The organism is Lawsonibacter sp. JLR.KK007, assembly GCF_036941135.1.
Classification (GTDB): domain Bacteria; phylum Bacillota; class Clostridia; order Oscillospirales; family Oscillospiraceae; genus Lawsonibacter.
The window spans coordinates 1,642,749-1,700,419 of sequence record NZ_JAYWSY010000001.1 but is presented as its reverse complement, the minus strand read 5'-3'; the positions used below and the strand labels follow the sequence as shown (position 1 = coordinate 1,700,419).

At 59.7% G+C, this 57,671-nt stretch carries 44 protein-coding genes and 1 tRNA gene (2 of these 45 cut by a window edge); 28 read left to right on the top strand and 17 right to left on the bottom strand.

What is annotated here, in order from left to right; all coding sequences use genetic code 11:
• From VV088_RS09275 to VV088_RS09220, 12 genes are all read left to right on the top strand, one after another.
• Positions 1 to 194, top strand: partial view of an ABC transporter ATP-binding protein gene (locus VV088_RS09275; protein WP_334600410.1) — the 3' end only. Its footprint begins 571 nt before the window's first position; only the last 194 of its 765 coding nucleotides appear in the window; the start codon falls outside the window, past its left edge; it ends in the stop codon at positions 192 to 194.
• Positions 191 to 916, top strand: a complete 726-nt coding sequence (locus VV088_RS09270) for an ABC transporter permease (protein ID WP_334600409.1) — start codon at positions 191 to 193, stop codon at positions 914 to 916. Before VV088_RS09275 ends, VV088_RS09270 begins: the two co-directional genes overlap by 4 nt.
• 12 nt (positions 917 to 928) lie before the next feature.
• Complete coding sequence (locus VV088_RS09265) at positions 929 to 1,693, top strand: ABC transporter permease (RefSeq protein ID WP_334600408.1); 765 nt, start codon at positions 929 to 931, stop codon at positions 1,691 to 1,693.
• Positions 1,694 to 1,697: 4 nt separating this feature from the next.
• A complete protein-coding gene (locus tag VV088_RS09260) occupies positions 1,698 to 1,997 on the top strand; it encodes a hypothetical protein (protein WP_334600407.1) in 300 nt (99 codons plus the stop codon).
• A gap of 504 nt (positions 1,998 to 2,501) precedes the next feature.
• Complete coding sequence (locus tag VV088_RS09255) at positions 2,502 to 2,930, top strand: sigma-70 family RNA polymerase sigma factor (protein WP_334600406.1); 429 nt, start codon at positions 2,502 to 2,504, stop codon at positions 2,928 to 2,930.
• A 6-nt stretch (positions 2,931 to 2,936) separates the two neighbouring features.
• Positions 2,937 to 3,089: a helix-turn-helix domain-containing protein gene (locus tag VV088_RS09250; RefSeq protein WP_442913125.1), complete on the top strand. Its 153-nt coding sequence runs from the start codon at positions 2,937 to 2,939 to the stop codon at positions 3,087 to 3,089.
• 448 nt (positions 3,090 to 3,537) lie between these two features.
• Positions 3,538 to 3,792 carry a DUF6870 family protein gene (locus VV088_RS09245; RefSeq protein ID WP_160641469.1) on the top strand — a complete coding sequence of 85 codons (255 nt, stop codon included), beginning with the start codon at positions 3,538 to 3,540 and terminating at the stop codon, positions 3,790 to 3,792.
• Positions 3,793 to 3,890: 98 nt separating this feature from the next.
• The gene (locus VV088_RS09240; RefSeq protein ID WP_334600405.1) at positions 3,891 to 5,576 is read left to right on the top strand and encodes a recombinase family protein; all 1,686 of its coding nucleotides are present in this window, start codon (positions 3,891 to 3,893) and stop codon (positions 5,574 to 5,576) included.
• Between the two features lie 263 nt (positions 5,577 to 5,839).
• Positions 5,840 to 6,958 (top strand): tetratricopeptide repeat-containing glycosyltransferase, encoded by a 1,119-nt coding sequence (locus tag VV088_RS09235; RefSeq protein WP_334600404.1) that lies wholly within the window; start codon positions 5,840 to 5,842, stop codon positions 6,956 to 6,958.
• Between the two features lie 35 nt (positions 6,959 to 6,993).
• Positions 6,994 to 7,929, top strand: coding sequence for a carbohydrate kinase family protein (locus VV088_RS09230; RefSeq protein ID WP_334600403.1), 936 nt, complete (start codon positions 6,994 to 6,996; stop codon positions 7,927 to 7,929).
• 138 nt (positions 7,930 to 8,067) lie between these two features.
• Positions 8,068 to 13,077 carry a M60 family metallopeptidase gene (locus VV088_RS09225; protein WP_334600402.1) on the top strand — a complete coding sequence of 1,670 codons (5,010 nt, stop codon included), beginning with the start codon at positions 8,068 to 8,070 and terminating at the stop codon, positions 13,075 to 13,077.
• Positions 13,074 to 14,390 carry an S-layer homology domain-containing protein gene (locus tag VV088_RS09220; protein ID WP_334600401.1) on the top strand — a complete coding sequence of 439 codons (1,317 nt, stop codon included), beginning with the start codon at positions 13,074 to 13,076 and terminating at the stop codon, positions 14,388 to 14,390. Before VV088_RS09225 ends, VV088_RS09220 begins: the two co-directional genes overlap by 4 nt.
• Positions 14,391 to 14,721: 331 nt before the next feature.
• Here VV088_RS09220 and VV088_RS09215 read toward each other — a convergent pair whose 3' ends face one another.
• Together VV088_RS09215 and VV088_RS09210 are read right to left on the bottom strand one after the other, a co-directional pair.
• Positions 14,722 to 15,369, bottom strand: a complete 648-nt coding sequence (locus VV088_RS09215) for a LysE family transporter (protein ID WP_334600400.1) — start codon at positions 15,367 to 15,369, stop codon at positions 14,722 to 14,724.
• A gap of 248 nt (positions 15,370 to 15,617) precedes the next feature.
• Positions 15,618 to 16,808, bottom strand: coding sequence for a PucR family transcriptional regulator (locus VV088_RS09210; protein ID WP_334600399.1), 1,191 nt, complete (start codon positions 16,806 to 16,808; stop codon positions 15,618 to 15,620).
• A 324-nt stretch (positions 16,809 to 17,132) separates the two neighbouring features.
• Here VV088_RS09210 and VV088_RS09205 point away from each other — a divergent pair, with 324 nt between their 5' ends.
• The 6 genes from VV088_RS09205 (at position 17,133) to VV088_RS09180 (ending at position 24,351) form a co-directional block, all read left to right on the top strand.
• The gene (locus VV088_RS09205) at positions 17,133 to 17,408 is read left to right on the top strand and encodes an alanine:cation symporter family protein (RefSeq protein WP_334600480.1); all 276 of its coding nucleotides are present in this window, start codon (positions 17,133 to 17,135) and stop codon (positions 17,406 to 17,408) included.
• Between the two features lie 6 nt (positions 17,409 to 17,414).
• Positions 17,415 to 18,431: an ornithine cyclodeaminase family protein gene (locus VV088_RS09200; protein WP_334600398.1), complete on the top strand. Its 1,017-nt coding sequence runs from the start codon at positions 17,415 to 17,417 to the stop codon at positions 18,429 to 18,431.
• Positions 18,432 to 18,466: 35 nt separating this feature from the next.
• Complete coding sequence (locus VV088_RS09195) at positions 18,467 to 19,594, top strand: aminotransferase class I/II-fold pyridoxal phosphate-dependent enzyme (protein ID WP_334600397.1); 1,128 nt, start codon at positions 18,467 to 18,469, stop codon at positions 19,592 to 19,594.
• Between the two features lie 164 nt (positions 19,595 to 19,758).
• Entirely contained in the window at positions 19,759 to 21,603 is a 1,845-nt protein-coding gene (locus VV088_RS09190; RefSeq protein WP_334600396.1) for a M20/M25/M40 family metallo-hydrolase, read from the top strand.
• A 66-nt stretch (positions 21,604 to 21,669) separates the two neighbouring features.
• Positions 21,670 to 23,067: a YfcC family protein gene (locus VV088_RS09185; RefSeq protein ID WP_334600395.1), complete on the top strand. Its 1,398-nt coding sequence runs from the start codon at positions 21,670 to 21,672 to the stop codon at positions 23,065 to 23,067.
• A gap of 39 nt (positions 23,068 to 23,106) precedes the next feature.
• Positions 23,107 to 24,351, top strand: coding sequence for a M20 metallopeptidase family protein (locus tag VV088_RS09180; protein WP_334600394.1), 1,245 nt, complete (start codon positions 23,107 to 23,109; stop codon positions 24,349 to 24,351).
• A 489-nt stretch (positions 24,352 to 24,840) separates the two neighbouring features.
• Here the strand turns inward: VV088_RS09180 and VV088_RS09175 are convergent.
• Positions 24,841 to 24,916, bottom strand: a tRNA-Ala gene (locus tag VV088_RS09175).
• A 276-nt stretch (positions 24,917 to 25,192) separates the two neighbouring features.
• Here VV088_RS09175 and VV088_RS09170 point away from each other — a divergent pair.
• The 5 genes from VV088_RS09170 (at position 25,193) to VV088_RS09150 (ending at position 34,119) form a co-directional block, all read left to right on the top strand.
• Positions 25,193 to 26,515, top strand: coding sequence for a Na+/H+ antiporter NhaC family protein (locus tag VV088_RS09170; protein WP_334600393.1), 1,323 nt, complete (start codon positions 25,193 to 25,195; stop codon positions 26,513 to 26,515).
• A 175-nt stretch (positions 26,516 to 26,690) separates the two neighbouring features.
• Positions 26,691 to 27,695, top strand: a complete 1,005-nt coding sequence (locus VV088_RS09165; RefSeq protein WP_334600392.1) for a deoxyguanosinetriphosphate triphosphohydrolase — start codon at positions 26,691 to 26,693, stop codon at positions 27,693 to 27,695.
• A 46-nt stretch (positions 27,696 to 27,741) separates the two neighbouring features.
• Complete coding sequence (gene dnaG / locus VV088_RS09160; RefSeq protein ID WP_334600391.1) at positions 27,742 to 29,508, top strand: DNA primase; 1,767 nt, start codon at positions 27,742 to 27,744, stop codon at positions 29,506 to 29,508.
• Between the two features lie 98 nt (positions 29,509 to 29,606).
• Positions 29,607 to 30,818, top strand: a complete 1,212-nt coding sequence (rpoD, locus tag VV088_RS09155) for an RNA polymerase sigma factor RpoD (RefSeq protein ID WP_334600479.1) — start codon at positions 29,607 to 29,609, stop codon at positions 30,816 to 30,818.
• A gap of 58 nt (positions 30,819 to 30,876) precedes the next feature.
• Positions 30,877 to 34,119: an SEL1-like repeat protein gene (locus tag VV088_RS09150; protein WP_334600390.1), complete on the top strand. Its 3,243-nt coding sequence runs from the start codon at positions 30,877 to 30,879 to the stop codon at positions 34,117 to 34,119.
• Between the two features lie 44 nt (positions 34,120 to 34,163).
• On the opposite strand, the gene rnc is transcribed toward VV088_RS09150, so the two are convergent.
• The 7 genes from rnc to VV088_RS09115 form a co-directional block, all read right to left on the bottom strand.
• Positions 34,164 to 34,835 carry a ribonuclease III gene (gene rnc, locus VV088_RS09145; protein WP_334600389.1) on the bottom strand — a complete coding sequence of 224 codons (672 nt, stop codon included), beginning with the start codon at positions 34,833 to 34,835 and terminating at the stop codon, positions 34,164 to 34,166.
• A gap of 84 nt (positions 34,836 to 34,919) precedes the next feature.
• Positions 34,920 to 35,153, bottom strand: a complete 234-nt coding sequence (gene acpP, locus VV088_RS09140) for an acyl carrier protein (RefSeq protein ID WP_334600388.1) — start codon at positions 35,151 to 35,153, stop codon at positions 34,920 to 34,922.
• Between the two features lie 72 nt (positions 35,154 to 35,225).
• Positions 35,226 to 36,605 carry an alanine/glycine:cation symporter family protein gene (locus VV088_RS09135; RefSeq protein WP_334600387.1) on the bottom strand — a complete coding sequence of 460 codons (1,380 nt, stop codon included), beginning with the start codon at positions 36,603 to 36,605 and terminating at the stop codon, positions 35,226 to 35,228.
• Positions 36,606 to 36,655: 50 nt separating this feature from the next.
• Positions 36,656 to 37,810 (bottom strand): leucine-rich repeat domain-containing protein, encoded by a 1,155-nt coding sequence (locus tag VV088_RS09130; RefSeq protein WP_334600386.1) that lies wholly within the window; start codon positions 37,808 to 37,810, stop codon positions 36,656 to 36,658.
• Positions 37,811 to 37,922: 112 nt separating this feature from the next.
• Positions 37,923 to 38,645: an amino acid ABC transporter ATP-binding protein gene (locus VV088_RS09125; protein WP_334600385.1), complete on the bottom strand. Its 723-nt coding sequence runs from the start codon at positions 38,643 to 38,645 to the stop codon at positions 37,923 to 37,925.
• A complete protein-coding gene (locus VV088_RS09120; protein ID WP_334600384.1) occupies positions 38,632 to 39,405 on the bottom strand; it encodes an amino acid ABC transporter permease in 774 nt (257 codons plus the stop codon). The genes VV088_RS09125 and VV088_RS09120 overlap by 14 nt, the downstream gene beginning before the upstream one ends.
• 66 nt (positions 39,406 to 39,471) lie before the next feature.
• Positions 39,472 to 40,326, bottom strand: coding sequence for a transporter substrate-binding domain-containing protein (locus VV088_RS09115; protein WP_334600383.1), 855 nt, complete (start codon positions 40,324 to 40,326; stop codon positions 39,472 to 39,474).
• Positions 40,327 to 40,716: 390 nt separating this feature from the next.
• Between VV088_RS09115 and VV088_RS09110 the strand changes: the two genes are divergently transcribed.
• Positions 40,717 to 42,540 carry an LTA synthase family protein gene (locus tag VV088_RS09110; protein WP_334600382.1) on the top strand — a complete coding sequence of 608 codons (1,824 nt, stop codon included), beginning with the start codon at positions 40,717 to 40,719 and terminating at the stop codon, positions 42,538 to 42,540.
• 35 nt (positions 42,541 to 42,575) lie between these two features.
• Here the strand turns inward: VV088_RS09110 and VV088_RS09105 are convergent, their stop codons facing one another.
• The 7 genes from VV088_RS09105 to ylxM all read right to left on the bottom strand — a co-directional run bounded on the left by VV088_RS09105 (position 42,576) and on the right by ylxM (position 46,963).
• A complete protein-coding gene (locus tag VV088_RS09105) occupies positions 42,576 to 43,703 on the bottom strand; it encodes an AI-2E family transporter (protein WP_334600381.1) in 1,128 nt (375 codons plus the stop codon).
• Positions 43,704 to 44,198 (bottom strand): ribosome maturation factor RimM, encoded by a 495-nt coding sequence (gene rimM / locus VV088_RS09100; RefSeq protein ID WP_334600380.1) that lies wholly within the window; start codon positions 44,196 to 44,198, stop codon positions 43,704 to 43,706.
• Positions 44,195 to 44,614: a hypothetical protein gene (locus VV088_RS09095; protein ID WP_334600379.1), complete on the bottom strand. Its 420-nt coding sequence runs from the start codon at positions 44,612 to 44,614 to the stop codon at positions 44,195 to 44,197. Before VV088_RS09095 ends, rimM begins: the two co-directional genes overlap by 4 nt.
• 53 nt (positions 44,615 to 44,667) lie before the next feature.
• Complete coding sequence (locus tag VV088_RS09090; protein ID WP_334600378.1) at positions 44,668 to 44,898, bottom strand: KH domain-containing protein; 231 nt, start codon at positions 44,896 to 44,898, stop codon at positions 44,668 to 44,670.
• A gap of 16 nt (positions 44,899 to 44,914) precedes the next feature.
• A complete protein-coding gene (gene rpsP, locus VV088_RS09085; protein ID WP_251318413.1) occupies positions 44,915 to 45,154 on the bottom strand; it encodes a 30S ribosomal protein S16 in 240 nt (79 codons plus the stop codon).
• A 65-nt stretch (positions 45,155 to 45,219) separates the two neighbouring features.
• On the bottom strand, positions 45,220 to 46,593 hold the full coding sequence (ffh, locus tag VV088_RS09080) for a signal recognition particle protein (protein ID WP_334600377.1): 1,374 nt from the start codon (positions 46,591 to 46,593) through the stop codon (positions 45,220 to 45,222).
• Positions 46,594 to 46,597: 4 nt separating this feature from the next.
• Positions 46,598 to 46,963, bottom strand: coding sequence for a YlxM family DNA-binding protein (gene ylxM / locus VV088_RS09075; RefSeq protein WP_334600376.1), 366 nt, complete (start codon positions 46,961 to 46,963; stop codon positions 46,598 to 46,600).
• Between the two features lie 175 nt (positions 46,964 to 47,138).
• On the opposite strand from ylxM, the gene VV088_RS09070 reads away from it, so the two are divergent.
• From VV088_RS09070 to lgt, 4 genes are all read left to right on the top strand, one after another.
• Positions 47,139 to 54,296, top strand: a complete 7,158-nt coding sequence (locus VV088_RS09070) for a GH36-type glycosyl hydrolase domain-containing protein (RefSeq protein WP_334600375.1) — start codon at positions 47,139 to 47,141, stop codon at positions 54,294 to 54,296.
• Positions 54,297 to 54,461: 165 nt separating this feature from the next.
• Positions 54,462 to 55,745: an EF-P 5-aminopentanol modification-associated protein YfmF gene (yfmF, locus tag VV088_RS09065; protein ID WP_334600374.1), complete on the top strand. Its 1,284-nt coding sequence runs from the start codon at positions 54,462 to 54,464 to the stop codon at positions 55,743 to 55,745.
• A 3-nt stretch (positions 55,746 to 55,748) separates the two neighbouring features.
• Positions 55,749 to 57,029: an EF-P 5-aminopentanol modification-associated protein YfmH gene (yfmH, locus tag VV088_RS09060; RefSeq protein ID WP_334600373.1), complete on the top strand. Its 1,281-nt coding sequence runs from the start codon at positions 55,749 to 55,751 to the stop codon at positions 57,027 to 57,029.
• Positions 57,026 to 57,671 carry the 5' portion of a prolipoprotein diacylglyceryl transferase gene (gene lgt, locus VV088_RS09055; protein ID WP_334600372.1) on the top strand. It continues 305 nt past the right edge of the window, so only the first 646 of its 951 coding nucleotides appear in the window; it begins with the start codon at positions 57,026 to 57,028; the stop codon falls past the right edge of the window. The genes yfmH and lgt overlap by 4 nt, the downstream gene beginning before the upstream one ends.

The window sequence follows — 57,671 nt, the reverse complement described above, 5'->3', positions numbered from 1 at the left end:
TGCTGTCGGAAATTGAGCTGATAGCGGACGACATCGGCATCCTCAATCATGGACGGCTGCTGTTTGAGGGCAGCCTGGACGATCTGCGCCGCAGCGCAAGGCAGGCGGGAATGTCCGCTGACAATTTGGAAGATGTGTTCCTCTCCATCGTGGAGCAGGACAACGCCGCCAGAAAGCAGAGGGCAAAGCTATGAGGGCGCTTGTGATCGAACTGCGGAAAGAGAAGCGGACAGGGGTGATTCCGGTGCTGCTGGCTGTCGGTATTTTAGGCGCGGCCTATGCCTTTGTCAACTTCCTTGTCCGAAAAGATACGCTGCTCAATCTTCCGCTGGCCCCGATGGACGTACTGCTGACCCAGCTTTACGGCATGATTATGATACTGAACCTGTTTGGTATCGTTGTCGCCTCCTGCATGGTCTACAACATGGAGTTCAAGGGCAGCGCAATCAAGAAGATGTATATGCTCCCCATGAGCGTATCGGGGATGTATCTCTGCAAATTCCTGATCTTGACCGTCATGCTCTTTGTGGCGGTGGCTCTGGAAAATCTGGCGCTCATGAAAATCGGAATGAGCGATCTGCCCCAGGGGACATTTGAAATGGGAACGCTGCTCCGCTTTACGGCCTATTCGTTCATCACATCCATGCCGGTGCTGTCCTTTATGGTGCTGATCTCCTCCCGCTTTGAAAATATGTGGGTTCCCCTTGGTGTGGGAGTTGCCGGTTTTTTAAGCGGGATGGCCCTGGCATCGTCAGCCGCGGCGGTCTTGATGGTGCATCCGTTCCTTGTGATGTTCAAGCCTGCGGTGGCTATGAGCGCACAACCCGATATGCTGGTGGTGCTGTTTGCTCTGGTCGAAACGCTCCTTTTCCTTGGCATTGGGCTGTGGATGGCAAAAAATCTGCGCTATGAGTAAAGGAGGAGCCGCATGAACTTTTTGGATTTGCTCGGCATTGAGTTTATGAAAGTGAAACGCTCAAAGATCGTTCCGCTGATTTTTATTGCCCCGCTGCTGGTAGTGGCCTCCGGGGTGGCCGCATTAAGCCGGTATTTCACGCCGGAGTACACCAACGCATGGCCCGCTATGTTCATTCAAAGCGCCCTGGTCTACGCCTACTATCTGCTGCCGTTCAGCATGATCGTGGTATGCGTGATGATTGCGGGGCGGGAAACGCAGAACAATGGCATCCTGAAAATGCTGGCCCTGCCGGTGAGCGGTCAGGCCCTTTCCCTGGCAAAGTTTTGTGTCCTGATGTTCTATCTATTCATGGAAATGGTTGTCTTTCTGGCGGTGTTCGTAGTTGCCGGTATGCTGGCTACTTCAACAATGGGAATTACAGAAACATTGCCCGTTCTCTATCTTCTGAAATGGTGCGTGGGGCTGTTTCTGACGATGCTCCCATGTTTGGCGGCAATGTGGGCAATCACGGTGTTATTTGAAAAGCCTCTGCTTTCCGTGGGGCTAAACCTGCTGCTGGTTATCCCCGGTATTCTGGTCGCTAACACGCCGCTCTGGATTGCTTATCCCTACTGTTACAGCGGCTATCTGGTGTCCTGTTCTCTGCACGATTTTACGGCGGAAACCTCTGACGCCGCATTTGCATTGATGCCGTTTCTGCCCTGTGCAATCGCTGTATTCGCTGTTCTGCTTGCTCTGTCAATCACACAATTTGGAAAAAAGGAAATGAGGTAATCGTATGGAAGTCACAAAAAAACTTCAAAAGCTCAGTTTGGCGGCGCTGATTGTCAGTCTGCTGCCGCTGGCAACCCTTGTCCCGGTGTATCTGAAAATCACTCTGCCGGATGGAGTACGCATGGTTTGGGCGATCTGCAACATCGTCCTTGCGCTGGCGGGCCTCTTTCTCTCCGTGATCTGCGTAAAGAGCGAGGAAAGCCGGAGCGCCGTCAACATCATGTCCACAGTAATCAGCGTTGCGCTGGTGCTGATGATGCTGGGGATTGTTGCCCTTGCCCTGGTTCTCAACTTCTTGCAGTAATAACAGATCGGGAAACTGCCATATAGCAAATATTTGAAAAACTGCCGCACGACGGCAAAAGAAAAAAAGCCGTCGTGCAGCAGCCTATAATCACGCTCATTTGCGAACGACGGCTTACAAATCAAAGCCGCCGTTCTTTTATCCCCCAAAAAGAATGACGCGGTAACGCTGGAAAGTGCGGCGGCTGACAGGAGGCAGCCGCCATGAAGTACATACCTGTTCGACACGATTTGACAGCATTTGAACCGTCAAAAAAAGCCCGTTCCCCGCCTGGGAGAATTGCGGCTACGAGATTATACTATACGGTGCAGATAAAGCAAATTATACTGTGCAACTCGCCCGGTGGGTCTGTGACCTGCCGGGCGAGTTTTGTCGTGTCCTGACCGGCCCGAAAAAAATTTTTGCAAATCGGGCCATTTACCGCGCAGATCGGCCCAATCACTTCGCTCTGTTAGCGGAAAGGGAGAGAACCACCACCATCCCCCGACGAAAGGGGGTGAGAAGATGGGAACTATCCCCCGCTTTAGCAGACCGGGCCAGTTTGACTGCTATTGCAAGCTGGTACTGGAACATGAGGCCATTGACTATCTGCGGAAAATGGACAGCCTGCGCGACCGTCATATATCGTTGAGCATCCTGCCGCAGAAAGAAATGGACAAGCTCTCCACGGTAGACCGCTACCCCAGCGACAGCCATGTTTTTACGTCGCATGGATGTGACCTGCCGATTGAGAACGAGCTTGTGGCCGACGCCTTTGCCGCCCTGACGGAGCAGGAACAAAGTATTCTGATACTGCACTGTGTCCTGGGAATGTCGGACGGCAAGATCGGTGAGATCATGGAGCTGTCCCGCTATGCCGTCCAGCGGCGCAGACGGAAAGCGCTGGATGAACTGCGGAACAAATTGACGGTGTTGATGCCAAAGGGAGGTTGAGCGCGGATGATGAACCCCAGCTACAAGGGCCGGGCGCTTCTCCCCATGCCGGTGATCGAAGCCGCCCGCGCCGGGGACGTCGAAGCCGTGGAACAGGTCTTGCGGTACTACGAGGGCTACATAAACAAGCTCATCTATGCCATCGTCGCCGTAGACTGACGGCAACCGGCCCGGCAGGGCAGGCGGAACATCTTACCCTTTCCATGTTCCCCCGCCTCCGGCCCGGCGCTGCACCTTGACAAAGAAAGCCCGCAAGATAACGGCGGCGCAGCATAGGGCACATCGGGTACGTCCTTTTTACGCCGAGCCAGACAGCGGGTGCGCCATGACGCTTTTCCCCTACGGGGAAAAGTCAAGCGACCAACACCGCGCCGGAGAGCAAGTGTAGCGGCTTGCGGGCGACGACACGCATTGAGGGGAGACAAGCCTTTATAGCCATAGTCCGAGCGTTAGAAGCGTCGCAGGCATTGGGTAAAGCTGCCTTAACGGGCAGGGGTGAAATTCCCGCGAGGCTGTGCTGCCAGCCGCCCGATGAAAGCCTTTTTCTTCATAACGTACAAGCCGGAGCGCATATTTTATTGTATGCTGACCGGAAAGGGGAATGAAGATGATTAGCCAATTACAGCTTCGAGAAATGAGAAGCGTAGATATAACACAGGTTGACCGCAGCACTTTGGCAGATATTCGCAACATTCACATCGACCCTGCGATGCCAACCACAGAAAAGATGCAGAACTACCTTGAACAAATCGTAAATCCGTATTGTTTTCTTTGCGGCGATACGCCTGTCAAAATCCGCTTTGTATCTGAAAGCAAAACCTTAAAGCAATCCTTATGCGATTACTTTTTAAGCCTTAAATGAAGTGCCAACTTTCCCGTTGCCATTTTTGACAAAATCCTTGTGATTATGGGGAGAAAATGTTATAATAGACCTGTAATTATAGGGGGAAAGGAGGTATCATGCCCCGCACGCGCAAAAACAGAACGGCACGTGCCAGCGCAGAGCCGTTTTGGAAAATCGGGCTTTATATTCGCCTCTCCAAAGAGGACGACAACGAGGACGACAGCGAGAGCATTATCAATCAGGAAAAAATACTGCGGGACTTTGTAGATGGTTACTTTGAGCCGGGAAACTATGTGATTGTAGATGTGTTTGCCGATGACGGACTGACAGGCACAGATACAGCGCGTCCAGACTTCAAGCGGCTTGAGGGCTGTATCGTTCGCAAGGAAGTAAACTGCATGATTATCAAGTCACTTGCACGCGGTTTCCGCAATCTTGCAGATCAGCAAAAGTTTCTTGAAGAATTTATCCCAATCAACGGCGCAAGGTTTATCTGCACAGGTACACCATTCATCGACACCTATGCAAATCCACATTCTGCAAGCGGTCTTGAAGTGCCGATCAGGGGAATGTTCAACGAACAGTTTGCCGCTACCACTTCCGAAGAAATCCGAAAGACGTTCAAAATGAAGCGGGAGCGCGGCGAGTTTATCGGAGCATTTGCCACATACGGCTACAAGAAAGACCCCAACGACAAAAACAGCCTCTTGATAGATGAAGAAGCGGCGGAAGTCGTGAGAAGCATTTATCATTGGTTTGTCCATGAGGGGTACAGCAAAATGGGGATTGCCAAAAGGTTGAACAGCATGGGAGAGCCGAACCCCGAAGCCTATAAAAAGAAAAAGGGGTTCAAGTACAATAATCCCAATTCCAGCAAAAACGATGGCTTATGGTCTGCCAGTACGGTTGCAAGGATATTGCAGAATGAAATTTACACCGGCGTGATGGTGCAGGGACGGCATCGCATCATCAGCTACAAAGTACACAAGCAAATCGCTGTTCCCGAAGATGAATGGTTTGTTGTCCCAAATACCCACGAAGCAATCATTGACAGGGAAACCTTTGAAAAAGCACAAACCCTGCACAAGCGCGACACAAGGACAGCGCCGGGCAAGCAGGATGTCTATATTTTGTCTGGCTTTGTCCGCTGCGCTGACTGTAAAAAGGCGATGCGGCGAAAAACCGCCCGCAATTTGACCTACTATGCTTGCCGCACGTTTACTGACAAAAAGACTTGCAGTAAACATTCTATCCGGCAGGACAAGCTGGAAGAAGCGGTTTTAGCTGCCCTGCAAGTGCAGATCGCATTGGTAGACGAACTGTCGGAAGAAATCGAGCGGATAAACAACGCGCCTGTTATCAACCGGGAAAACAAGCGATTGACCCTTGCGTTGAAGCAGGCAGAGAAACAGCTAAAGCAATATCATGACGCTTCCGACAGCTTGTACCTTGATTGGAAAAGCGGCGATATTACCAAAGAGGAATACCGCCGCTTAAAAGGCAAGATTGCCGAGCAGACCGCCCAGCTTGAACAAAACATTTCTTATCTAAAAGGGGAAATGCAAGTGATGGCTGACGGCATCGACACCGACGACCCCTATCTTACTGCTTTTCTAAAGCACAAGAATATCCAAACCCTTAATCGCGGTATCGTGGTGGAATTGGTCAATATGGTTTGGGTACATGAAAACGGGGAAATAACGGTGGACTTCAATTTTGCCGACGAGTATCAACGCATACTTGATTACATTGAGAACAATCACAACATTCTTACGGTGATAGAGCGAAAGCCCGCGATATAGCAGGCTTAACGCCCCATCTCCGAGCAAGAGTTATTGTTGTGCATAAATAAGCGGCGCAGTTGGTCCCACCGGCCCCGCGGGTCCCGCCATTACGCCCGGCCCTGCTGTGGCTAACCTGGATGATGGGATCGGGACCCCGGAGATCATAGACAAGATCAATGAGCTGCTGGCCTCTCTGAGGACCGCAGGCGTGATCGCGACCTAAGTTCCGTTTGCCGGCGCTCCTGATTTAGGGGCGCCGGCCCTTTTATAAGGAGGTTTTTATGGGGAAATACAGGGTGTGTGTCTACGCCATCTGCAAAAATGAGGCGCAGTTTGTGGACCGCTGGATGAATTCCATGTCTGAGGCGGACCGGGTCGTGGTGCTGGACACCGGCTCGGAGGACGGGACGGTGGAAAAGCTGCGGGCGCGGGGGGCGGAGGTGACCGTGGAAGCCATCTCGCCCTGGCGGTTTGACACGGCCCGCAACCGCTCCCTGGAGCTGACGCCCGAGGACACGGACATCTGCGTCTGCACCGACCTGGACGAGGTTTTCCACCCCGGCTGGCGGCAGGCGCTGGAGCAGGTCTGGGTGCCCGGGGCGGGACAGGTATCCTACCGATACACCTGGTCCTTCAACGCCGATGGCTCGGAGGGGGTGGTGTTCTGGTACGAGAAGATCCATGCACGCCAGGGCTACCGGTGGGTCCACCCGGTCCACGAGGTGCTGCGGTGGGTGGGGGAGGGGAGTCCCGGCCCTATGGTGACAGCGGAAAACGTCCAGCTGGACCACCATCCGGACCCCGCCAAATCCCGGAGTCAGTACCTGCCGCTGCTGGAGCTGTCCGTCCGGGAGGAGCCGGGGGACGACCGCAACGTACACTATCTGGGCCGGGAATATATGTACCGGGGCCGCTGGGACGACTGCATCCGCACGCTGAAGGGGCATCTGGCCATGCCCACCGCCCTCTGGCGGGACGAGCGGGCGGCCTCCATGCGGTACATCGCAAAATCCTACTGGGAGAAGGGGGAGGCCGCTCAGGCCAGAGACTGGTATCTCCGGGCGATCACCGAGGCCCCCCATCTGCGGGAGCCCTACACCGACCTGGCTCTGATGCTCTGTCAGCAGGAGGAGTGGGAGGGGGTGCTCTATTTCACCGCCTGCGCCCTGGCCATTACGGTCCGGCCCCGGAGCTATATCTGCGAGGCCGCCGCCTGGGGCAGCCTCCCCCACGATCTGCGAGCCATGGCGTTCTACCACACCGGCGCCTTCCGGGAGGCGGCGGAGGAGGCTGGCCGGGCGCTGGAGCTGGAGCCGGGAAACGAGCGGCTGCGGGGCAATCTGGAGCTGATGAAGCAGGCGGCGAACAAGCCCTTGCAATTGGAGGGAAATTTGCTATAATGGGAAGCATCTGACAGAGGAAAGGCGGATGCATCATGGACCTGTACAGCATTGGAGAGCTTGTCATCGACTTTACCCCCGGCAATGAGCCGGCCAGCTATATCCGCAATCCCGGCGGCGCTCCGGGCAACGCGGCCATCGCCGCCGCCCGCAGCGGCCTGTCTGCGGGCGTGTGCAGCAGCGTGGGGGAGGACGACTTCGGACATTTCCTGGCGCAGACCATGGAGGAGAACGGCGTTCGGCTCCTGAACCCGGAGCCGTGCACCAAGGCCATCACCACGCTGGCCTTTGTTACCTTGGCTCCGGATGGCAACCGCAGCTTTACCTTCGCTCGGAAGCCGGGGGCCGACATGTTCCTGGAGGAGTCCGCCGTGAAGGAGGAGGAGATCCGGGACAGCGTCATCGTCCATGCGGGGTCCTGCTCTCTGTCTGCGTCCCCTGCAGCGGAGGCCACCGTCAAAGCCCTGCGGCTGGGCCATGCGCTGGGCAGACTGGTCAGCTTTGACGTGAACTACCGCAGCGTCATGTGGAACGGCGATCAGGGGGCCTGTGCGGCCAAGGTGCGGGAGATCCTGCCCTTTGTGGATCTGCTGAAGGTCTCGGACGAGGAGGTTGGCATGGTGGGCGGCGAGGAGGCCCTGCCCGGCCTGATGAAGGAGTACGGCATCGCCGCCATCGCGGAGACCCTGGGCGGCGCGGGGGCCCGCTGCTTTTTTGAGGGCCGCTCCTGGGATGTCCCCAGCCACAAGGTCCCCTGTGTGGACACGAACGGCGCGGGCGACGCCTTCTGGGGGGCGTTTCTGTCCAGCCTGCGCATTCAGGGGGTGGAGCAGACCTCCGATTTGACGGAGGAGGTCCTCCGCCGGGCCATGGAGTATGGCAGTGCCGCCGGCGCGCTGACGGTGCAGAAGAAGGGGGCGATCCCCGCTCTGCCCACCCGGGAGGAGATCGAGGCGTTTCTGGCCCGCTGAGCGGGCCGGAAACGCTTGCCGGATGCCGCCCAAAAACCCTCTTGCCAGAATCAGCCGGCCTTGATATAATTTGGACACATCTGTCACCGCCAGTTTTGTGGAAGCAAAGAAGAACGGGCGGGGAGAAAGGGAAAGCTTATGAAAACACATAAACGTATTTCGGCGGCGCTGCTGGCAGCGTCCATCGCTCTGTCCATGCTGGCGCCAGTGAGAGCGGCAGAGCAGCCTGACGCAGCGCCTGGAGAACTCCAGGTCACGGTGCGCATTGATTACAGCCAAAGCATGGACGCGCTGCGAAGCAGGAACATTCAAGCGGAGCTGGTCCGGCAGGGGATGTCCTTGGGGACGGTCAGCCTGACCGGCGCCGCCCAAGCTCAACTGGGTGGATGTGCCGCCCAGGTATCCCTTCGGGACCGGACGGGGGGAGAACTCATCGGTACTGCGGACCCCGGAGCTCTGGATCTGACGGTAACGGGACTGCCTCAGGGGGACTATACCCTCCGGGTGATTGGCAAGGGCTATGCCCGCTGCGAGGTCCCCTTCTCCATCCAGGACTACAGCCACTACATCGAGCTGGGCACGGGGGATGGCACCTTTGCTCTGGGTGACTTTGATGGAAACGGCAGGGTGGACGCCAAGGACCGGGACGCTTTGACCGGCGCGCTTGGCAGTACCAATCAAGCCGATCTGGACCAATATGACTTGAATGGGGATGACCAGATCGATATTGTGGATCTGGCCTATGTCAACCACAACGCCAACACCCCGGCTGCTTCCCCTGCTGTGCTGGATACGGTATGCATCGGCGTCCAGGCGGATGAGGACCAAGCGGCTGCGGATCTGGCCGGCGCCGGTACTCAGCTTACCGCAGGCAGCCTGCAGAGCCTGTTTCAGACCGGGAGCGGCAGAGCCACCTTCAGGAATGCGGCCGGGCAGGGCACGATCCGCATTCCCATTCCCCTGAATGGGGCCGTAACTGCGGAAAACCTTCAAATCACTACGCCGGACAGTGAGCAGGGCGCCATCCAGGCAGGAACGGTGGAGGTGGAATATGAAGGCGGAACCATCTCCCGCACCTTCTCCTTCGGCAGCTCCAGATACGCTGACGTTTATGCGATCGCCCCGGACCCCGGACACAATGTCATCGTCATTCCTCTGGGCAAACGGGTGGCGGTCAAGAAGGTCACGATTACCGTCACCAAAACAGCGGGCGGAGAGTATGCGACGGTAGAATCCATTCGATTTCTACAGGATATTATCCCGGAGGGCTTGACAGAACCCAACAGTCTCGTAAAAAACCTCTCTGCCGTTCCAGGAGACGGCCGGGTCTCCTTGAAATGGAACGAGCTGCCCAACGTGTCCGGCTACCGGGTCGAGTACTGGGAAAAGGACAAGGAGAGCGCCCGCCGTCAGGTCAATGTGGACGTGCCCCAGGCTCAAATTTCCGGGTTAGAGAATCTGAATATTTACTGCTTCACCGTCACCCCCACCGATGGGGCCTGGCAGGGGCAGACCTGCGCCCCTGTTGAGGCTGCGCCTCAGCCCGCAAAAGCCCCTTCTGCGCCCGATATGGTGAGCGTCACCCCGTTGGACGGCCAGCTGAGCGTGTCCTGGAAGGCGGGGGAGAATGCGGTATGGTACGAGGTATACTACACGGACCAGGCCAACGCCTCCACCGCCTCCTACCGGCAGGCCGGCGGACAGGTGACCGGAAGCAGCTTGACCATCCCCGATCTGGTCAATGGGACGACCTACTATATCTACGTTGTGGCAGGCAATGACGCCGGCCGGAGCGGCCCCTCCCGAATTGCCGAGGGCACTCCAAAGGCCACCGATTACAGCCGCCCGGCGGGCATCCCCACAGAGGGCATTCTGGAAGGGAACGATATCCAGCGGGTATGGCTGGCGGACAGCGGAAATGTCTCCCCCAGCTCCTACTCCGCTGCCCAGCCCTTCCAGCCCGCGTACATGAACGACGGCGACCTGCGGACCCACTGGACCTCCCAATCCTGGGACGACGGCAACTGGGCCAGAAGCAAAACTGTGTTCGCATCCTTCAGCCAGCCTGTGGATATCAGCAGCGTCATATGGGTGCCAAGGCTGGATGGAGATTACGCCAACTACCTGAGACTCTATACGGTCACCGTATGGCGGGAGGGGGACGATTTGAAGGGTCCCGGGACCCTGGTGTCCCCGGATCCCCTTCGGGGAGGCAGCGCCGCGGACCATGCTACCTGGCTTGGCGTGCGGAACAACCCCGGCGTGACGAAGTTCGCGGTACTGCCCTTTGAACCTGTGACGGATGTGGTGCAGGTGTCCATCACGATTGAGCAGGTGGGATACTCGGCAGTCAGCCTCTCCGAGCTGATGTTCATGGAGTATGACCCCGCCCACAGCCTTCCGGACAACATCGCCGCCCTCTTTGCCAATGAGCTGCGGACCCAGCTGGCCGCTGGCGTGACACAGTCGGATATTGACGGGCTCAAGGCCCGGCTGAACAGCGGCGAGATCAATTATTACCTGAATCCCGAAACTCTGGCCGACGAGCTGGTATTGGCGCAGGAGCTGCTGGACACCCAGTCCACCAGCGGCGTGGTGCTGAACGGAGTTCAATCCCGCAGCAGCGGCGCGGACAGCGCCAAGTACAGTCAGGGCGGCAGCGACCTCCAGCCGCTGGGAGTGGCCGCCAAGGCGGGAGAGGAGATCACGGTCTACGCCTCCGGTATCCCAGATGGGGCGGAATTGACGGTCTTCGCAACCCAGTTCAATGCCGAGGTATCCGCCTGGCGGGCCAAAGCGGGCACTTTGGTCAATGGCCGGAATATCCTCACAGTCCCTGCGATTGGCAGCCAGGCCACGGAGCGGGGCGGCAGCCTGTATCTGACCTACAGCGGCGCCAACCCCGAGCAGATCCAGCTTCACGTCCGCCGGGCGGTGGATATTCCTGTTTTGGAGCTGTCCGACTGGTATGATCTGAATGTGGACGCGCGCAGGACCCGAATTGGGGCCTACGTGGATGAGCTGACCAGATATGTGGCCGCGCAGAACATCACAAACAGCAATGCCCAGACGAAAACAACCAACGTAACCGAAATCTCCACCCCCACTGTGCTTTTGTCCCTCCCCGCCGCCGCCGTACTGGGCGCCAACAGCGCCAGTCGGGACAGCAAGGTGGAAAACCTGTATCAGGATGTGCTGGCCTGGGAGGATCTGATGCACATCTGCAAAACGACCCAGGGCATTAACAACACCTATGAGAAAAACGACATGACGTCCCGGCAGAACATCCGGTGTATGCAAATGTTCGCCGGCGCCTTCATGTACGCGGCGGGCAGCCACATCGGCATCGGCTACGGCTCCTGTGCCGGTATGGTAAGCGGACTGCCCATCGCCAAGCTGCCTGCCGGTGCGGCAGCCAACAGCCTGTTCGGATGGGGGATCGCCCATGAAATCGGTCACAACATGGACAAGCTGGGCCAGGCGGAGATCACCAACAATATTTACTCCCTCATGGTCCAGACCTATGACGGAGCAGACAACACCTTCCAATCCCGCCTGGAAAAGAGCGGCAAATACCCTGCCATCTTCACCAAGACCGCCCAAAGCCAGCCCGGCGTCTCCAATGATGTGTTTGTCCAGCTGGGCATGTACTGGCAGCTTCACCTGGCCTATGACGGGGCGCAGAATGACGAGCACGGCCCCATGTGGTTCTATAACCAATTCTTCCTGGACTGGAAGAAGGGCACCTACACAGCCGGAGCCCAGTCCTATGACGACAGGGTAGCGCTCACTGCCGCCGGGGTGGTGAAGAAGGACCTGACCGAATTCTTTGAGCGGTGGGGGATGTCCCTCAGCCCGGAGGCCAAGAAGACACTGGCGAGCTATGCCACGGAACCCCGTGCGCTCTGGTATCTCAGCGACCAGAGCCGCCGGGAGCGTCTGAGCGGGTCTAACGCCGCCACAGGCACACTCACCGCCCAGGCGGCGCTGAATGGAGACAATGCCATTCTTATTACCATTACCCCCGAACTCAACGGCAAGGTCCAAGGCTATGAAATCATCCGCAACAACAAATCCATTGCCTTTGTTGTCCCTGGAGCGGAAGGCGCCGTCCAATATGAGGATGTGATCGGCTCGGGCAACCATCGGACCTACCAATATCAGGTAGCTGCCTACGATATCCTGGGCAATCGGATCGCCGCTGCCGAGACAGATGAGGTTCGGGTGGCCTACGACAAGACTGTGGATCCCTCTGCATACACCATGACCCGCAGCGGCAGCACCGCCACCTTCCAGTTCAGCGAGGCTGCCTCCATCTCCGGTCTCAAGCTCACCGGGTCCAACCGTCCCACCAGCGGAGCCTACACCATCACGGTGGAAGCCAGTTTCACGGGCGAGGATAAGAAACCGGTCACCAGGACGGTCACGGCTCGAGAGGGCTCCTTCGACGCCGGAAACCAGGCGGTGGACGACCAGGACAGCTACCTGACCTACTTCCAGAAACCCGGAGCCGCCTCTGACGACACCCGGATCTGGACCTACGACGCCAAAACCCTCACCGTAACCGGCATCCCGGCAGATATGGCGGACAGCGATATCCGTTTGATCAGCTATGCCGGAGACGATGTGGCCTTCTGGGAAGCCGGGGCTGTGGGCCGGCTGTCTGCCGACTACCGGTATGGCGACGGCGACGGCGATGTCATCCCCAAGGACACATTGGTCATCGTAGGTACTTATCGGGGTGACCCCAGGTTCAACACCGTAAAGGTGATGGGCCGGTTCACCAGAACCACAGACGCGGGGGAGGAGCTGAACGGCGGCGAGGCTGAGGAGCGGTATCTGGACGGCTATGCCCTCCTGTTTGCCGAGATCCCGGCGGATCAGCAGGTAAGTGATATCAGCGATGGGCTGTTCATCTTTGTTCCCGATGTCCAGAGGGAGGCAGAGCTTCAGGAGGTACAGGGCGAGGATCAGGTTAACCGCTGTGACGGCAGCAACCTCCTGCCCAGCCAGATGAAGCTGGTACTCTCCCGCACCGATCTGCCCGACGCAGCGGACTCCCAGAGGGTGACGGCCGAGACTCTGTGGATCTCGTCCCCCGGCGGCGAACATCTGCCGGTTATCGTATTGGAGGTTGATGAGGGATGAAACGACTCTGTGCCATTCTTTCCTCCCTCGCCCTGATTGCCGCTCTGCTGTGCCCTGCGGCGGCGGCATCCGGCAGTTCTGTGCTCTGGGTCCAAGGGAGCGGCGGGTCGGGAAACGTCCAGCTCACCCTGCAAAACCTGGGCGCTCAAGAGGTCAACAGTGTTCAGCTGGAGCTGACTCTGGAGGGGAGCTACCCCAACGCCAGCTTCGCCGGAGACGGCAATGGAAGATACAGCCACTGTAAAGCGGATGCCTCTGGAAACCGGACCACCGTCACCATCTACATTGACTCGGTGAAAACCTTGAACCAGAGCGGGACCGCCATGCTGGGCACCCTGACGCTGGGGAGCAGCTGTACTGCCCCCAGCTCTGCCCGGCTGACCGTGCTGGACCACGGCTTGAACGCCAGCGGTTCGACTGGCAGCGTGCCGGTCCAGGTCAATTCCAACGGTTCCTCCGGCGGGAACAATAACAGCAGCAGCGGCAGTAGCGGGTCCTCCTCCAAATACTCGGTGCGTGTGGGCAGTGTGGAGCATGGCTCCATCACGGTCCGGCCCACCAGCGCAGAAGCTGGAGAGACCGTGACCATCACCACCCGGCCGGACAGCGGTTATCGCCTGTCTGAGCTGACTGTCACAGCCAATAGGCGGACGATTTCCCTCAGCGACAAGGGGAATGGAGTCTATTCCTTTGCGATGCCCGGTTCGTCGGTGGAGATACAGGGAGCCTTTGCCGCTGGCGCCTCCACCCCCGTTGAGCTGCCCTTTACGGATGTGGCGGCAGGCGTCTGGTACTACGATGCCGTGGAGTATGTGTATGAGCATGGGCTGATGGCCGGGACCGGCGCCTCCACATTCTCCCCCGAATTGTTCACCAGCCGAGGGATGATCGTCACCATTCTCCATCGGATGGCCGGTTCCCCCGCCGCCGGTTCCTCTGCTTTCCTTGATGTTTCGGCCGGCCAGTATTATGCCGATGCTGTGGCCTGGGCCGCGGCCAATGGGGTGGTCAGCGGATACGGAGACGGCCGGTTCGGCCCCAACGACTCCATCACCCGAGAGCAAATGGTGGTGATCCTCCAAGGCTTTGCCCGGCTGCAGGGCTGGGACGTGAGCAATCGGGCTGACCTGTCCATCTATGAGGATGCGGGAAGCATCAGCGGATACGCTGTGGAAGCGATGCGGTGGGCCAGGTCGGAAGGACTGATCAACGGAACCAGCGCCACCACTCTGACTCCCACTGGAACGACTACCCGGGCCCAGGCGGCGGTCATATTACGGGGCTTCTGTGAAAAATGGTCCTTTGGCGGCTGATAGCATGCCGTGCAGAACAGCAAGCCAGTCCGCTTCGGCGGACTGGCTCAGCGAAAAAACCTCGCCTATGGCGAGGTTTTTTCGTGTCATGGAGGAGGAGCAGGATGGAAAATAGGGCCGCGTCTATTGTACCTCAGAGGAATTTGACGCCGCTTGAGCGGCGCTATGGGGAAAGCGTTCGCTGTGCTGGACCGTCTGGACAGAAAGCGGTACGCCGGGGAATACTGGCCTTGTGGTTTCCGGCTGCTTCAAGCAAGGCACAACCGCCGCTGCCGCCGACAAGAGAATGAAGAAAAGCAGTCATGCCGGAGAGCGTGACTGCTGATTGCGCTTACACTGTTGAACCCAAAACAAGCTCATAAAGATGAAATGGCATAGGAACACCTATATCGACATATTTCAAAATACTGTACACACATTCCAACAGCGTGAGCGCCAGGATCATATTGATGGGCCGGTAGTGCTGCAGATAAATCTTCTGGATCACCATTCCCGCCCCAATCCAGAATGTGGTAGCAATGGCGCCTATGGTGGCGATGATCGCCTCAAAGAAGATCAATACCCACAGATCTGTGCTGTAATTGGTCACGTATCCAGTTAAAGCGGTAATGCCGAATAAGTAGATTTTCACGTTGACAAATTGCAGCATGAAGCCCTTCCAGAAGGATGCTGACTTCTCTTTGCTGTCCCCATCTGGTTGGCTGAAAGCAATATGAATTGCCAGCCAAAGGATATACGCAGCGCCAATATATTTCATTCCCCCCAGCACCCCAGGCAAAAAGGTGCTGACACCGAAAACAAATACCGCACAGATCAGTTGGACGACATAATATCCGGCAAAGATACCAAAAAACAAAGGCTTCCCTTTCTTCCATCCATAATTGGTTACGGTGCTCAATGCAAGAATATTTCCCGGCCCGGGAGTAAACGCATTAATGAGCGAATAAACAAAAAAATTACCTATCACATAGCCAGGCATGGTAACACCTCTTTCCGCTTGTCATTATACAGCGAACGGCTATGAGATAGGTAATACTGATTCTTTATGCAAGAGCATAGGCTGAACCTATGGTTGATTTTGCTGGTATTGCATCAGGGCTTCAATGTAGATTCGGCCTAACTTGGACAATTCCCGATCCTGATTCAGAAGATAACCAATTCGCATCGTCTCATGTTCCGCAAGAGGAATGGAGACAATAGAATCACCATGTAAATATGGTGCTGCCTCTACATATTATTTTGTTCCAACAAATAAATCTGAACCGCCAATGACAGCTCCACATATTGGGCGGGGTTTCGATAGTTCAGCCCTGTCAGCAGCTTCACTTTGTCAAATCGGTTTCGCAGTGTATTTTCGTGTTGGCCGCTGTATTGGGCAAGCAGGTGCAGATTGCCGTCAAATCGAACCAAATCAATAAGAGATTGTGTCAGACTGCCGCGATTTTCGGCATCAAATTCAATCAGCGGCTCTAAAATATTGTTGGAGTATAGATGAATAGACTCGTGATCCAACATAGGCAGAAGAATACGGTAGACGCCAATTTCGTGATAGTGTAAAAAAGGCTTTTTCTCGATGATACCGCTGTTTTGCTCCAAATGGTGAATTGCAGCAGCATGGATCGCCTGTTGGAGGGCATAGTTGATACGTTCCAGCGTGTAATGGATCTCACTGATTCCAACTGCCGCATGGATCAAAAAGGGTTTCAATTCTTGGACTGCGGAGTAACATTCGTCCAATACAAGCACATCTTGGGATAGTAATAAGATCACTCCCTTGCCAAAACGAAAGATACGATGTGACATATCCTGGGGGAGAAGATCCTTGCTTTGGGAGGTTAATTTTTGCAGCAAGGAATCGGATATTAAGTCTTCGGATTGAATGGATACAACAGCATACTGATCCCGAATGGTGGGAAACAACTGCCGGATCATTGACTTCTTTTCAGGAATATCTAACCTTTCATAGAGCAAGCGGTTCAGCTGTTCCTCTGCCGCATCATAGCTGGCGGTGGCCTGAATACAATGGTCGATTTTGATAATGAAATCTTCAAAATAGGCACACATATTATCCATCAGGAAAATCGGGAAATCCTTCGCGTTCGCATAACGAATGACTGAATTGTGAATGGGCAAGTTAAATACATTTTTTATAATTAAGCCGCTGCTGCCCCGCGAAATTAAATATTTTATGGAATCGCCAATCAAAAACGGATTGTTCTTTGCAAAAAACAAAGATGTCAGGACCAATTGATCGGGTAAAAAATTAGAGTGCAGATATTTTCCTTTTAAGGTTGATTCAAGCTCATAGTCCAGGATTCCACAGCCGCTCACCTTGTTTTGCGTTCCGTTTGCACCGGCAATCAATCGTAAGTTTTTAAAATCGTCAAAACAGAGAAGATCATTAATTGTAAAGTACATATGTCGCGCTCCTGTGAAAATTTATGTTTCCTTTATCGATCGGTGCTGCGGGAAATAAAAGCATTTTTTGTAATATAGCACAAATACAGAACGGATTCAAGTGTCAGCCAAATGAAATGCTCTGTTATATATATATCGCGACTTTTATTTATGTATTTTTTTCTATTTTAAACTCCGCAAAAATGTTAAAGTTCACATAAAAATATACTTGAATAGTTCAGTGATCTGTTGTATAAACACAATATAGGCAGCCTATACAATAATTTTCAAAGCAGCAAAACAAAAAGGTGAAAAACGACGAAACAAAAGGAACTCAAGGAGACCATATCTACGGAAGATAATGGAAGCGTAAACAGTTCCACTGTTGCCTGGAATTTGGCGGACATTGGAGTGGGATGTATTGCTTGGTGCAATCTGCTGGGACTGCTGTTTCTTGTTAAGCCGGTGTCGCGCCTGCTGGCGGATTTTGAAGCACAGCGCAAGGAGGGTCTGGACCCAGTCTTTATCCCAGAGGATTGTGAGATAAAAGGAGCTGAGCTGTGGCACCAGATTGTGGACCAGCATTATAGTGATTTGAAGCAGCAAAAATTGAGGAGGTAATTGAGTATGGAAATCAAAATTTTAGGCAGGAGAGAACTGGAACAAGTCCTGGAATTACCTGATGTGATAGAAGGCGTTCAGGCAGCATACAAACTGAAGGCGGCCGGGAAGACAGCGGTGTGGCCGTTGGTAGCCTACGACTTTCAGGACAAGCAGGGGATCATGGATATCCGGTCTGGAGCGGTATTCGGGGACGAGCAGCTCCATGGCCTGAAAATGCTGAATAACTTTCCCCGCAACCGGGAGCAAGGGCTTCCTCCGTTCACTGGAATGCTGATGGTCTTCGACTCCAACACCGGTCTCCCAATGGGGGTGATGGACGCCGCCTATGTAACCTGTATGCGAACCGGTGCAGCTGGCGCCATTGGCGCGGCGACTCTGGCCAGACCGGACTCTCAGGTGTTGACCATTCTTGGCGCAGGCAAACAGGCTGTATTTCAGATTGCGGCCGCATTGACGCTGCTTCCTGGCTTGAAGAAGGTCTATGTGGCGGACCAGCTGGACAAGGATCATGAGCGGGCCTTTGCCTGCGGGTGCAGTAAGAAGCTGGCGGAGGGCTTCGGGCTGACCGCAGATGGAGTGGACTTCCTGCCCGCAGGCGAGTTATCCCAGACGGTGAATGAGAGCGACATTATCATCACGATTACTCCGTCCCGCGCCCCAGTCATCAGGAAAGAGTGGGTAAAGCCCGGTACCCACTTCAGCTGCATCGGTGCAGACATGGAGGGCAAGGAAGAAATTGACCCGGAGCTGTTCCGAAACGCCCGTGTTTTTGCGGATGATCTGGACCAGTGTGTGCGGGTAGGCGAGATGGAGCTGCCCATCAAGCAGGGGGTTCTGTCCAAGGAACAAGTTGCCGGAGAAATTGGACAGGTCTTGGCCAACCAGATTCCCGGGCGGACCAAGCAAGAGGAAATTACCATCTTTGATGCTACTGGCTTGGCGCTGCTGGACTTGGTGACCGGAAAACGGGCTATCGAAGAAGCGAACGAAAAGGGCATTGGTCTGACAGCGGATCTTTAAATTCGATCAAAAATTTTCAGGAAGGATATAAAACGATGAACATTGAACGCTTTGAATTGGAATTCTGGCTGAACCCTCTGGATGACAAAGCCAAGTATAATTTTGGCTCCAGCTGCTGCAAACCCGTCACCGTGTCCGAGATGCTGGATTTGACAGGGACGGACCAGGAAGCTTTTTTCCGGGAAATTGAATCCATGAGTCTTCACTATGGCTATTTTGAGGGGATGCCCCGCCTGAAACAAGCAATTGCGGGGCTGTATACGCAAGCTGTAACACCGGAAATGGTCCTCTGCGTCCACGGTGGTACCGGGGCCAATTCCATTGTGTGTCAGGCTCTGTGTGAACCTGGGAACAACGTGGTGTGCATCCTGCCCAGCTATCAGCAGCACTACTCCATTCCTGAGGCGCTGGGCTGTGAGGTTCGTATCTTCAACTGCGGTGCAGGGGAGGAGTACTCCGTTGATCTGAATAAGGTGCGGGCGATGGTGGATCAGAACACCAAAATGATCTGTCTGACGAACCCCGGCAATCCCACCGGATATACCTTCACTAAGGCGGAGTTGGAGGAGCTGACCGATATGGCCCGGGAGACCGGCGCCTATATTGTCAGCGATGAAATCTATCGTGGCTTAAGTACAGAGTATATGTACTCGATCTGTGATTTGTATGAGAAGGGAATCGTTACCAGCAGTACCAGCAAGGTGTTTTCCAGCGCCGGAACTCGAGTGGGCTGGATCGTTACCCGGGACTTGAGCATAAAGGACGCCCTGATGAATCTGCGCTCCTACAACAGTATTTGTGAAGGCCCTATCAATGAACTGATCGCGGCTATTATTCTGGAGAAGAAGGAAATCTTCTATGAGCGCAACCGCAAAATTGTAGAGGAAGCACGGGAAATTCTCCACCAGTGGCTGAAAGGACAGCCCCACCTGCGGCTCGCCTGCAATAGTATGGGCCCCACTTCGTACATTTACTATGATTTTGATATTCCCGCCCAACAGTTTGCGGAGGACCTTTTGGCCAGGAAAGATGTCTTGGTATGCCAGGGCGGATGCTTCCAGCAGGACAAGAGTTTCCGAATTGGGTACGGTTTTGGCGATGTGGAATATTTTAAATCCGGCTTGGCGCGGCTGGGCGAGTATTTAGCCGAGCTGGAACAGTAAGTGCAGCGCTTTCCGTGTGATATCAAATATGGCAATACCGGATAGGCGGATCCAATGCACCGTCTATTCACTGTTTTATATTGCTGCAATGTGCGCGTTTTGCTGCTGGCTTCCTGATACAGCCTGTTCTTCACTCACTTCCCGTCAGGCGGGGAGTCCGTTACATGCAGGGTGAGGGACTCCTCCGCCTTGGCGGGGAACATCTGAATTGTCGAACAGTGAAAGAATCCAAGCGTGAGAAAGAATGCCTGGGGAAGTGGAAAAGCAAGAGATTTTCATTCTGCATTTGGCGGATAGAAAGATATGGTGATATAAAAATGGCACACAATTCAGCTCTGTTAGAAGGAATCGCTTCTGAGATCAAAGAGATTCTATACGGATATGTGAAGGTAAAAAGTACATCCAATTCTCCGGTTGAGAAGGAGGCTGAGCAGTACTTTTTGAACTACTTTCGTTCGCTCCCATACTGGCAGGCCCACCCGGAGTATCTGGGAACCTGTCCTGCAGTCCATGATCCATTCAACCGGGCGGCCGCTTTTGCTATGGTGCGGGGGAGCGGGGACGATACGATTGTTATGATCCACCACAATGACGTGGTTTCTGTAGAGGATTTCAAACGTCTTGCGCCTCTCGCTTACTCCCCGGATGAGTTGGAGCAGGAACTCAGACACATTCGGAATACATTGCCCGAGGAAGTCAGACAGGACCTGGAATCAGGGGAGTATCTCTATGGCCGCGGGGTGTGCGACATGAAGGGCGGCGGCTCCATTCAAATGGCTGTGCTCAACCGCTACAGCCAACTGGTGGCCCAAGCCCCCAATCAGCTGCCCGGTACTTTGATTGTACTGGCTGTACCGGATGAAGAAAACCTGTCTGCTGGGATGCGGGCTGGCATCCGCCTGCTGGTCCGGCTGCGGGAGCAATACGGGTTGCGTTACCGCATTATGATTGACTCCGAGCCACATCTGCGAAAGGACCCGGAAAAAGGTCTGTTCTCGGTTGGGTCGGTTGGAAAACTGCTTCCGTTTGTCTATGTAAGGGGTGTCCTCTCCCATGCGGGCAAACCATTTGAGGGATTGAACCCCTCGAATCTGCTCAGCGAGATTGTTCGCCGGACCGAGATCAACACTGATTTTTGCGATGAAGTAGAGGGCGAAGTTTCCCCGCCCCCCACGTGGCTGTACCAGAGAGACCGAAAACTGGAATATGACGTCTCGATCCCTCTTTCCGCAGCCGGCTGCCTTAGTGTACTTACCTTTCACCAAACCCCCATCAGTGTGCTGCAGCGGCTCAAAACAGTTTGTGAGGAAAGTTTTCAGTATGTCCTTACTCAAATGAACGCCAGCTATGCCAACTTTTTAAAGATGGCTGGAAAAACGCCTGAAAAACTTCCCTGGCAGGTAAAGACAGTCGAATTTGAACAACTGTACCAAGAGGCGCTGGCGGCATATGGCGACGTTTTTCGATCCGGGTTTCAGGCAGAGCTGGATCGCTTAAAGCAGCAGCTGGTGGACAATCAATTGACCATGCTGGACTGTAATTTCGCCCTGGTCGATTTCATTTACAATTTTGTGGACGATTTATCTCCCCGGGTGATCTACGGCCTCATTCCGCCCTACTATCCCAATGTGGCAAATCTGTTCTTGCCCGACCTGCCTGATTTGATCCGCACCCTTCAAACTCGTTTAAGTGACGATACACAGGAACAGTTTGGGCAGGAATACCTTGCGGAGAATTTCTTTGTTGGGATATCGGACCTGAGTTACAGCAGTATTTCCCATAGTCAGGAGATTACCCAAACATTAAAACGGACCATGCCGCTTTACGGCCATTTGTACGATCTGCCTCTGGAACAGCTGGAATCTATCTCCATGCCCTGTATCAATATTGGCCCTTGGGGAAAGGACCTTCACAAAATGACAGAACGGGTCTTCAAGCAGGATCTGTATGAACGCACGCCATACATCATCCAGAGGGCAATCGAAACAGTATTTGGAATCTGCGGCTGAGAGGACGGCATGGTACTTGACAAAAAGGAAACATAGGAGATAAATTTTACATAGGAGATAAATTTTATGAAAGAAAAAAAGAAAGTTTCCCTTCCCCACGTCTATGTTCTGCTCTTCATCATTATGATTGCGGTTCTGCTCATTACCTATCTTGTTCCCAGCGGAGAATATCAGAGAATCATTGATCCAAATTCCGGGCGGGAAATTGTAGATCCTGCCACGTACAACACCATTGACAAGATATACCTTACCCCTATGGATTTTTTCACGGCCCTGCACACCGGTTTTACTCAGACCAGCGATATCATTGGCATGGTAATTGCAATTGGCGGAGCGCTGGCAGTCATTGAGAAGACCGGGGCAATCAGTGCGGGAATCTATGCCATGGTCAAAAAACTGAAGCATCTGGATCAGGTATTGCTTACAATCTTTATGTTCCTCTTTTCCTTCCTGGGCGCCAACGGTTTCGCAGAGGGCGGAAGTGTCTTTATTCCCCTGGCGGTCACTCTGAGCGTGGCCCTTGGATATGACCGGATGGTTGGCGCAGGAGCGGGGATTCTTGGGCTGTGCGTCGGATTTACATCTGGATTCGTTAACACCTATACGGTGGGGGTAGGTCAGGCCATTCTTACGCTGCCGCTTTTTTCCGGTATTGAATTTCGCTTTGTTGTCTGGCTGCTTTTGACCATTTGCGCCGTGGTCTATGTTTTACATTATGCTGCCAAGATCAAAAAGAATCCTGCCCTGAGCATATACGGGGAATGTTATCTGGAGGAACAAAAGAATTCTGAGGATGAAGGCTCCCAGATTCCACTGACAACCAGCCGCATTCTGATTCTGATTGTATTTATTGGGGTTCTGCTCTCTCAGGTCTATGGAACCCTGAAGCTTGGCTGGTATTTGCCCCAGCTGGCGTCACTGTTTTTGATGCTGACGGTTGCCGCTGGAGTTTTTGCCCGAATGAGTCCTTCCGATGTAGCGGTTGAGTTTGCCAAAGGCGCCAGCAATATCCTCCCTGCCTGTCTCTCCATCTCCATGGCGCGCTCCATCCTGGTTTTGATGAATCAGTCTAAAATTATTGATACGGTCATTCATTCCCTGTCGGAAATGCTGATTGGCAAAAACCCGATCATCATTGTGATTATGGTCTACTGCATTGTGGTCCTGTTCAACTTCTTTGTTACCTCTGGCAGCGGCAAGGCCGTCATCCTGATGCCAATCCTCGGTCCCCTGGGCCAGCTGACCAGCATCAATCAGCAGGTCATGGTTGTGATCTATCAAATGGGCGATGGGTTCACCAATTACTTCTGGCCCACCTCTGGTACCCTGATGGCCTCCTTGGCGCTGGGCAACGTGAAGTATGAGGATTGGTTTAAATTCGCCTATAAGTTTTTTGCGTTCCTGCTGATTGTCGGCGGTGTGGTTTGTGTAGCGGCTCAATTGATTGGTTTGGGCCCCTTCTGAGAGCGCTGACAATATGTGATAACAGAGGAGGAAATGAGTATGATCAACTTTAAAACCCTGGCGCAAGAAGTAAAAGATGATATTGTAAGATGGCGTCATGATTTTCATGCCGATCCGGAGCTGTCCTTCCATGAGGTCAATACCTCCCGGAAGATTGCAGAGGCCCTCCGGAAGATTGGTTATACGAATGTCCGCGTTGGAATTCCGCACTGTCCCGAGACTGGGGTAGTGGCGGATTTGAACCCCGGCAAACCTGGAAGGTGTATTGTGCTTCGTGCAGACATGGACGCGCTTCCAATACAAGAGGAGACCAGCCTGCCCTACACCTCGCAGAATCATGGCGTAGCCCACGCCTGCGGCCACGATTCTCATATGGCTATGCTGTTGGGAGCGGCAAAGATTTTGTTCCCCCTTCGCAGCCAGATCAACGGAAATATACGCTTTATTTTCCAGCCGGGTGAGGAGTATTTGCTCAGTGATATGTGCCCGTCACTCAGCGACGCATGTTCAAAGCCGGGTGCACGGATTCTGGTGGAGGAGGACGATGTCATGGACGGAGTAGACGCCGTTTTTGGCATCCATGTTTGGGGAACCCTCCCTTCCGGTGTGATTCACTATGTGCCCGGACCCTTTATGACCACGAATCTGATTGTCAATATGGAGGTAACGGGCGTGGGAGGGCATGGCGCCATGCCGCACACCTGTATCGATCCAGTGGTAGCCGCTTGCCAGATCATTTCCGCCTGGCAGACCATTATAAGCCGAGAGATCGATCCGCAGGAAGCCGCCGTGCTGACGGTAGGCAGCATCAACGTGGACTCCAAAACCTATAATGTAATCCCGGAGCGGGTGTCGGTTATTGCCGGGGCCCGGACCTATGATGAAACGGTACGTGAGTATATCAAACAGCGCATGCAGGAAATTGCGGAGGGGGTTGCCAAAGGAATGCGGGTTAAAATATCCTTCACGGCCTCCAGCGGCGTCCCGCCGGTGCGAAACGACGAGGTGTTTACAATGCAGGCCGTCCAGTCCATAACGGAAGCGATTGGAGCGGAACATGTAGCATGTACCAAGCCTGTTGCGGCCTCAGAGGATTTCTCCTGGTATCAGAAGATCGTACCTGGGGCGCTTATGTTCCTAGGCGTCGGAAATGAAGAAAAGCACACCAATTTTGCGCAGCATCATCCTCAATTTAATTCGGATGACGAGGCATTGCCCAATGGAACAGCCAGTCTGGCTGCAGTAGCGTATGGGTTTATTAACCAATCAGTGGATATAGGTTGATGAGCCACGGGTAAACATGATAAAATCCAAAGGGATTTTTAACGCTCTCCTTATCAATTTTTAAATGCCGCTAAGCCTTGATTTTTCAAGGGTTCGCGGCATTTTTTCTGTCAGAGGGGAAGCTCACATAAGCAGTAAATCCTCGTCCTGTCTGGATGGTCCGGATAGGCAGAACGAACATAGAAGGGGAAGTGTTTTAGGTGGGGAGATGCTTAGATGAATGAGTTTTTATATCGTCTGCTTATTCCGGATGTCACACAAAAACTTGATTTACAACGCTTTGGTGAAAAGAGTTTGCTCGATATAATTTTTGAGCGTTCTCCGATGCTGCTTTATGTGACTCCGTTCATGCAGAAAAAGAGGACTGCTATCCTATTGGAGATCCGTTGCAGGCTTTTGCTTTTTTGCAGTACCTTGTCATATTATACAATCGCCTGCCGCAACGGAAACGGCATAAAAAGGCAGACTTGCAAATTGCAAGTCTGCCAATGGTGGACGATATGGGGATCGAACCCACGACCTCAGCGTTGCGAACGCTGCGCTCTCCCAGCTGAGCTAATCGCCCGTATAGGTGGCATCTGAGTTACATACCACATTTTGTAGACTGCTGTGACAACGCGGTACAAATGAACAGGTAAAAAGGCCGCATCAACGGCTGCTTCATCAAACCGCTTACGAAACAGCTTCTACATTATATCAGATTTTTGGGAAATGTAAAGAGGCTTTTTGATCTTTCTTCAGATTCTGGAGGAAATCTCCAATCATTTCTCCAAACCGCATTGACATAGCGGGGAAATTCCACTAAAATAGAAGCGAATTGGGAGAAAAGGGAGGACCTTTTATGGATCAGAGAGAGAAAAAGCGGAAGCAGAACGCGGCGGCGCTGCTGCCGATTCTGGTGTTTCTGGCGCTGTACTTGGGGATGGGGCTGATTTTTGAATATAGGCTTGGCATTGAGATGGCCTTTTATAACATCCCGATTGTCGTGGTGTTTATGGTGGCTCTGTTTGTGGCCTGCCTGCAGAATCGAGCCCTGAGCTTTGACGCCAAACTGGCGGTGATGGCCCAAGGCGTTGGGGACAAGAATATTATGACCATGATCCTCATCTTCCTGGTGGCTGGTGTGTTTGTGGGGGTCACCGGGCGCAGCAGCGCGGAGGCGGTGGCCTATTTTCTGCTGTCCGTTACCCCGGCTTGGGCGTCCGCCGCGGTGCTGTTCATCGCGGCCTGCTTTGTGTCCACGGCGATGGGGACGTCGGTGGGCACCATCACCCTGATCACTCCGATTGCCGCGGCTGTGGCGAATGTGTCCGGCTTTTCGCTGGCGCTGTGTGTGGGTTCGGTCATGGGCGGAGCGATGTTCGGGGATAACCTGTCCTTCATTTCGGATACCACGATTGCCGCCTGCAACACCCAGGGCTGCGCCATGCGGGACAAGTTCCGGGCCAACTTCAAGATCGCGCTGCCTGCCGCCGTCGTGACGCTGGCTGTGATTCTGGTCCGGTCCCTGAATGCCGGGGTGGGAGCGATCGATATCCCCGACTACAACCTGCTGCTGCTGATTCCCTATGTGCTGGTGCTCATCGGGGGGATTGCCGGGCTGAATGTCTTCGTGGTGCTGATTGTGGGCATTCTGGCGGGGGTGGCCATTGTGCTGCTCACCGGGACCATCGACTTTATGGGCTTGCTGGGGGGCATGGGCTCCGGCGCGGCGGGGATGTTTGAGACCATTATGGTCACCATCCTGGTATCCGCCATGTGCGCGCTGATCCGGGAGTTCGGCGGCTTTGAGGCTCTGCTGGCTTTTATCCGCCGGGTGTTTCGGGGCCGCGTGGGCGGACGTTTGGGCGTGGGTTTGCTGGTGGGCGCCATGGACATTGCCACGGCCAACAATACAGTCGCCATCGTGATGGCCGGTCCCATCGCCAAGGAGATCAGCGAGGAGTACCACATCACCCCGAAGGAGTCCGCCTCGCTGCTGGACACCTTCTCCTGCATCTTCCAGGGGGTTATTCCCTACGGCGCTCAGATGCTGGTGGCCATCTCGGCCTCGGGGGGAGCGGTGTCCGCCTTCCAGATCATGCCCTGCCTGTACTACCCCTACCTGCTGGCGGCGGCTTCCCTGGTCTATATCCTGGTGGGAGCGGGCAAACGGAGGGTCTGACCTCCCAACGTTTTGAAGCATACAAACAGATCCCTGGCGGCAGCTGCCAGGGATCTGTTTCGGCCTTTCGGAGGGGGACCAGGGAGGGTAAAAATTTTTTTTCGAAAAAAGAGGAATCCAGAGAGTTTTTTCGTATAAGTAATCGTAACAACAAACGGAGAGGGAGGGCTTGCCCATGACGCTGCGTGAACAGCTCCAGGAGCGGGAGGAGGCCGTACTGGCACCCCTGGCCTGCCGGTCATCCCAGAGCCGGGGCCGGGCGAGGCCGGAGGAGGAGTGTGCGGTCCGCACCCCCTTTCAGCGGGACACCGACCGCATCGTTTATTCAAAAGCCTTCCGGCGGCTGAAGCACAAGACCCAGGTGTTCCTCCAGCCGGAGGGGGACCACTACCGCACCCGGATGACCCACACCCTGGAGGTCAGCCGTATCGCCCGCGCCATGGCCCGGGCCCTGTTTTTGAACGAGGACCTCACCGAGGCCATTGCCCTGGGCCACGACCTGGGCCACACCCCCTTTGGCCACGCGGGGGAGCGGCTGCTCAACGAGGTCATGCCCGGCGGTTTTGCCCACTACGAGCAGTCGGTCCGGGTCGTGGAGCGGCTGGAAAAGGGGGGCGAGGGCCTGAACCTCACCTGGGAGGTGCGCAACGGCATCCTGTGCCACACCAAGGGGACGCCCGCCGCCACGCTGGAGGGACAGATTGTCCGTCTGGCCGACCACATCGCCTACATCAACCACGACATTGAGGACGCTCTGCGGGGCGGGATCATCTACCCCATCGACATTCCCCTGGAGATCTCCAGCCTGCTGGGCTTTTCCCACAGCGCCCGAGTAAACGCCCTGGTCGTCGACGCCGTCCAGGCCAGTCTGGGGCAGGGGGAAATCCGGCAGTCCCAGGAGGTGGGGGAGGCTATGCTGGCCCTGAAGAGCTTCATGTTTGAGCACGTATATACCAACCCCATGGCCAAGGGGGAGGAGGGCAAGGCCCAGGACATGCTGCGCCAGCTCTTTGAGCATTTTCAAAAATATCCGGACGGACTGCCGGCGGACTTCCAGACCATCCGGGCGGAGGAAGGGGTGGACCGGGCGGTATGCGACTACATTGCCGGCATGACCGACCCCTTCGCAGTGGAGATGTTTAAGGAGATTTTCATCCCCAAGGGCTGGACGGTGCTGTAATTGGGATATTTTTTCCGAAAAACGGATACAAATAGGGGGGAAAACATTGCCGGTTCCGAATCAATTTGTGGACGAGCTCCTGTCCCGGACCGATATTGTAGATCTGGTGTCAGAGTCGGTGCGGCTGACGAAGAAGGGGAACAGCTGGTGGGGCTGCTGTCCCTTTCACGGGGAAAAAACGCCCTCCTTCCATGTGCTGCCCGACCGGCAGATGTTCAAGTGCTTCGGCTGCGGCAAGGGAGGCGGCGCCATCAAGTATGTGATGGAGCTGGAAAACCTGCCCTTCCAGGAAGCGGTGGCGGTGCTGGCCAAGCGGGCCGGGATGCCGGTGCCCGAGTTCAAGGGAGCGGCGCCGGGGGCCCGGCAGCGGCGGGAGAAGATTTTGGAGATCAACAAACAGGCCGCCCGGACCTTCCACCGCTGGCTCAACGGTCCAGAGGGGAAGGAGGGCTTGGACTACCTTCAGAAGCGGGGGCTGTCCAGGGCTACCCGGACCGCCTTCGGCCTGGGCTTTGCGCCCGACCGGTGGGACGCCCTGATCAACGAGATGGCCGGTCTGGGCTACGACAAGCGGGACCTGCTGGACGCCGGTCTGGTGGTCAGCACGGATCACGGCCGCATCTATGACCGCTTCCGCAACCGGGTGATGTTTCCCATCATCGACGTTCGAGGCGATGTGATCGGCTTCGGCGGCCGGGTGATGGACAACTCCACCCCTAAGTACCTGAACTCCCCGGACACTCCGGTGTACAACAAGAGCCGCAATGTCTTTGCTCTGAACCGGGCAAAGACCTCCAAGGCGGGTCAGGTGATCCTGACGGAGGGGTATATGGACACCATTGCCCTGCACCAGGCGGGGTTTGATAGCGCGGTGGCATCCCTGGGCACCGCCCTGACGGAGGAGCACGGCATGCTGCTGGCCCGATACTTCAAGGAGGCGGTCATCGCCTACGACGGCGACGGGGCGGGGGTAGCCGCCGCCCAGCGGGCCATCCCCCTGCTGGAGAAGGCGGGGCTGAAGGTCAAGGTGCTTCAGATGAAGGGGGCCAAGGACCCGGATGAGTTTATCAAAGCCTACGGCCGGGAGGCGTTTGCCCAGCTGCTGGACCAGAGCGAGAACCAGGTGGACTACCGCTTGGCCCAGGTCCAGAAGAAGTACGACCTCACCGACGACAGCCAGCGGGTGGCCTTCCTCCAGGAGGCGGCTCAGCTGGTGTCGGGTCTCCACAGCGCGGTGGAGCGGGAGATCTACGGCGGGCACGCCGCGCGGACGGCGGGCGTATCCCCTGAGACCATGAAGCTGGAGGTGGAGCGGGTCCTGAAAGGCCGCCTGCGCAAGGCACGGAAGCAGCGGGAGCGTCAGGACCTGGACCCGGCCCAGCTCCAGCCCAGAGCCAGGAGCCTGCGGTATGACAATGTGACCTCCGCCCTGGCGGAGGAGGGGCTGATCCGCCTGCTCATCCTGGACCCCGGCCTGCTGAACCGGATGGACGGCATCACCGGGGAGGATTTTTCCTCCCCGCTGCTGGCTCGGGCCTTCGACCGCCTGCGGGAGCGGGCGGCGGCGGGGCTGTCCACCCAGCTGGACGCCCTGGCCGGGGAGTTCTCCGGCGAGGAGATGGACCATCTGGTCCAGGTGGCCCTCAAGCCCGAGTCGGTGGCCAACAGCGATCAGTCCATCCCGGACTACATATCCCTGATCCGCGGCGAGAAGCTGCTGAGAGAGGGAGGGGCCGGACAGCGCAGCGAGCTGCTGCTGGCCGTACAGAGACAAGTGCAGCAGAAGAAAGCATATATGGAGGAGAAGAAATGAGCACAAAAAAGAAAGAGCCGATTGGGGAAATGATCCTGGTGAAGAAGGAGAAGCCGACCGACATCCAGACCCGCATGGAGACCGGCAAGATCGAGATCATGAAGGTGGTGGAGGGCATTTCCGGGGCGGAAAAGCTGGCTGAGCTCATCGAGCGGGGCAAAAAGAAGGGAAAGCTCTCCTCCTCCGAGCTGCTGGACGTGCTGGAGGACATGGAGCTGGGTACGGACCAGATGGACAAAATTTACGATACCCTGGAAAATCTGGGCATTGAGACGGTGGGGGAGGACTACATCCCCGATCTGGCCGATACAGCGGAGCCCCCGGTGGAGGAGATGGAGGAGATCCCCGAGGAGGAGATCGTCGATCCCAACTCCCTGGTGGACACCTTCGGTACCGACGATCCGGTGCGGATGTATCTGAAGGAGATCGGCAAGGTGAACCTGCTCACCTCGGAGGAGGAGGTGGAGCTGGCCCAGACCATGACCGCCGGCACCGCCGCCCAGGAGCAGCTGGAGGAGCTGGAGCGGTCTGGAGAAGAGATCCCCGACGAGCTGCGCCAGGAGCTGGAAAAGGCCATCAAAAAGGGGGAGCGGGCCCGCCAGCGTCTGGCGGAGGCCAATCTGCGCCTGGTGGTGTCCATCGCCAAGCGGTATGTGGGCCGGGGGATGCAGTTCCTGGACCTGATCCAGGAGGGCAACCTGGGCCTGATCAAGGCGGTGGAGAAGTTCGACTATGTGAAGGGCTTCAAGTTCTCCACCTACGCTACCTGGTGGATTCGTCAGGCCATCACCAGAGCCATCGCCGACCAGGCCCGCACCATCCGCATCCCGGTACACATGGTGGAGACCATCAACAAGGTGATCCGGGTTTCCCGCCAGCTGCTCCAGGAGCTGGGCCACGACCCCACCCCCGAGGAGATTGCCGAGGAGATGAACATGCCCGCCGACCGGGTGCGGGAGATTTTGAAAATTGCCCAGGAGCCGGTCAGCCTGGAGACCCCCATCGGCGAGGAGGAGGACAGCCATCTGGGCGACTTCATCCCCGATGAGGACGCCTCCGAGCCCGCCGAGGCCGCCTCCTTCACCCTGCTGAAGGAGCAGCTGGTGGAGGTGCTGTCCACCCTGACCCCCCGGGAGGAGAAGGTGCTCAAGCTGCGCTTCGGTATTGAGGACGGCCGCACCCGTACGCTGGAAGAGGTGGGCAAGGAGTTCAACGTTACCAGGGAGCGGATTCGCCAGATTGAGGCCAAGGCCCTGCGCAAGCTGCGCCACCCCAGCCGCAGCAAAAAGCTGAAGGACTTTTTAAACTGAGCGGCCCAAAGCGTGCCAGCCTTCAGACACTAAGAAAACAAAAAAGGAGTGTTTATAGATGGCAGAGGAAAAAAACATGAACCAGGAACCCTTCGACCAGGATTCGGTGATGATCTACATCGATCCCAAGGTGATGAGCAGCCTGAACGATATGGCGGAGAAGAAGCAGGAGGATCTGAAGGCCCTTCAGGAGGCCGCGGAGGACGGCGACCTGGACGCCCAGTACCGCCTGGGCCGCAGCTACTACTTTGGGGATGACGGCGCGCCCAAGGACGGGGAAAAGGCGTTTTACTGGTTCCAGAAGGCCGCCGAGGGGGACAGCATCGCCGCCCAGTACTACCTGGGCGTGTGTTACAGCCGGAGCGTGGGTACAGAGAAGGATATAGCCCGTGCGGTGGAGCTGTTCACCGCTGCCGCCGACGAGGGCTATGCGCCCGCCATGACCGAGCTGGGCCTGTGCTATGAGCTGGGCCAGGGGGTGGAGATGGACAAAGGGCGGGCCGCCGAGCTCTACCAGGAGGCCGCCGACCAGGACTACGCCCCCGCCCAGTGCAACCTGGGCTACTTCTACTACCAGGGCATTTTCTTCGAGGAGAACAACACGGCGGCGGCGGAGCTGTTCGCCAAATCCGCCCAGCAGGGCTACCCCCGTGCTCAGGTGCTGATGGGGGAGTGCTTTGAGAACGGCTACGGGGTGGAGAAGGACGTGGACAAGGCCCTGGAGCTCTACCGGGCCGCCTACGACCAGCACTACCCCGACGGAGCCTGCACTCTGGGGCTGTGCTACGAGTCGGGCGTCGGGGTAGAGGAGGACAAGGCCAGGGCGGTAGAGCTGTATCAGGAGGCGGCCGATCAGGGCTTTCCGCCGGCTATGTGCAACCTGGGCTTCTGCTACTACATAGGGATTGGTGTGGAGGAGAATCAGGAGAAGGCGGTGGAGTGGTTCACCAAGGCCGCGGAGCGGGAGTATCCCAGAGCCATGTTCCTGCTGGGCGAGTGCTACGACCGGGGCTACGGCGTGGAGCAGAACTATGACCGGGCCGTCAAGCTGTACCAGCTGGCGGCGGACAAGGAGTACACCTCCGCGTTCTGTTCCCTGGGCCTGTGCTATGAGCTGGGCCAGGGCGTGGAGGAGGACAAGGCCAAGGCGGTGGAGCTGTACCGCTGGGCCGCGGAGCGGGGCATGCCCCGGGCCCAGTGCAACTTGGGCTTCTGCTACTACACTGGTATCGGCGTGGAGGAGGACGAGGCGGAGGCCGTCCGGTGGTTTGAGAAGGCGGCGGAGGAGGAGTACCCCCGTGCCATGCAGCTGCTGGCGGAGTGCTATGAGAACGGCTACGGCGTGGAAAAGAACATCGACAAGGCGGTGGAGCTGTACGTCAAGTCCAGCGAGTCCGGCTACCCGCCCGCCCTGTGCAATCTGGGCCTGTGCTACGAGCTGGGCACCGGGGTGGAGATGGACAAGGCCAAGGCGGTGGAGCTGTACCGTCAGGCGGCGGAGCGGGGGGACGCCCGTGCCCAGTGCAACCTGGGCTACTGCTACTACACCGGCATCGGCGTGGAGGAGGACAACGAGCAGGCGTTCCAGTGGTTCGCCAAGTCTGCGGAGGACGGCTACGCCCGCGCGATCCAGCTGTTGGGCGAGTGCTACGACCGGGGCTACGGCGTGGAGCCGGATGTGGAGAAGGCCGTCCAGCTCTACCAGCAGGCCAGCGACAAGGGGAACGTCCCCGGTATGTGTGCCCTGGGCCTGTGCTACGAGCTGGGCCGGGGCATCCAGGAGGACAAGGACAAGGCCAGGGAGCTCTACCTCAAGGCCGCAGAGCGGGGCTATCCCCGTGCGCAGTGCAATCTGGGCTTTTTCTACTACCAGGGCATCGGGGTGAAGGAGGACGACCAGGAGGCGGTCAAGTGGTTCCAAAAGGCCGCCGGGCAGGACTACCCCCGCGCCATGCAGCTGCTGGGCGAGTGCTATGAGAACGGCTACGGCGTGGAGAAGGACCTGACCAAGGCGGTGGAGCTGTACACCAAGGCGCACCAGGCGGGCTATGTTCCCGCCACCTGCGCCCTTGGCGTCTGCTACGAGTACGGAGACGGGGTGGAACGGGATCTGTCCAAGGCGGTGGAGCTGTACCGTCAGGCGGCGGAGCAGGGCTATCCCAGAGGCCAGTGCAACCTGGGGTACTGTTACTACCAGGGAGTCGGCGTCGCGGAGGACGACGGGGAGGCCGCCAAGTGGTTCGCCAGGGCGGCGGAACAGGAGTATCCCCGGGCGATGTGCCTGCTGGCGGAGTGCTATGAGGATGGCAACGGCCTGGAGAAGGACACTGACAAGGCGCTGATGTGGTATCGGAAGGCCGCTGAGGAGGGCTATCCCCCCGCCCAGTGCAGCTTGGGCGTCTGCTACTACCAGGGTATCGGGGTGGAGGAGGACAACGACCAGGCCGTTTACTGGTTCGAGAAGGCCGCCGCGAGGGGCTATCCCCGCGCTGTACAGCTGCTGGGCGAGTGCTATGAGAACGGCTACGGCGTGGCGAAGAACATCCAGAAGGCGGTGGAGCTGTACCAGGAGGCCCATGCCAGCGGAAATCCCTCGGCCACCTGCTCCCTGGGGCTGTGCTATGAGCTGGGCATGGGGGTCCAGGAGGACAAGGCACGTGCGGTGGAACTGTACCGTCAGGCGGCGGAGCGGGGCCTGTCCCGTGCCCAGTGCAATCTGGGCTTCTGCTTCTATGAGGGCATCGGCGTAGTGGTGGATTACGATCAGGCATTCTATTGGTTCCGGCAGTCCGCCGAACAGGGGAACTACCGAGGACTTTGCATGCTGGGCCTGTGCTACGAGCTGGGCCGGGGCGTGATGGAGGACACGCAGAAGGCGGTTCAGTATTACCGCCAGGCCGCCGCCGGCGGCAGTGTGGCCGGGATGTGCAACCTGGGTTACTGCTTCTACACCGGCATCGGCGTGGATGTGGACGAGGCGGAGGCTGTGCAGTGGTTCCAGAAGGCGGCGGACTGCGGTCAGCCCAGGGCGCTGTTCCTGCTGGGCGAGTGCTATGAGAATGGCAGCGGCGTCCCGGAGAACCTGGACAAGGCCAGGGAGTATTACCAGCAGGCGGCAGACAAGGGCTATCAGAGCGCCCAGGAGGCCCTCCAGCGGCTGAACGGAGCGCCCGCTCCGGCGGCTCCCTCCAGCTACACCTACCTCCCGCCTCAGCCCGCCCCTCCTGCGCCTGCTCCCCAGCCCCCCAAGGCCAAGGAGAAGCCCAAGCGGGGAGGACTGCTCGGGTTCTTCAAAAAATAACGGATCCAAAAAAGAGGCTCCCCAACTGGGGAGCCTCTCACGTTTTATTTGGACAGGATCTGGATGGCAGCGGCGGCAGCCATCTGCTCGGCCTCCTTCTTGCTGCGGCCGGAGCCGGAGCCGATGGACCGGCCGTTCAGGTCCACCTCTACGAAGAAACGCTTGTTGTGGTCGGGCCCCTCCTCGCCCACCAGGCGGTACTGGAGAACCTGACCGCTCTCCCGCTGGACCAGCTCCTGAAGGGCGGTTTTGTGGTCCAGCGGCTTGGTCAGCCCGGCAATCTCCCGGCTGAGGATATACTTTTGGATAAACTTTCGGGCGGAACCGATGCCGCCGTCCAGATAGATGGCGGCCAGCACGGCCTCCACCGCGTCAGCCTGAATGGAGGGCCGCTCCCGGCCTCCGCCGGAGTTTTCCCCCTTGCCTAAGCGCAGATACTCCCCAAGCCCCAGCTCGCGGGCTACTTCGACCAGGCTCTCCTCGCACACCAGGGCGGCCCGGGTGCGGGTCAGATCGCCCTCAGGCAGATCGGGGTGGTTGCGGTACAGATGGTCGGCCACCACCATGCCCAGGATGGAGTCGCCCAAAAATTCCAGCCGCTCGTTGCTGAGCAGCTTGCCCCGGCTCTCGTTGGCCCGGGAGCTGTGGGTGAGAGCGTTTTCCAGCAGGGAGGCGTCCTGAAAGGTATAGCCCAGCTTTTCTTCCAAATTATTCATTCTAAACTCCTTGGAACCCGCCGCGTCTATGCGCCGGCAGGTTCTGAAATGGTGGGAACTCCGCCGAAGGCGGAGTTCCGTCGTTCAGTCGATTTTATTCTGCAGGAATCGGACCAGGTCGCCCACGGTGGAGATGGAGGAAGCTTCCTCTTCTTCCAGCTCCTCAATGCCAAATTCCTCCTCCAGGGCCATGGACAGATCCACAATATCCACAGAATCGGCGTTCAGGTCGTCAGTAAAAGAGGTTTCCATAGTGATGCTGTCGGCGTCAACATTGAATTGCTCGGCAATCAAGGCAGCCAGCTTTTCAAAGATCATAATGAGTCGCTCCTTTTATTTTGTATCTGCGCACGGTTTCTGTCCTTATGATAGGCACATTTGAGTCTGCTGTCAATAGTTTTTTCCGTTTTCTGAGCGCAAAAATTTCCGCCGGCCGTCTCTCCTCCAGGCCCGGAGGCTGGAGAGCGCCTGAGGTGCAAGGCATAGCAGGGCCAGGAGATTGGGCAGGGCCATCAGCGCGTTGCACAGGTCCACCAGCTGCCAGATCATTTGAGCGCTCCACACCGCCCCGGCCAGGGTACACAGCAGGAAAACGGTCCGGTAAACGGGCAGCAGCCGCCCTCCGGATAGAAATTCCAGGCACTGCTCTCCATAGTAGCTCCACCCCAGGATGGAGGAGAAGGCGAACAGCAGCAGGGACAGAGCTACCGCCCCCTGTCCAAACCGGCCCAGCACCGACCCGAAGGCGGCGGCGGTAAGGGGGGCGCCGGTCAGGGCGTCCGGGGCGGCGGGGTTCCAGACGCCGCTGACCAGGATGACCAGGGCGGTGACGGTGCACACCAGCAGGGTGGACAGAAAAACCTCAAAGATGCCCCACATCCCCTGCCGGGCGGGGTGGTCCACCTGGGCGGCCCCGTGGGCCATGGCGGAGGTGCCCAGCCCCGCCTCGTTGGTGAACACCCCTCGGGCCACGCCGCAGCGCAGAGCGGCGGATACCGTCCAGCCCGCCCCGCCCCCCGCCGCCGCAGCAGGGGAGAGGGCGCAGGAGAAGATCAGCCCCAGCGCCCCGGGGATTCGGTCCCAGTGGTACAGCAGGACGGCGCAGCCGCTGCCCAGATACAGCAGGGCCATGGCGGGTACCAGGGCGGAGGAAACCGCCGCGATCCGTTCCAGCCCGCCCAGCATGACCAGTCCCGCCAGCAGGGCGGTCACCAGCCCAACCGGGAGCCGGGGCAGGCCGAAGGCCGCCTCCAGACTGGAGGCGATGGAGGAGGACTGGATCAGGTTTCCCCCCGCCAGGGTGGCGGGGATGCAGGCCAGGCAGAAGCAGGCGGCCAGAAGGGGGGAGCGCAGGCCGTCCCGCAGGTAGTACATGGGTCCGCCCCGGAGCCGCCCATCAGGGCCGGGACGCTGGTACTGGACTGCCAGCAGCTTTTCGCCGCAGCTGGTCATCATGCCCAGCAGGGCGGATACCCACATCCAGAACACCGCCCCCGGTCCACCCAGGGTGAGGGCGGCGGCCACTCCGGCGATGGAGCCAGTGCCCATGGTGGAGGCCAGGGCGGTGGCCAGCGCCTGGAGGGGGGACAGCCCGCCCGTCTTTTGCCCGCGCCGCTGAAGGAGGGAGCCCGCTGTGGCCCTCCACCAGGTGCGGCATTCAAACAGCTGAAACAATCCGGAGCCGGCGGAGTATACCAGTCCCGTCAGCAGAAACAGCCCCAGCAGCCAGGGGGTCCAAAGGGCGTCCGCAAGCCGCGCCAAAAAATCCACCGCATATCACCTCTATAGAAGGAATATGCGGGGAGTAGGGGCGAGATGCGTTACGGATCGGCAAACAGCTCGTGGACGTAGTTGTTCTTGAACATATCCCGCATGGCGTAGTACCGTTCATGGGTACGCCAGCCCTGGTCGATGGAGCCCTCGCCGTAGTACACGATCTTGGCATCGGGGTAGGTCTCCTGGAGCTTTTTGAACTCGCTGGAGGGAATCCGGGTGTGCTCCATCCACAGCCGCTCCAGATTGGGCAGGTCGTAAAGGTAGGTGGCGTCGCTGACCCGGTTGTAGCTGATGTTCAGGTCCTTGAGGTTGGGGGTGTACTGCAGAAAGCTCAGGTCGGTCACGTACCCCACAAAGAACTCCAGATACTCCAGCTTGGGGGTGTACTGAATCCAGGACAGGTCCTTCACCTGGTTGTCCACCGCAATGAGGATCTTCAGATTGGGCATGTACTGGAGAAAGGACCAGTCGTGGACCCGGTTGTGTCCCAGGTCCAGGGCCACCAGATCGGTGCAGTAGCGGAGATATTGGGCGTCCTCGTCGTAGAGGAAGAAGGTCTGGGCACAGGTCTTCATGGTGGAGAAGGCCACCACGTCGGTGCGGAAGGTCCAGTGGTGCCAGACGATCTCCCAGATCATGCGGATGTCGGGGAAGGTGTCCTGGAGGGCGGCGTAATCCGCATTGGTGAAGCCGGTTTGGCAGAGGTCTGCCCGGGTCAGGCTGGGGAGCATCCCGAACAGCTCGTACAGGTCCACCCCCAGCCCGGCCAGGTCGTGGCCGGACAGGTCCAGCTCGGTCATATCCGGTGTGACGGCGACGCCGTCCACGTCCAGCTGCCAGGAGACCGACCGGTCTTTGCACCGGGCGGTCACATCCTGGATCTGGCGGACGGTGAGCCGGTAACCGGTCAGGTCGATCTGCTGCCCCTGATCCCCCTGCCGCTCCGCCTCGTCCAGCACCTGGCTGTAGCGCACTGGCGCCTCAGAGGACAGGGTCGTGACCTCCACATTGACCTCCTCCGGGATGTTGGAGCGGTCCAGGGTATAGGGCGGCGGGGGCGGAGGCTCCGGGGCCGGCTCGGAGACGGCGGCGGGGATGACGCCGGTATTGGCTGAGGCGCTGGCTTGGCTGGAGCTGCAGCCGCACAGCAGCGCCGCCGTCAGAGCGGCCAGCCAGACAAGATACAAATTTTTTCTCATTTCTGTATCCTCCTTTTCCGAAATTATACACCAAGCGCCAAACAATTTCCACCCCAGCGGGAGAGAAAATGGAAGATAATAAAAGGGCCGCCCATGGGGACGGCCCTTGATCCTATAATACCTTGGACAAAAACAGCTGGGTCCGGGGGTTTTGGGGGTGGTCGAAGAACTCCTTGGGGGTGTTCTGCTCCAAAATGTGGCCGCCGTCCATGAACAGCACCCGGCTGCCCACCTCCCGGGCGAAGCCCATCTCGTGGGTGACCACCACCATGGTCATACCCTCCTGGGCCAGCTCCTTCATCACGTCCAGCACCTCGCCCACCATCTCGGGGTCCAGAGCGGAGGTGGGCTCGTCAAAGAGCATCACCTTGGGCTTCATAGCCAGGGCCCGGACGATGGCGATGCGCTGCTTCTGCCCGCCGGACAGCTGGTTGGGGTAGGCGTCCGCCTTGTCGAGCAGGTCCACCCGCTTGAGGAGGGCGGCGGCCACCTCGTCGGCCTCGGCCTGGCTCATCAGCTTAGTCTGCACCGGGGCCAGGGTGATGTTTTTGCGGATGGTCATGTTGGGGAAGAGGTTGAAGTGCTGGAACACCATGCCCATCTGCTGGCGGATCTTGTCAATCTTCACCTTGGGGTCGGTAATGACCGTGTTTTCAAAGGTGATAGTGCCTGCGGTGGGGGTTTCCAGCAGGTTGAGACAGCGCAGGAAGGTGGACTTGCCCGACCCGGAGGGGCCGATGACCACCACTTTTTCTCCGGGGCTGATGTGCTCGGAGATGCCGTCCAGCACCAGGTGGTCCCCGAAGGACTTGGACAGGTTTTTAACGTCGATCACTTTGGCGCAGCCTCCTTTCCAGCTTGCCCTGGAGCCAGGTAAGTATCAAAACAGCCGTCAAGTATATCACGGCGACGCCCAGGTAGGGGAACATGACCTCAAAGGTCTTTGAGCCCACGGCCTTGGCGTAGTAAATCAGCTCAGCGCCGCCGATGGCCGAGACCAGGGAGGTGTCTTTGAACAGGACGATGAACTCGTTGCCCAGGGCGGGCAGGATATTTTTAAAGGCCTGGGGGATCACGATATACCGCATGGTGTCGAAGTAGTTCAGGCCCAGGGAGCGGCCCGCCTCGGCCTGACCGCCGTCCACGCTCATCAGGCCGGCCCGGACAATCTCCGCCACATAGGCCCCGGAGTTGATGCCGATGCCCAGCGCGCCCACCATGGTCTTGTTGCGGCTGGAGCTGAAGATGACAAAGCCCCAGATGAGCAGCTGCACCATCATGGGCGTACCCCGGATAACCGTGGTATATATCTGGCACAGGATATTGCACAAGCTTAGAAATATGCTTCTCCGCCCCAGCCGCTGCTGGTCGTGGGCGGTGCGGACCACCGCCACCAGCACGCCCAGCACAATACCGATGCACAGGGCAATGACGGTGAGCTGTAATGTTACAGCCAGCCCCCGGAGGTAAAGCTGCCAACGGCTGCCCTCAATAAAGGCCTGGTAGAACAGGCGGAAGAAGTTATCGAAGAATCCAAGCTCCTGTCCGGCTCTGGCCATCTCGCTCAGCTGAGCATAATACTGCGCCCAGTCCATGGACACGTCCCCCTTCTTACAGTGAGAGAGGCGGCCCGGTGTGGGCCGCCCCCCGTTTCTTTTCTCTTAGTCAGCAGTGATGTACTTGTCCACAATGCCCTGGAAGGTGCCGTCGGCCTTGAGCTCGTTCAGCGCGCCGTTGACGGCGGCCATCAGCTCGGTGTTGCCCTTTTGCAGGGCGATGGCGTAGTCCTCCTCTACCCAGGTGCCCTCCAGAATGGTGAGCCCGGCGGCGGCGTTGGCCTCCACGTAGCTTTGGGCGGGCAGGTTGTCGATGATAACGGCGTCCACCTGGCCGCTGACCAGGGCCTGAACCGCCACAGCGCCGGTCTCATAGCCGATCACGTGGTCCTCGCCGTAGCCGCCGTTATCGGGGGTGTCGGAGGCGTAGATGTAGCCGGTGGTGCCCATCTGAGTGCCGATCATCTTCTCACCCAGGTTGTCCATGGTGACGTCGGAGCCCTCCTTGACGATAACCACCTGCACGCCGGTGGCGTAGGAGTCAGTAAAGTCCATCTTGGCCAGGCGGTCCTCGCTGACGGTGATGCCGGCCATGGCGATGTCGCTCTGGCCGTTCTGAACGGCCAGCAGGGCGGCGTCAAAGCCCATGTCGTCCACCACCAGCTCCAGGCCCAGCTTGTTGGCGATGGCGGCGGCCACCTCTACGTCGATGCCGATGGGATTGCCGGCGTCGTCCAGCATCTCATAGGGCGGGAACTCGGCGTTGGTGGACATATGCAGCTTGCCGGCCTCTACGGTGGTGAAGCTGCCGGAGGGAGCGGCGGAGCTGGAGCTGCTGTCCTGCGTGCCGGAGGTGGCGGGAGCGCTGCTCTTGGAGCTGGAGGTGCTGGTCCCGCCGCCGCAGGCGGCCAGGGACAGGACCATGGCCGAGGCCATGGCGAAGGCAAGAATCTTTTTCATTTTAAAAACTCCTTTTCAAATTGCCGGGGGCCGCCCGAGCGGCTGCCCCGAACACTGTGAAAGATTATACATCAGACGGTATGGGGAGTCAATAGACGACTGTTCAAAAACAGGAGTTTTATCTACCTTGTTTTAGGCAAAAAGAACACAAAGCTCCAAGTTCCGGGATGGGGACGGATGAATATGCAAAGAGACGGCATGAATATGCAGGCACGCCCGAGGCGAAAGGTGCAGAAGCGGGAACCCCGCCGGGAAAAACTGCGTCTTACATTTCATGAGAGAAAAAGATTAAACTTTCCTTAAGATAGGCCGATCCTCTTGCTTTTTTTTCCTGAAGTTGCTATTCTTATCATCGATTGCTGCGGCGAGGCCGCATTGGAGGAACGATCCATGAGAGCACTGTTATATGCTGATACCTTTCCCCGGCTGGTGCGGGACTGGCGGGAGGACCCAGGCAAGTGGCTGTCCCGGCTGGTGTTCCTGCTGGGACCCTGGGTCTGCCTGTGGATGGTGGAACTTTTAAACGAGAACGACGTGTTCGACGACCTGGCCGCCTGGCAGGTGCTGATGAACATGGTGTTTTATTACTTCCTGTTTGCGGCCCTGCGGCTGATCCTGGGCCGGAACCGGCGGGCAGCCGCCCTGGGGACCGTCTTGTCCTTTGCCTTCGGGCTGGTGAACCACTACGTACTGCGTTTTCGCGGCCGGATTCTGTTTCCGGCGGACATCACCGGCTGGCGCACCGCTGCCAACGTGGCCGGAGGCTTTGACTACTCAGCGGACCAGTACATCACACAGGCGGCAGTGCTGTTTACGGCCTACCTGTTTCTGGTCTTCTTCTGCGTCCCCCAGCGCAGGCGGAAGAAGGTGAAGCTGCCCGCCGCCCTGCTGCTGTGGGCGGTGATGGGGGGCTACTGCTACGCCTTCTTCTGCACCGGGATGCTCCCCGCCCTGGATATCTACACCCAGCAGTGGGTTACCCAGCGCAACGGCTTTCTGCTGAACTTTTCCATCGCCCTGCGGTACTCCTCGGTGGACCGGCCGGAGAACTACTCCAAGGACCTGGTGCTGGAGCTGATGGAGGAGTACCCCGGCGTTCCGGCAGCCCAGGGGGAGCAGCCGGTCAATATCGTGGTCATCATGAACGAGTCCTTTGGCGACCTGACCATCTTTGATGCGCTGAACGCCTCGGAGGACCCTACCCCCTTTCTCCACTCCATGGAGGAGAACACCATCAAGGGCTGGATGTACTCCTCGGTCACCGGCGGCGGGACCGCTACCATCGAGTTTGAGTACCTCACCGGCTTTACCAGCCTGTTCCAGCCGCCCCATACGGTGGCCTACCAGCTGTATGTGGAGGAGGGCATGCCCTCCCTGGCCGCCCTGGCCGGGAGCCAGGGCTACGCCACCACAGCCTTTCACCCCTACAAGTCCTCGGGCTGGAACCGGGTGCTGGCTTACCAATATCTGAGCTTCGACCGGCAGATGTATGAGGAGGACGTGACCGACCCCTACATGATCCGCAGCTACATCTCCGACCGCTCGGACTATGAGATGATCTGCCGGTCTACCGAGGAGGAGGACTTCAGCTTTTTCTTTAACGTCACCATGCAGAACCACAGCGGCTACGCCCAGGGGTGGTACAACCTGCCCAAGGCGATCCAGCTGCCCGGCAATCTGAAGGCGGCCGATTACAGCGCGGAGCAGTTCCTGGACCTGATGCGGGAGAGCGACAAGGCCCTGGAGGAGCTGATCGGCTATTACAGCCAGTGCGAGGAACCCACCCTGGTGGTCTTTTTCGGGGACCACCAGCCGCCGCTGGCCAACGCCTTCTATGAGGAGCTGTATGGAAAAAAGCTGTCCGAGCGCACCACGGAGGAGGTTATGCAGCAGTACGCCGTCCCCTTCTTCCTCTGGGCCAACTACGACATCGAGGAGCGGCAGGATGTGGTGATCAGTCCCAACTTTTTGGGGGTGCTCACCGCGCAGACCGCCGGCCTGCCTCTCACCGGGTACATGGAATTTCTGTCTGAGCTGTATGAGGTCCTGCCCGCCATCACCCCGGTAGGCTTTGTGACGGCGGACGGAGAGTTCCTGTCCCGGACGGAGCTCAGCGAGGAGGAGCAGGAGTGGCTGTGGAGGTACGAGGTGCTCAACTATTGCGGCATGGTGGACCTGTTTGACGAGGCCCGGCCCATGTTCTGTGTGGATTAGAAAAAAACCGCCCGGATTCCAATCCGGGCGGTTTTTTATGCTCTGCCTGATTTGGGAGGGCGGCTCCGGCGGACGGTGTCGTCCCGCAGCATCTGGTAGCAGGCGGCGGCCAGCGGCACCGCCAGCAGCATGCCTCCGATGCCCAGCACGCCCCCGCCGATGGTGACGGCGGCCAGCACCCAGATCCCCGGCAGGCCGATGGAGGAACCCACCACCCTGGGGTAGATCAGGTTGCCCTCCAGCTGCTGGAGCACCGAGATGAACACCAGAAACAGCAGGGCCTTGATGGGGGAGACGGTGAAGATCATAAACGCGCCCACCCCTGCGCCGATATAGGCGCCGGCCACCGGGATCAGGGCGGTGAAACCGATGAGCGTTCCCACCATGGAGGCGTAGGGGAACTGGAAGAGCAGCATCCCGCCCACGCACAGCAGGCCCAGGATGACCGCCTCAGTACACTGGCCCACCACAAAGCGGCGGAAGCAGCGGTCCAGAGTCTCCAAAAAGTAGAGCAGGCGGCGGTACCAGCCGGGCTTGAGGTAGGTCTTCAGCACCAAAGCGCACTGCCGGGCCAGCTTCTCCTTGTCCAGAAGCAGGTAGATGGAGAAAATGACACTGACAATGGCGGTAAAGGCGGCGGACACGGTGGCGGAGGCGATGGACACCAGCGAACCCATCACGCCGCCCAGTCCGGCCAGCAGGAAGTTCACCGCCTTGGCGGCCAGCTCCTGCCAGTTGACGGTGCCGTCGGCGGCAAAGAGCCCGGCCAGCTGATCCTGATTTTCATTGAGCTTGACGCTCAGCTGCTGGAGCAGGGGCACCAGCTCCTGGAGGAGCAGGGTGATGCTCTGGACCAGCTCGGGCAGGATCATCCGCACGATGAGCACCACCAGGGCGATCAGGCTGGCGTAGGCCAGCAGCAGGCACACCGGCCGGCGGCTTTTCACCACGGCGGGCTGCCGGGAGCTGGGGAAATACCACCGCTCATACTGGCTCATCAGGATGTTGACAGCGTAGGCGATGACCGCCCCCAGCGCCAGGGGAAAGGCCGCCCTCAGCGCCAGCGTGCCCAGGGCGGACAGGCGGTCCCAGTAGTGGATGGCCAGGTAGAGTCCGAACAGGACCGCAGCCCACCGCAGCGGGCCCTTCCATTCCTGTCCCATTTACAGACCCTCCATCATGTTCACCCGGATAAAGCCATCCTCTACGTTGGTCTCCGCGATGAACTGAGGGACGGCGGGGATCATCAGCTCCCGCTCTCCTCCCCGGACCACGTAGACGTTGTTGGCGGGCAGGGTGAGCACGTCCTCAATTTTGCCCAGGACGGCGCCGGTACCGGCGTCCCGTACCTCCAGGCCGTAGATGTCGGCCAGGAAAAAAGCGCCCTCCGGAAGCGGGGCGTCCGCCCGGTCGATATAGAGAATGGCGTTGCGCAGAGACAGGGCGCTGGGCACGTCGGTGGGTCCCTCAAATTTGATGATGACCATATTTTTGTGGACCCGGGCCCGCTCCACCTGGATGGGCCAGTGGGCGTCGTCCACATACAGGGTTTTGAACTGGCACAGAAACTCCGGCGAGTCCGCCCAGGGCTGGACCTTCACCTCGCCGTTCAGGCCGTGGACGTTGGTGACCTTGCCCACCTCTAAATATTGATTCATGTGTGTTCCTCCATAAAATACTGGACATATCCCCGCTCATAGCCGTAATCCAGTTCCTTCATATAGTCGTCCGCATAGATGGGGCTGACCCAAAAAATTCGATAGCGGTCCTCCTCCAGGCACTGGACGTTAATCTGGCAGTTGGGGGCTTTGTCCAGCTGTTCAAGGGCCTTGGCAATGCGGGCGGGGGAGGGAGCCCGCAGCTGATCCGGCCTGAAATGGGGGGTATAAAGCAATTTGTAAAACGCTTTGATATCCGAACTCTGAAATTCTGTGACCTGATAGTGGGAGAAGATAATAAGGATAAAGCCAAGCTGGAGCTTGAGCGGAAGTCCTACCAGGATTTTTGGTGTCCGGCTGCGGGTGCTGGTGCAGAAATACCGGATCTCAGCCAGCTGTGTGTCTGACCAGTGCATACGGTCCTCCAATTTGAAAGGAAAGGCGCAGGGGAACCCCCTGCGCCCTTGGTTTAATCGACGATCTCCACGTTGATCCGCTTGCCGGCCCGCTGGGCGGCGGAGCGCATCAAAACACGGATCTCCTTGGCGATACGGCCCTGACGGCCGATCACCTTGCCCATGTCCTCCGGGGCGACCCGGAGCTCCAGGACGGTTTCGCCGTCGCCCTCGACCTCGGTGACGGACACCTGTTCAGGGTGCTCTACCAGGTTCTGGGCCACATAGGTCAGAAGCTCTTTCATGCATGACCTCCAGCCATTACAGGGCGCCGGCCTTTTTCAGCAGGTCGCGGACAGTCTCGGTGGGCTGAGCGCCGGTCTTGATCCAAGCCTGAGCCCGGTCCACGTCCACCTTCAGCTCGGTGGGATCGGTGGTGGGATTGTAGAAGCCGATCTCCTCAATGAAACGGCCGTCACGGGGGTAGCGGGAATCGGCCACCACGATGCGGTAGAAGGGGGCCTTCTTGGCGCCCATGCGGCGCAGTCTGATTTTAACCATGTATCTTCACCTCCAAATGAATTTGTTGTATCTATGGAAAGCGCGCAGGGCGCTCTGCCAACGTGTTAAAAGGGCATACCGGGCATTCCGCCCCGCATTCCCCGGCCCTTTTTGCCCATCATCCTGCGCAGGTTTTTGGGCAGCTTGCCGCCGGTGAACTGCTTGGTCATGGCCTGGAGCATCTCGAACTGCTTGAGCAGCCGGTTGATGTCCACCACCTGAGTCCCCGACCCGGCGGCGATGCGCTTTTTCCGGCTGGAGTTGAGCAGCTTGGGGTCCTCCCGCTCGGCGGGGGTCATGGACAGAATGATGGCCTCCATCCGGCGGAGGAGCGTCTCGTCCATAGAGGCCCCCTCCAGGTCGCTGGCCTTCACGCCGGGGAGCATCCCGGCAATCTCGGTGAGGGAGCCCATATTTTTCAGCTGCTTCATCTGCTCGTAAAAGTCGGTGAGGGTGAATTTATTTTTCCGCAGCTTCTCCTGAAGCTCCAGCGCCTTCTGCTGATCGAAGGTCTGCTCCGCCTTCTCAATGAGGGAGAGCATGTCGCCCATGCCCAGGATGCGGCTGGCCATGCGGTCGGGGTGGAAGACCTCGATCTGGTCCAGCTTTTCCCCCACGCCGGCGAACTTGATGGGCTTGCCGGTGACCGCCTTGATGGACAGGGCCGCGCCGCCCCGGGCGTCGCCGTCCAGCTTGGTGAGGACCACGCCGTCAATGTCCAGCGCGTCGTCAAAGGCTTTGGCGGCGTTCACCGCGTCCTGGCCGATCATGGCGTCCACCACCAGCAGGATCTCAGTGGGCTCTACGGCGGCCTTGATGGCCCGCAGCTCGTCCATCAGCTCCTCGTCCACATGGAGGCGGCCGGCGGTGTCCAGAAAGACCATGTCGTTGCCGTGTTTGAGGGCGTGCTCCACGGCGGCCCTGGCGATGTCCACCGGGTTGGTCTGGCCCATCTGGAAGACGGGGATGTCCAGCTGTTTGCCCACCACCTCCAGCTGCTGGATGGCGGCGGGGCGGTAGATGTCGCAGGCGGCCAGCAGGGGCCGCTTGCCGCTCTGCCGCTTCATCAGCCCGGCCAGCTTGGCGCCATTGGTGGTCTTGCCCGCCCCCTGGAGGCCCACCATCATAATGACCGTGGGCGGCTTGGAGGCAATGGTCAGCTTGGCGGAGGAGCCGCCCATCAGCTCGGTGAGCTCCTGGTTGACGATCTTAATGATCTGCTGGGCGGGGGACAGGGCCTCCAGCACGTCGGCTCCCACCGCCTTCTCGGTGACCTGAGCCACAAACTGCTTGACCACTTTGAAGCTGACGTCGGCCTCCAGCAGGGCCAGGCGGATCTCCCGCATGGCCTCCTTCACGTCGGCCTCGGACAGCCGGCCCTTGCCCCGCAGCTTTTTAAAGGCGGCGGTCAGCTTTTCGGAAAGTCCTTCAAATGCCATGGGCTTACTCCTTCAGCAGGGTCTGCACCCCGTCGCGGATCTGGAGGGCCAGGGCTTCCAGCTCGGCGCTGTCCTGCCGGGCGGTGAGCTCCACCATGCGCTGGGCGCACTGGAGCAGCTGCTCCAGCTGGCGATGGGTGGAGTGGAACCGCTTGATCAGGCCGGTTTTGTCCTCCAGCTCGGTGAGGACGGCCTCCGCCCGGACGATTACGTCCCGGACGCCCTGGCGGGTGATGCCGTAGTTTTCGGCGATCTCGCCCAGGGATAAGTCCTCGTTATAATACAGATCGTAAAATTCTTTTTGACGGTCGGTCAGCACGTCGCCGTAGAAGTCAAAGAGCATTGCCATACGGTAGGCTTGGTTTTTCATCCGGCAGACCTCCTCGCCAAAATGTAAAGCGCATTAACTTTACATTTTGGAAGTCTATCATATTTCATGCCGTTTGTCAAGCCCAAATACTTGTCGGGAGGGACCGCCGTTTTCGTATATTCCGCCATAGCCGGGGAAAAATGGAAGGGAAGCCTGGAAAATAGGGAGGTCCCTCATGAACAACACGCCCCACGTCCCCATGGACGACGCTCACTTAAAGCAATACGCCGCCAACGCCGCCAGGGAGGTCCGGCTGGGCGGGACCGTCCCCTGCCGCGCCCTGCGGAAGGCGCTGCGGTCCAGCCTGAACACGGTGTGCCGGGCTCGAGAGGCCCTGAACCTCTGGAACGATGGCCGGTCCGCCCTGCCCGGAGCGGCGGAGTGGCTGCTGGACAACCACTATCTGGCCGTCCGGGAGGGAGAGCGGGCCCGGGAGGCCCTGAAGCAGGGGAGGAAACCCCTGCGCGGAACGGCGAAGGGGGGTGCGCTCCTCCAGAGCTGCGCCCGGAGTGCCCTGTGGGCAGTGCCCGACCTGGACCAGGGGCGGCTGGCCCTCTATCTGGAGGGCTTTCAGTCGGTGTGTCCGCTGACCGAGCGGGAGCTGTCCCTCTTGGTTCCAGCCCTGGCCGGTGCGCTGGTGGAGCGGCTGGCCGGGCTGTGCTCCGACCTGGACGCCCTCAAGGAGGACCGGGTGTCCGCCGGGGAGATGGGGGCGGTCTTCACTGCCCTGCGGGTCCTGTCCGGGGCGGAGTGGAGCGCCCTGCTGGAGGGGGCCAGCCGGGTGGAGCAGGTGCTGAAGGGGGACCCCTCGGGCCACTACCCCCGTATGGATGAGGACACCCGCCGCCGGTACCGGCAGAGGGTGTGCCAGCTGGCAAGAAAGCGGGGCCTGGGGGAGGGGGAGGCCGCCCAAAGGGCCCTGGAGCTGGCCCAAAAGGAAGAGGGTCCCCGCCGCCATGTGGGCTGGTACCTGTACCGGGAACCCCTGGGCCGTCCGGAGCGGACCCGCTCCGGGGTGAGTTACGGGCTGGCGGTGGCGGGACTGTCCCTGCTGGCCGCCCTGGCCCTGTGGCGGGCGGCGGGAACTCCGCTGGCCGCCCTGCTGCTGCTCCTGCCCCTGTCCGACATTGTGAAAAATGTGCTGGACTTTTTCCTGGTCCGCCTGGTTCCGCCCCGCCCCGTCCCCCGGATGGAGCTGGAGGGGGGAGTCCCCCGGGAGGGGCGGACCCTGTGCGTGGTGGTGTCCCTCCTCACCGGGGAGGACAGCGGTCCCAGGCTGGCCGCCCTGCTGGAGCGGTACCGCCTGGCCAACCGGGACGCCGGTCCCGAGCTGCGGCTGGGCGTTTTGGCCGACCTGCCTGACAGCGGCGTCCCCATGGGGGAGGAGGGGACCGCCTGGATGGAAAACGCCCGCCGGGCGGTGGAGGACCTGAACCGGAAGTACGGCGGAGGGTTTTACCTGTTTTTCCGCGCCCCGGCCTTCAGCGCCCGGGACGAGCGTTATATGGGCTGGGAGCGGAAACGGGGGGCGCTCACCGAGCTGGTCCGCCTGTTGAAGGGGCGGCACACCGGCCTGGAGGTGAAGGCGGGGGAGAAGGGCTGGCTGCGCCAGGTGCGGTATGTCATCACTCTGGATTCGGACACCAGCCTGAATGTGGGCACCGCCCGGGAGCTGATTGGGGCCATGCTCCACCCCCTGAACCAGCCGGTCATCGACTTCGAGCGGAGCATTGTCACCGCCGGTCACGCCCTGCTCCAGCCCAGGGTGGCAGTGGAGCTGGAGGCGGCCAACAAGTCCTTCTTTTCCAGGGTGTTCGGCGGGCTGGGAGGCGTGGACCCCTACGGCTCCACCGCCAGCGACGTGTATCATGACCTCTTTGACCAGGGCACCTACACCGGAAAAGGCATCTTTTCGGTGGATGCCTTCCACGCCTGTCTGGACAGCCGCTTTCCCGACAACGCTATCCTGTCCCACGATCTGCTGGAGGGCAGCTACCTCCGGGCGGGCCTGCTGGGGGAGGTGGAGCTGACCGACGGCTGTCCCTGGCAGGTCTACAGCTACTTTGCCCGGCTCCACCGGTGGGTCCGGGGGGACTGGCAGCTGCTGCCCTGGCTGGGACGGCGGGTCCCGGACGGCCGGAGCGGGAAGGAGGACAACCCCCTGCCCCCGCTGGCCCGGTGGAAGATTTTTGACAACCTGCGCCGGTCGCTGTCCCCCATCTTTACCCTGCTGACCCTGGTGCTGGGCATGTGCGTCTCCGGGACGGTCTTTGCCTGGGCGGGGGGCGTGGCGGTGGTGGCGGCGGCCTCCAATCTGCTGCTGTCCGGGGCGGAGCTGGCGGTCCGCCGCAGCGGCAAACGGCGGCGGTACCACTCCACCGTCATCGCCGGTCTGGCCGGGGCCATTTTGCAGACCGCCATTCAGCTGATCTTCCTGCCCTATCAGACCTATATCTGCCTGACGGCCATCTCCTCCGCCCTGTGGCGGATGACCGTGTCCCACAAAAACCTGCTGGCCTGGGTCACCGCCGCCCAGACGGAGAAGGGGAAGGGGAGCGTCTGGTTTTATTATAAGACGGCCTGGTTTTCGGCGGCGGCGGGGATTTTCGTAGTCCTCTTTGCCCAGCTCCGCTTTGGGAGAGCGGTGGGCCTGGTCTGGCTGCTGGCCCCGGTGCTGGCCTGGGCGGTGAGCCGTCCCTCCCGCAGGGGAAAGGCCCTGCCTCCCGCCGACCGGGCCTTCCTCCTCCACCAGGCCGCCCTGATCTGGCGTTATTTTGACAAATTCCTCCGCCCCGAGGACGGTTACCTCCCCCCGGACAACTGGCAGGAGCAGCCCGGCCCCGCCCTGGCCCGGCGGACCTCCCCCACCAACATCGGTATGGCCCTGCTGTCGGTGATGGCGGCGGCGGACCTGGACCTGCTGCCCCGGAAGCGGGCGGCGGAGCTGATCGCTCACATCCTGGACACGGTGGAGAGACTGGACAAGTGGAAGGGCCATCTGTACAACTGGTACGACACATCCACCGGAACCCCCCTCCACCCCCGGTATGTGTCTACGGTAGACAGCGGCAATCTGCGGGGCTGTCTCATCGCCCTGCGGGAGGGGCTGTACCAGTGGGGGGAGGACGTGCTGGCCCGCCGGGCGGAGAAGCTGTCCGGCGCCATGGACTGCGCCCCCCTCTTCGACCGGGAGCGGCGGCTGTTCTCCATCGGCTATGAGGTGGAGCAGGACCGGCTCACCGACGGCTTTTACGACCTGATGGCCAGCGAGGCCCGGCAGACCAGCTTTATCGCGGTGGCCCGGGGAGAGGTCCCCGCCCGCCACTGGCGGCGGCTGGGCCGGATGCTGCTGGGGGACAACGACTACTGCGGCATGGCCTCCTGGACGGGCACCATGTTCGAGTATTTCATGCCCAACCTCCTCATGCCCTGCGAGCCCAATTCCTTCCTGTATGAGACGCTGTCCTTCTGTGTCTACGCCCAGAAGCGCCGGGGGGACAAGACCAAAACCCCCTGGGGCATCTCCGAATCGGGCTTCTGCGCCTTCGACCCCGGCCTGAGCTACCAGTACAAGGCCCACGGCGTCCAGGCCCTGGGGCTGAAGCGGGGGCTGGACGCAGAGCTGGTGGTCTCCCCCTACTCCTCCTTTCTGGCGCTGCTGCTGGCCCCCCGCAGCGCCCTGCGCAACCTGCGCCGCCTGCGGGACATGGGGCTGGAGGGCCGCTACGGCCTGTACGAGGCGGTGGACTACACCCCCTCCCGCCTGGCCGGCGGGGAGGACTACGAGGTGGTCCGCTCCTATATGTCCCACCACCTGGGGATGAGCCTGGTGGCCATCGACAACGCCCTGCGGGACAACGTGATGCAGAAGCGGTTCATGAAGGACTGCGACATGTCCGCCTACCGGGAGCTGCTCCAGGAGCGGGTGCCGGTGGGCGCGCCCATCATGAAGCAGGAGGAGCGGGATTTCCCCAAAAAGCTCCGTCCTGCCGCCGGACCCGCCCTGGCCCGGGAGGGGGAAGGCTTTAGACGGAAGGAACCCCGGTGCCAGCTGCTGTCCAACGGCAGCTTCAGCCTGCTGGCCTGCGACAACGGCCTGACCCAGTGCCAGGCGGGGAAGCTGGCCGTTACCCTGGCCCGGACGGGAGAATACTATGCTCCGGCGGGGGTATCCGCCTTTTTCTGCGGTCCCAGCGGGGTGACGGGGCTGACCCCCGCCCCGCTGTACCAGAAGGAGGGGAGCTATGGCTGGGCCTTCGATGCCGGGCACGCGTCCTGGAGCCTGGAGCGGGAGGGCTTGACAGCCCGGACCACGGTGACCGTCCCCCGGCGGGAAAACGGGGCGCTGCGGCGGGTAGAACTGAGCTGGAAGGGGAAGAAGCGGCTGGAGGGGGAGCTGCTCCTGTACCTGGAGCCGGTCCTCTGTCCCCAGCGGGATTTTGACGCCCACCCCGCCTTCTCCCGGCTGTTTCTGGAGTGCTCCCTGGAGGGAAATGGCGCTCTGTTCCACCGCCGCCCCAGAGGGGAGGAGGAGAGCGTGTACCTGTACGCCGCCTGGACGGGGACGGGAACCTCCGCCGCCCTGGACCGTTCCGCCGCTCTGGGCCGGGGCGGGCTGCGGGCCCTGCCCCGCCGGAGGCCCGGCCCGCTCCAGGGGGATGTGGGCTCCGACCCCTGTCTGATGGTGCGCATTCCCGTCTCCCTGCCGCCGGGGGAGCGGAAGACGATTTCACTGGCCCTGGCGCTGGGGGACAGCGCCCAGTCCGCTCAGGCGGGGGCCCGGCGGATGCTGGAGGGCCGGGAGGGAGCGCCCGCCTCTTTGGCTCCCATTGCCCAGAGGCTGGCCCTCAGCGAGCAGGAGGCCCTGGCCGCCTTTGACCTGCTGGCCCGTCTGAACGGAGGAGAACCGAACCCGGACCGCCCGCCCCAGTCCGCCCTGTGGCCCTACGGCATCTCCGGGGATCTGCCCATCGCCGCTGGACAGCTGTCCGGAGAGGAGGACGTGGAGCGGGCCGTGCTCTGGTGCCGCTGGCACCAGATGCTCACCCGGGCGGGGTACCCCTTCGACCTGGTTCTCCTGCTGGAAGAGGGGGGCGACTACCGCCGTCCCATCCGTACCGCCCTGACAGAGGAGCTGAACAAGCTGGGGGCGGAATCCGCTCTGGGGGCCAAGGGGGGCGTCCACCTGGCCGTCCCGACTGCCGCCCCGGCGGTACTGGCTTGGGCCAAGGCGGGGCTGCCTTTGGAGGAGGGGGCGGCGGAGGAGACGGTCAGTCCGCCGCCCGCCGTCTGCCTGGAGCCCGGTCCCGCTCCCTGGACCATGGAGGGGGATACCGTTCTCATCCACGCCGGGGAGCGGCTGCCGCCGGTGGGCTGGTCGCAGGTGTTATGTAATCCTGAGTTCGGCTGGCTCACCGATGAGACAGGGGCGGGCCTCCTGTGGACCGGCGGCAACGCCCGGGAGGGCAGGCTGACCCCCTGGGCCAACGACCCGCTGGCGGTGGGCGGGCCGGAACAGATCACCGTCCGGATCGGGGAACAGGAATACTCCGTCTTTGCCGCCGGGGACGGACTGCCCTGCACCGTCACCTACGGCCCCGGCTTCGCCCGGTGGGAGAAGGAGCTGCCCGGCGGGACGCTGACCACCGAGGGCTTCGTCCCCCTGGAGGAGAACCGAAGGGTTCTCCGCTTTGCTCTGGCCGGGGGGAGCGGACGGCTGCTGTACCGCCTGGGGGAGGGGACGCCCATCTCCGCCGCCCTGTCCGGCGGACAGCCGGCGGCGCTGGTCACCAAGGAGAAGGAGGGGACCCCCTGCTCCCGCTTCTTCCGGGAGGGGTTTTGGCAGGAGCAGGAGCAGACCCTGGCCTGGTGGCGGGAGAAGGTGTCCGCCCTCACCGTAAAAACGCCGTCCGCCGCTTTGGACCGCTATCTGAACGGCTGGTGCCTCTACCAGGTGGCCGCCTGCCGGCTGATGGCCCGGACCAGCCAGTACCAGAACGGCGGGGCCTTTGGCTTCCGGGACCAGCTCCAAGACGCGGCGGCCCTGGTATACACCTGGCCGGAGCGGGCCCGGGAGCAGCTCCTTCTGGCCGCCTCCCGGCAGTTTGAGGAGGGGGACGTCCAGCACTGGTGGCACCCGCCCCAGGGGGCCGGAGTGCGTACCCGCATCTCCGACGACCTGCTGTGGCTGCCCTGGGTGTTGTGCCGGTACTGCGCGGTCACCGGGGACTGGGCCGTTCTGGAGGAGGAGGTCCCCTATCTGACCGCCAAGCCCCTGGAGCCGGGGGAGAAGGACCGCTATGAGGTCCCCCAGGTGAGCGGGAAGGGGGACAGCCTCTACCGCCACGGCCTGGCGGCCATCCGGTGCGCCCTGGACCGGGGGACCGGTCCCCACGGCCTGGCCCGGATGGGGAGCGGCGACTGGAACGACGGCATGGACCGGGTGGAGGGGGAATCGGAGTGGCTCACCTGGTTTTTGGCGGCGGTACTCCAGGATTTTTCCGTTCTGTGCCGGAGGATGGACGAGGAGGCCCGGGCCGACGACCTGCTGCGCCATGCGGACGCCCTTATCCAGGCGGCCCAGGCCGCCTGGGACGGCCGGTGGTACCGTCGGGGCTACTACCGGGACGGCGCTCCGCTTGGCTCCGCCCAGAGCGGCCAGTGCCAGATCGATTCCATCGCCCAGTCTTTCGCGGTGTTCCCCAGCGGGACGGACCGCCAGCGGGCAGACGAGGCCGTCTCCGCCGCCCTGGACCGGCTGTTCGACCGGGAGGCGGGGGTGGTGCGGCTGTTCGACCCCGCCTTTGACGGCGAGGGGGAGAAGGACCCCGGCTATATCAAGGGCTACCCCGCCGGGGTGCGGGAGAACGGCGGACAGTATACCCACGCCTCCGTCTGGCTGGCCATGGCCTGCTTCCGGCTGGACCGGCCCAAGGACGGTTGGGCGGTTTTGCAGGCCCTCCTTCCGGAAAACCACCCCACCGGCATTTACCGGGCGGAGCCCTACGTCATCGCTGCTGATGTGTCCCACGCCCCCGGCCGGGTGGGCCGGTCGGGCTGGTCCTGGTACACCGGGGCGGCGGGGTGGTACTGGCAGGTGGCCGTCCGGGAACTGCTTGGGCTGAAGGTGGCGGAGGGCCGCCTCACCGTGGAGCCCAACCTGCCCCCGGACTGGCCGGGCTTCGAGGCAGAGTGGCGGCTGCCTGGAGGAACGCTGGCCCTTTTGGTGACGCGGACAGGGACCTATTCTGCCCTCCTGGACGGGAAACCGGCGGAGGGAGGCGTGCCTCTGAGAGAGCTGACGGGGGAGCACCGGCTGGAGGTCAGCATCTAAAAGCCCCCTTCGCAAAGGGCGGCTTTTGGGGGCGCTTTCCAGCAACCTCCCGCTTGAAGACGCTGTCCGAAGATGGTGAAATCCCTCTTTACTTTTCCCCTGCGGGCGTGGTATGATGGTTCCGCTGTAAACGGAAAAATTTTCTTCCAAGAAAGGAACAATGATATGTCACAAGTAACGCGCCGGGAGCTGTTCCCGGGGGTATGGCTGCGCGCGGTGCATACCAACAAGTTCAAAAGCTCTTATCTGTCCATTACCCTGCTCACCCCGCTGGACCGGAAAACCGCCGGGGCCAACGCCCTGATCCCGGAGGTTCTGCGCCGGGGGACGCAGGTCCACCCGGACATGGAGAGCCTGTCCGCCGCCCTGGACGAGCTGTATGGCGGAGCCATTGAACCCGCCGTCCGCAAGAAGGGGGAGACCCAGTGCGTGGGCTTTGTGGCCAGCTTCCTGGACGACGCCTACACCCTGAACGGCGAGCAGATCCTGGAGTCCGCCGCCGGCCTGCTGGGGGAGCTGCTCCTTAAGCCCTATACCCAGGACGGCTGCTTCTGCCCCGACTACACCGCCGGGGAGAAGGCCAACCTGATCGACCGCATCCGGGCCCAGATCAACGACAAGCGGACCTACGCCACCCAGCGCCTCACCCAGGAGATGTGCAAATACGAGGCCTTCGGCGTGGACAAGCTGGGGGACGAGGAGAGCGTGGCCGCCGTCACCCCGGAGAGCCTATGGCAGCGGTATCAGGAGCTGCTGCGCACCGCCCGGGTGGAGGTGTACTACTGCGGCTCCGCCAGTCCGGACCGGGCGGCGGGGGCGCTGAAGCAGGCCCTGGAGGGGCTGCCGGTGAACGAGGACCGGGCGGACCCCTCCTGCGACGTGCGGGTGTCCGCCGGGCCGGAGCCCATTGTGGTGGAGGAGGCCATGGACGTCAGCCAGGGCAAGCTGGCCCTGGGCTTCCGTACCGGGGGCCAGAGCTGCTGGGAATCGGATTACCCCGCCTTTGTCCTGTGCAACGCGGTGTTCGGCGGGACGACCCTGTCCAAGCTGTTTATGAACGTGCGGGAGAAGCTGTCCCTGTGCTACTATGCCAGCTCGGTGGCCGAGCCACGGAAGGGGCTGGTGATGGTGTCCTCCGGCATTGAGTTCGACAAGTACCAGACCGCCAAGGACGAGATCCTGGCCCAGCTGGAGGCCATCCGCCGGGGAGAGATCGAGGACTGGGAGCTGGAGGGCTCCCGCCGCACCCTCATCGGGGCCTACCGGGCCACCACGGACGAGCAGGGCCGCCAGGAGGAGTTCTGGCTGGGCCAGGCGGCGGCCGGCCTGGAGGAGGACCCGGAGGAGCTGGCCCGCCAGCTGGAGCAGGTTACCCGGGAGCAGGTGGCGGAGTCCGCCAAGCGGTTCCAGCTGGATACCATCTACTTCCTGAAGGGAAAGGAGGTCTGAACCATGGAAAAACTGCAATTTGCCCGAGTGGGGGAGACCATGTACCACGAGAAGCTGGAGAACGGCCTGAACGTCTTCGTCTTCCCCAAGCCCGAGTTTCAGAAGGGCTACGCCTTTTTCGCCGCCAACTACGGGGGCATGGATATGCGCTTCTGCCTGAACGGGGCGTGGCACGACACCCCTGCCGGAGTGGCCCACTATCTGGAGCACAAGATGTTCGACACCCAGGAGGGCAACGCCCTCCAGGACCTGGCCGCCAACGGAGCCAGCCCCAACGCCTTCACCAGCAACGATATCACTGGCTACTACTTCGACTCCACCGAAAAGTTTGAGGAAAATCTCCGCATTCTGCTGTCCTTTGTCTCGGTACCCTGGTTCACCCAGGAGAGCGTGGACAAGGAGCGGGGCATCATCGGCCAGGAGATCGGCATGATCGAGGACGACCCCCACTGGAAGTGCTATATGAACCTGATGAAGGCCCTGTTTCAGCGCCACCCCATTCGGGTGAGCGTGGCGGGCAGCGTGGAATCCATCGCGGAGATTACTCCCGAGACCCTGTACGCCTGCCACAAGGCCTTCTACGACCCGGCTAATATGGTGCTGTGCGTGGCCGGTCCGGTGGACCCGGAGCATATCTGTGATGTTGCCCGGGACATTCTCCCCAAGGAGGCGGGCCCCATCGCCGCCAAGGACTATGGAGAGAAAGAACAGCCCCGGGCGGCCCAGAGCTATATCGAGGAGCGGATGGAGGTGTCCGCCCCCATCTTCCAGCTGGGCTGGAAGGGGGACGCCCAGATCAACGGCGAGGACCGCCTGCGCCAGGAGCTGGTGGGCGGCTTGGCCCTGGAGGTGCTGCTGGGCAATTCCAGCCCCCTGTATGCCAAGCTGTACCGGGAGGGGCTGATCAACCAGGAGTTTGGCTACAGCTACGAGAGCAGCTTCGGCTGCGCTTTCCTGGCGGCGGACGGCGAGTCCAAAGCCCCGGAGGCTGTCTGCGCGGCGGTGGCCGCTGAGGCCGCCCGCATCGGCCGGGAGGGGGTGGACCCCGCCCTGTGGGAGCGGGTGAAGAAGGGGGTCTACGGCAACCGGGTGCGGGGGCTGAACTCCTTCGAGAACCTGTGTGTCAGCCAGGCCCAGGCCTTTTTTGCGGGATACGACAGTCTGCGCTTTGCGGAACTCTTTGGCTCCATCACCAAGGAGGAGGCGGAGAAACTGATCGCCGGCTGGGTGACCGGGGAGCGCACCGCGCTGTCGGTGGTCCGGGCCAAGGAGGGGGCACAGTGATCAAAACCGTGTCCTTCCCCGGCCTGGGGCTGGAGTTTACCCTGAACCGGGTGGCGTTTACCATCCCGTTTTTGAACCGGCCCGTCTACTGGTACGGGGTCATCATCACCTGCGGCCTGATTCTGGCGGTGTATCTGTGCTCCCGCTGGGGCAAGCGCTTCGGCATCACCGAGGACAATATCATCGACATGATGCTCTTTGCCGTCCCTGCCGCTTTGGTGGCCATCCGGGTGTACTATGTGGTGTTCAATCTGGACATGTACCGGCAGGCGGACGGCTCTCTAAACTGGGGACGGATTCTCAACTACGGCGACGGCGGCCTTGCCATCTATGGGGCTATCATTTCTTCGGCCATCGTGCTGCTGCTTTTCTGCCGGAGGAAGAAGCTCAGCTTCCTGGCCTACGCCGATTTGGGCGTCCACGGCCTGTTCATCGGCCAGCTCATCGGCCGGTGGGGCAACTTCATGAACGTGGAGGCCTTTGGCTCCGCCACCACCCTGCCCTGGCGGATGTGCGGCCCCTCCATCGCCGCCTATATGCTGGAGCACGGCTATGTGGACCAGGCGGGCTGTGAGGCCATCCTCAGCGGCGCGCTGGGGGTACATCCCACCTTTTTTTATGAGTCAGCCTGGAATTTTGTGG

Coding starts and splice junctions, on each gene's coding strand:
- VV088_RS09180 (WP_334600394.1), top strand. CDS start 23,107: ATGATCAACTTTAAAACCCTGGCGCAAGAAGTAAAAGATGATATTGTA.
- VV088_RS09255 (WP_334600406.1), top strand. CDS start 2,502: ATGGGAACTATCCCCCGCTTTAGCAGACCGGGCCAGTTTGACTGCTAT.
- VV088_RS09090 (WP_334600378.1), bottom strand. CDS start 44,898: ATGAAAGAGCTTCTGACCTATGTGGCCCAGAACCTGGTAGAGCACCCT.
- VV088_RS09220 (WP_334600401.1), top strand. CDS start 13,074: ATGAAACGACTCTGTGCCATTCTTTCCTCCCTCGCCCTGATTGCCGCT.
- VV088_RS09225 (WP_334600402.1), top strand. CDS start 8,068: ATGAAAACACATAAACGTATTTCGGCGGCGCTGCTGGCAGCGTCCATC.
- rnc (WP_334600389.1), bottom strand. CDS start 34,835: ATGAATAATTTGGAAGAAAAGCTGGGCTATACCTTTCAGGACGCCTCC.
- yfmH (WP_334600373.1), top strand. CDS start 55,749: ATGGAAAAACTGCAATTTGCCCGAGTGGGGGAGACCATGTACCACGAG.
- VV088_RS09115 (WP_334600383.1), bottom strand. CDS start 40,326: ATGAAAAAGATTCTTGCCTTCGCCATGGCCTCGGCCATGGTCCTGTCC.
- rimM (WP_334600380.1), bottom strand. CDS start 44,198: ATGAATCAATATTTAGAGGTGGGCAAGGTCACCAACGTCCACGGCCTG.
- VV088_RS09215 (WP_334600400.1), bottom strand. CDS start 15,369: ATGCCTGGCTATGTGATAGGTAATTTTTTTGTTTATTCGCTCATTAAT.
- VV088_RS09120 (WP_334600384.1), bottom strand. CDS start 39,405: ATGGACTGGGCGCAGTATTATGCTCAGCTGAGCGAGATGGCCAGAGCC.
- VV088_RS09165 (WP_334600392.1), top strand. CDS start 26,691: ATGACGCTGCGTGAACAGCTCCAGGAGCGGGAGGAGGCCGTACTGGCA.
- VV088_RS09240 (WP_334600405.1), top strand. CDS start 3,891: ATGCCCCGCACGCGCAAAAACAGAACGGCACGTGCCAGCGCAGAGCCG.
- VV088_RS09245 (WP_160641469.1), top strand. CDS start 3,538: ATGATTAGCCAATTACAGCTTCGAGAAATGAGAAGCGTAGATATAACA.
- VV088_RS09235 (WP_334600404.1), top strand. CDS start 5,840: ATGGGGAAATACAGGGTGTGTGTCTACGCCATCTGCAAAAATGAGGCG.
- VV088_RS09185 (WP_334600395.1), top strand. CDS start 21,670: ATGAAAGAAAAAAAGAAAGTTTCCCTTCCCCACGTCTATGTTCTGCTC.
- rpsP (WP_251318413.1), bottom strand. CDS start 45,154: ATGGTTAAAATCAGACTGCGCCGCATGGGCGCCAAGAAGGCCCCCTTC.
- acpP (WP_334600388.1), bottom strand. CDS start 35,153: ATGATCTTTGAAAAGCTGGCTGCCTTGATTGCCGAGCAATTCAATGTT.
- VV088_RS09190 (WP_334600396.1), top strand. CDS start 19,759: ATGCAGGGTGAGGGACTCCTCCGCCTTGGCGGGGAACATCTGAATTGT.
- VV088_RS09150 (WP_334600390.1), top strand. CDS start 30,877: ATGGCAGAGGAAAAAAACATGAACCAGGAACCCTTCGACCAGGATTCG.
- VV088_RS09130 (WP_334600386.1), bottom strand. CDS start 37,810: ATGAGAAAAAATTTGTATCTTGTCTGGCTGGCCGCTCTGACGGCGGCG.
- ylxM (WP_334600376.1), bottom strand. CDS start 46,963: ATGAAAAACCAAGCCTACCGTATGGCAATGCTCTTTGACTTCTACGGC.
- VV088_RS09105 (WP_334600381.1), bottom strand. CDS start 43,703: ATGGGACAGGAATGGAAGGGCCCGCTGCGGTGGGCTGCGGTCCTGTTC.
- VV088_RS09095 (WP_334600379.1), bottom strand. CDS start 44,614: ATGCACTGGTCAGACACACAGCTGGCTGAGATCCGGTATTTCTGCACC.
- VV088_RS09200 (WP_334600398.1), top strand. CDS start 17,415: ATGGAAATCAAAATTTTAGGCAGGAGAGAACTGGAACAAGTCCTGGAA.
- VV088_RS09265 (WP_334600408.1), top strand. CDS start 929: ATGAACTTTTTGGATTTGCTCGGCATTGAGTTTATGAAAGTGAAACGC.
- VV088_RS09110 (WP_334600382.1), top strand. CDS start 40,717: ATGAGAGCACTGTTATATGCTGATACCTTTCCCCGGCTGGTGCGGGAC.
- VV088_RS09210 (WP_334600399.1), bottom strand. CDS start 16,808: ATGTACTTTACAATTAATGATCTTCTCTGTTTTGACGATTTTAAAAAC.
- VV088_RS09230 (WP_334600403.1), top strand. CDS start 6,994: ATGGACCTGTACAGCATTGGAGAGCTTGTCATCGACTTTACCCCCGGC.
- VV088_RS09250 (WP_442913125.1), top strand. CDS start 2,937: ATGATGAACCCCAGCTACAAGGGCCGGGCGCTTCTCCCCATGCCGGTG.
- VV088_RS09170 (WP_334600393.1), top strand. CDS start 25,193: ATGGATCAGAGAGAGAAAAAGCGGAAGCAGAACGCGGCGGCGCTGCTG.
- rpoD (WP_334600479.1), top strand. CDS start 29,607: ATGAAGGTGGTGGAGGGCATTTCCGGGGCGGAAAAGCTGGCTGAGCTC.
- VV088_RS09260 (WP_334600407.1), top strand. CDS start 1,698: ATGGAAGTCACAAAAAAACTTCAAAAGCTCAGTTTGGCGGCGCTGATT.
- ffh (WP_334600377.1), bottom strand. CDS start 46,593: ATGGCATTTGAAGGACTTTCCGAAAAGCTGACCGCCGCCTTTAAAAAG.
- VV088_RS09070 (WP_334600375.1), top strand. CDS start 47,139: ATGAACAACACGCCCCACGTCCCCATGGACGACGCTCACTTAAAGCAA.
- VV088_RS09195 (WP_334600397.1), top strand. CDS start 18,467: ATGAACATTGAACGCTTTGAATTGGAATTCTGGCTGAACCCTCTGGAT.
- yfmF (WP_334600374.1), top strand. CDS start 54,462: ATGTCACAAGTAACGCGCCGGGAGCTGTTCCCGGGGGTATGGCTGCGC.
- VV088_RS09270 (WP_334600409.1), top strand. CDS start 191: ATGAGGGCGCTTGTGATCGAACTGCGGAAAGAGAAGCGGACAGGGGTG.